Source organism: Vibrio atypicus (assembly GCF_009811315.1).
GTDB lineage: Bacteria > Pseudomonadota > Gammaproteobacteria > Enterobacterales > Vibrionaceae > Vibrio > Vibrio atypicus.
Window position 1 is genome coordinate 115,343 of sequence record NZ_BLID01000006.1, and the last position, 57,671, is coordinate 173,013.

At 44.7% G+C, this 57,671-nt stretch carries 53 protein-coding genes and 1 other RNA gene (2 of these 54 running past the window's edge); 44 read left to right on the top strand and 10 right to left on the bottom strand.

Annotation, left to right across the window (positions count from 1 at the left end; genetic code table 11):
- The 6 genes from nudF to parC form a co-directional block, all read left to right on the top strand.
- Positions 1–36, top strand: the 3' end of a protein-coding gene (nudF, locus tag GVO60_RS13860) for an ADP-ribose diphosphatase (protein WP_159655018.1). Its footprint begins 594 nt before the window's first position; the window shows 36 of its 630 coding nt (coding positions 595–630); its start codon lies beyond the left edge, outside the window; its stop codon occupies positions 34–36.
- Positions 24–464, top strand: a complete 441-nt coding sequence (locus GVO60_RS13865; RefSeq protein WP_159655020.1) for a DUF1249 family protein — start codon at positions 24–26, stop codon at positions 462–464. Before nudF ends, GVO60_RS13865 begins: the two co-directional genes overlap by 13 nt.
- 10 nt (positions 465–474) lie before the next feature.
- Positions 475–1,293, top strand: coding sequence for a 3',5'-cyclic-AMP phosphodiesterase (gene cpdA / locus GVO60_RS13870; RefSeq protein ID WP_159655022.1), 819 nt, complete (start codon positions 475–477; stop codon positions 1,291–1,293).
- An 8-nt stretch (positions 1,294–1,301) separates the two neighbouring features.
- Positions 1,302–1,883: an esterase YqiA gene (gene yqiA / locus GVO60_RS13875; protein WP_159655024.1), complete on the top strand. Its 582-nt coding sequence runs from the start codon at positions 1,302–1,304 to the stop codon at positions 1,881–1,883.
- Between the two features lie 223 nt (positions 1,884–2,106).
- Entirely contained in the window at positions 2,107–3,987 is a 1,881-nt protein-coding gene (gene parE, locus GVO60_RS13880; protein WP_159655026.1) for a DNA topoisomerase IV subunit B, read from the top strand.
- A gap of 3 nt (positions 3,988–3,990) precedes the next feature.
- Positions 3,991–6,273, top strand: a complete 2,283-nt coding sequence (parC, locus tag GVO60_RS13885; protein ID WP_159655028.1) for a DNA topoisomerase IV subunit A — start codon at positions 3,991–3,993, stop codon at positions 6,271–6,273.
- A 76-nt stretch (positions 6,274–6,349) separates the two neighbouring features.
- Here the strand turns inward: parC and degS are convergent, their stop codons facing one another.
- The 3 genes from degS to zapG form a co-directional block, all read right to left on the bottom strand.
- Complete coding sequence (degS, locus tag GVO60_RS13890) at positions 6,350–7,411, bottom strand: outer membrane-stress sensor serine endopeptidase DegS (RefSeq protein WP_159655030.1); 1,062 nt, start codon at positions 7,409–7,411, stop codon at positions 6,350–6,352.
- Between the two features lie 118 nt (positions 7,412–7,529).
- Positions 7,530–8,897, bottom strand: coding sequence for a DegQ family serine endoprotease (locus GVO60_RS13895; RefSeq protein ID WP_159655032.1), 1,368 nt, complete (start codon positions 8,895–8,897; stop codon positions 7,530–7,532).
- A gap of 122 nt (positions 8,898–9,019) precedes the next feature.
- A complete protein-coding gene (gene zapG / locus GVO60_RS13900; RefSeq protein ID WP_159655034.1) occupies positions 9,020–9,475 on the bottom strand; it encodes a Z-ring associated protein ZapG in 456 nt (151 codons plus the stop codon).
- Between the two features lie 152 nt (positions 9,476–9,627).
- Here zapG and zapE point away from each other — a divergent pair, with 152 nt between their 5' ends.
- From zapE to sspB, 8 genes are all read left to right on the top strand, one after another.
- Positions 9,628–10,731, top strand: coding sequence for a cell division protein ZapE (gene zapE / locus GVO60_RS13905; RefSeq protein ID WP_159655036.1), 1,104 nt, complete (start codon positions 9,628–9,630; stop codon positions 10,729–10,731).
- 244 nt (positions 10,732–10,975) lie between these two features.
- On the top strand, positions 10,976–11,404 hold the full coding sequence (gene rplM, locus GVO60_RS13910; protein WP_005372872.1) for a 50S ribosomal protein L13: 429 nt from the start codon (positions 10,976–10,978) through the stop codon (positions 11,402–11,404).
- A 15-nt stretch (positions 11,405–11,419) separates the two neighbouring features.
- Positions 11,420–11,812, top strand: coding sequence for a 30S ribosomal protein S9 (gene rpsI / locus GVO60_RS13915; protein WP_159655038.1), 393 nt, complete (start codon positions 11,420–11,422; stop codon positions 11,810–11,812).
- Positions 11,813–12,139: 327 nt separating this feature from the next.
- On the top strand, positions 12,140–12,733 hold the full coding sequence (petA, locus tag GVO60_RS13920; protein WP_159655040.1) for a ubiquinol-cytochrome c reductase iron-sulfur subunit: 594 nt from the start codon (positions 12,140–12,142) through the stop codon (positions 12,731–12,733).
- Entirely contained in the window at positions 12,733–13,998 is a 1,266-nt protein-coding gene (locus tag GVO60_RS13925) for a cytochrome b (RefSeq protein ID WP_159655042.1), read from the top strand. Before petA ends, GVO60_RS13925 begins: the two co-directional genes overlap by 1 nt.
- Positions 13,995–14,732, top strand: a complete 738-nt coding sequence (locus tag GVO60_RS13930) for a cytochrome c1 (RefSeq protein ID WP_159655044.1) — start codon at positions 13,995–13,997, stop codon at positions 14,730–14,732. The genes GVO60_RS13925 and GVO60_RS13930 overlap by 4 nt, the downstream gene beginning before the upstream one ends.
- A gap of 97 nt (positions 14,733–14,829) precedes the next feature.
- Positions 14,830–15,465, top strand: a complete 636-nt coding sequence (sspA, locus tag GVO60_RS13935; protein ID WP_159655046.1) for a stringent starvation protein SspA — start codon at positions 14,830–14,832, stop codon at positions 15,463–15,465.
- Positions 15,466–15,475: 10 nt separating this feature from the next.
- Positions 15,476–15,958: a ClpXP protease specificity-enhancing factor gene (sspB, locus tag GVO60_RS13940; protein ID WP_159655048.1), complete on the top strand. Its 483-nt coding sequence runs from the start codon at positions 15,476–15,478 to the stop codon at positions 15,956–15,958.
- 68 nt (positions 15,959–16,026) lie between these two features.
- Here the strand turns inward: sspB and GVO60_RS13945 are convergent, their stop codons facing one another.
- The 4 genes from GVO60_RS13945 to GVO60_RS13960 are packed head-to-tail and all read right to left on the bottom strand — an operon-like array spanning position 16,027 to position 19,360.
- Positions 16,027–16,596, bottom strand: coding sequence for a BON domain-containing protein (locus GVO60_RS13945; RefSeq protein WP_159655050.1), 570 nt, complete (start codon positions 16,594–16,596; stop codon positions 16,027–16,029).
- Positions 16,597–16,599: 3 nt separating this feature from the next.
- Positions 16,600–17,190, bottom strand: coding sequence for a phosphoheptose isomerase (locus GVO60_RS13950; RefSeq protein ID WP_159655052.1), 591 nt, complete (start codon positions 17,188–17,190; stop codon positions 16,600–16,602).
- A gap of 3 nt (positions 17,191–17,193) precedes the next feature.
- A complete protein-coding gene (locus GVO60_RS13955; protein ID WP_159655054.1) occupies positions 17,194–17,559 on the bottom strand; it encodes a YraN family protein in 366 nt (121 codons plus the stop codon).
- On the bottom strand, positions 17,546–19,360 hold the full coding sequence (locus tag GVO60_RS13960; RefSeq protein WP_159655056.1) for a penicillin-binding protein activator: 1,815 nt from the start codon (positions 19,358–19,360) through the stop codon (positions 17,546–17,548). Before GVO60_RS13960 ends, GVO60_RS13955 begins: the two co-directional genes overlap by 14 nt.
- A 63-nt stretch (positions 19,361–19,423) precedes the next feature.
- On the opposite strand from GVO60_RS13960, the gene rsmI reads away from it, so the two are divergent.
- From rsmI to GVO60_RS14070, 22 genes are all read left to right on the top strand, one after another.
- Positions 19,424–20,287 (top strand): 16S rRNA (cytidine(1402)-2'-O)-methyltransferase, encoded by an 864-nt coding sequence (gene rsmI / locus GVO60_RS13965; protein ID WP_159655058.1) that lies wholly within the window; start codon positions 19,424–19,426, stop codon positions 20,285–20,287.
- 251 nt (positions 20,288–20,538) lie between these two features.
- Positions 20,539–20,971, top strand: an RNA gene (gene rnpB / locus GVO60_RS13970) — RNase P RNA component class A.
- A gap of 186 nt (positions 20,972–21,157) precedes the next feature.
- Complete coding sequence (gene rsmH / locus GVO60_RS13975) at positions 21,158–22,108, top strand: 16S rRNA (cytosine(1402)-N(4))-methyltransferase RsmH (RefSeq protein WP_159655060.1); 951 nt, start codon at positions 21,158–21,160, stop codon at positions 22,106–22,108.
- A 5-nt stretch (positions 22,109–22,113) separates the two neighbouring features.
- The gene (ftsL, locus tag GVO60_RS13980; RefSeq protein ID WP_159655062.1) at positions 22,114–22,431 is read left to right on the top strand and encodes a cell division protein FtsL; all 318 of its coding nucleotides are present in this window, start codon (positions 22,114–22,116) and stop codon (positions 22,429–22,431) included.
- Positions 22,428–24,152, top strand: a complete 1,725-nt coding sequence (locus GVO60_RS13985) for a penicillin-binding transpeptidase domain-containing protein (protein ID WP_159655064.1) — start codon at positions 22,428–22,430, stop codon at positions 24,150–24,152. The genes ftsL and GVO60_RS13985 overlap by 4 nt, the downstream gene beginning before the upstream one ends.
- 12 nt (positions 24,153–24,164) lie before the next feature.
- Entirely contained in the window at positions 24,165–25,649 is a 1,485-nt protein-coding gene (gene murE, locus GVO60_RS13990) for a UDP-N-acetylmuramoyl-L-alanyl-D-glutamate--2,6-diaminopimelate ligase (protein ID WP_159655066.1), read from the top strand.
- Positions 25,646–27,004, top strand: a complete 1,359-nt coding sequence (locus GVO60_RS13995; protein ID WP_159655068.1) for a UDP-N-acetylmuramoyl-tripeptide--D-alanyl-D-alanine ligase — start codon at positions 25,646–25,648, stop codon at positions 27,002–27,004. The genes murE and GVO60_RS13995 overlap by 4 nt, the downstream gene beginning before the upstream one ends.
- The gene (gene mraY, locus GVO60_RS14000; protein ID WP_159655070.1) at positions 27,001–28,083 is read left to right on the top strand and encodes a phospho-N-acetylmuramoyl-pentapeptide-transferase; all 1,083 of its coding nucleotides are present in this window, start codon (positions 27,001–27,003) and stop codon (positions 28,081–28,083) included. The genes GVO60_RS13995 and mraY overlap by 4 nt, the downstream gene beginning before the upstream one ends.
- Positions 28,084–28,098: 15 nt before the next feature.
- On the top strand, positions 28,099–29,424 hold the full coding sequence (murD, locus tag GVO60_RS14005; RefSeq protein ID WP_159655072.1) for a UDP-N-acetylmuramoyl-L-alanine--D-glutamate ligase: 1,326 nt from the start codon (positions 28,099–28,101) through the stop codon (positions 29,422–29,424).
- Between the two features lie 43 nt (positions 29,425–29,467).
- A complete protein-coding gene (ftsW, locus tag GVO60_RS14010) occupies positions 29,468–30,667 on the top strand; it encodes a cell division protein FtsW (RefSeq protein WP_159655074.1) in 1,200 nt (399 codons plus the stop codon).
- On the top strand, positions 30,654–31,715 hold the full coding sequence (gene murG, locus GVO60_RS14015; RefSeq protein ID WP_159655076.1) for an undecaprenyldiphospho-muramoylpentapeptide beta-N-acetylglucosaminyltransferase: 1,062 nt from the start codon (positions 30,654–30,656) through the stop codon (positions 31,713–31,715). The genes ftsW and murG overlap by 14 nt, the downstream gene beginning before the upstream one ends.
- A gap of 11 nt (positions 31,716–31,726) precedes the next feature.
- Positions 31,727–33,187, top strand: a complete 1,461-nt coding sequence (gene murC, locus GVO60_RS14020) for a UDP-N-acetylmuramate--L-alanine ligase (protein WP_159655078.1) — start codon at positions 31,727–31,729, stop codon at positions 33,185–33,187.
- Positions 33,188–33,373: 186 nt separating this feature from the next.
- The gene (locus GVO60_RS14025) at positions 33,374–34,156 is read left to right on the top strand and encodes a cell division protein FtsQ/DivIB (RefSeq protein ID WP_159655080.1); all 783 of its coding nucleotides are present in this window, start codon (positions 33,374–33,376) and stop codon (positions 34,154–34,156) included.
- Positions 34,149–35,411 (top strand): cell division protein FtsA, encoded by a 1,263-nt coding sequence (ftsA, locus tag GVO60_RS14030; protein ID WP_159655082.1) that lies wholly within the window; start codon positions 34,149–34,151, stop codon positions 35,409–35,411. Before GVO60_RS14025 ends, ftsA begins: the two co-directional genes overlap by 8 nt.
- A gap of 30 nt (positions 35,412–35,441) precedes the next feature.
- Positions 35,442–36,674, top strand: coding sequence for a cell division protein FtsZ (ftsZ, locus tag GVO60_RS14035; RefSeq protein ID WP_159655084.1), 1,233 nt, complete (start codon positions 35,442–35,444; stop codon positions 36,672–36,674).
- Between the two features lie 101 nt (positions 36,675–36,775).
- Positions 36,776–37,693, top strand: a complete 918-nt coding sequence (lpxC, locus tag GVO60_RS14040) for a UDP-3-O-acyl-N-acetylglucosamine deacetylase (RefSeq protein ID WP_159655086.1) — start codon at positions 36,776–36,778, stop codon at positions 37,691–37,693.
- Positions 37,694–38,107: 414 nt separating this feature from the next.
- A complete protein-coding gene (gene secA / locus GVO60_RS14045; RefSeq protein WP_159655088.1) occupies positions 38,108–40,837 on the top strand; it encodes a preprotein translocase subunit SecA in 2,730 nt (909 codons plus the stop codon).
- Between the two features lie 192 nt (positions 40,838–41,029).
- Positions 41,030–41,428 carry an 8-oxo-dGTP diphosphatase MutT gene (gene mutT / locus GVO60_RS14050; RefSeq protein ID WP_159655090.1) on the top strand — a complete coding sequence of 133 codons (399 nt, stop codon included), beginning with the start codon at positions 41,030–41,032 and terminating at the stop codon, positions 41,426–41,428.
- A gap of 94 nt (positions 41,429–41,522) precedes the next feature.
- Positions 41,523–42,332: a 4-hydroxy-tetrahydrodipicolinate reductase gene (gene dapB, locus GVO60_RS14055; RefSeq protein ID WP_159655092.1), complete on the top strand. Its 810-nt coding sequence runs from the start codon at positions 41,523–41,525 to the stop codon at positions 42,330–42,332.
- Between the two features lie 482 nt (positions 42,333–42,814).
- Positions 42,815–43,954 (top strand): glutamine-hydrolyzing carbamoyl-phosphate synthase small subunit, encoded by a 1,140-nt coding sequence (gene carA, locus GVO60_RS14060; RefSeq protein WP_159655094.1) that lies wholly within the window; start codon positions 42,815–42,817, stop codon positions 43,952–43,954.
- 16 nt (positions 43,955–43,970) lie between these two features.
- Complete coding sequence (gene carB / locus GVO60_RS14065) at positions 43,971–47,201, top strand: carbamoyl-phosphate synthase large subunit (protein ID WP_159655096.1); 3,231 nt, start codon at positions 43,971–43,973, stop codon at positions 47,199–47,201.
- Positions 47,202–47,390: 189 nt separating this feature from the next.
- Complete coding sequence (locus tag GVO60_RS14070) at positions 47,391–48,170, top strand: TSUP family transporter (protein WP_159655098.1); 780 nt, start codon at positions 47,391–47,393, stop codon at positions 48,168–48,170.
- Here GVO60_RS14070 and GVO60_RS14075 read toward each other — a convergent pair.
- Together GVO60_RS14075 and grcA are read right to left on the bottom strand one after the other, a co-directional pair.
- A complete protein-coding gene (locus GVO60_RS14075; protein ID WP_159655385.1) occupies positions 48,100–48,966 on the bottom strand; it encodes a LysR family transcriptional regulator in 867 nt (288 codons plus the stop codon). The genes GVO60_RS14070 and GVO60_RS14075 overlap by 71 nt on opposite strands.
- A 134-nt stretch (positions 48,967–49,100) precedes the next feature.
- Complete coding sequence (gene grcA, locus GVO60_RS14080; RefSeq protein WP_159655100.1) at positions 49,101–49,478, bottom strand: autonomous glycyl radical cofactor GrcA; 378 nt, start codon at positions 49,476–49,478, stop codon at positions 49,101–49,103.
- 323 nt (positions 49,479–49,801) lie between these two features.
- On the opposite strand from grcA, the gene nfo reads away from it, so the two are divergent.
- The 3 genes from nfo to GVO60_RS14095 all read left to right on the top strand — a co-directional run bounded on the left by nfo (position 49,802) and on the right by GVO60_RS14095 (position 52,266).
- Complete coding sequence (nfo, locus tag GVO60_RS14085; RefSeq protein WP_159655102.1) at positions 49,802–50,695, top strand: deoxyribonuclease IV; 894 nt, start codon at positions 49,802–49,804, stop codon at positions 50,693–50,695.
- A gap of 239 nt (positions 50,696–50,934) precedes the next feature.
- Positions 50,935–51,621: a uracil-DNA glycosylase gene (gene ung / locus GVO60_RS14090; RefSeq protein ID WP_159655104.1), complete on the top strand. Its 687-nt coding sequence runs from the start codon at positions 50,935–50,937 to the stop codon at positions 51,619–51,621.
- A gap of 93 nt (positions 51,622–51,714) precedes the next feature.
- Positions 51,715–52,266 (top strand): hemerythrin domain-containing protein, encoded by a 552-nt coding sequence (locus tag GVO60_RS14095; protein WP_159655106.1) that lies wholly within the window; start codon positions 51,715–51,717, stop codon positions 52,264–52,266.
- Positions 52,267–52,340: 74 nt separating this feature from the next.
- Here GVO60_RS14095 and GVO60_RS14100 read toward each other — a convergent pair whose 3' ends face one another.
- On the bottom strand, positions 52,341–52,523 hold the full coding sequence (locus tag GVO60_RS14100) for a DUF3545 family protein (protein ID WP_159655108.1): 183 nt from the start codon (positions 52,521–52,523) through the stop codon (positions 52,341–52,343).
- Between the two features lie 705 nt (positions 52,524–53,228).
- Here GVO60_RS14100 and GVO60_RS14105 point away from each other — a divergent pair.
- From GVO60_RS14105 to GVO60_RS14125, 5 genes are all read left to right on the top strand, one after another.
- A complete protein-coding gene (locus GVO60_RS14105) occupies positions 53,229–54,659 on the top strand; it encodes an alanine/glycine:cation symporter family protein (RefSeq protein WP_159655110.1) in 1,431 nt (476 codons plus the stop codon).
- Positions 54,660–54,778: 119 nt separating this feature from the next.
- Positions 54,779–55,552, top strand: a complete 774-nt coding sequence (gene yaaA, locus GVO60_RS14110) for a peroxide stress protein YaaA (RefSeq protein ID WP_159655112.1) — start codon at positions 54,779–54,781, stop codon at positions 55,550–55,552.
- A 23-nt stretch (positions 55,553–55,575) separates the two neighbouring features.
- Positions 55,576–55,722, top strand: coding sequence for a DUF5363 family protein (locus GVO60_RS14115; RefSeq protein ID WP_159655114.1), 147 nt, complete (start codon positions 55,576–55,578; stop codon positions 55,720–55,722).
- Positions 55,722–56,495, top strand: a complete 774-nt coding sequence (locus GVO60_RS14120) for a TatD family hydrolase (protein ID WP_159655116.1) — start codon at positions 55,722–55,724, stop codon at positions 56,493–56,495. Before GVO60_RS14115 ends, GVO60_RS14120 begins: the two co-directional genes overlap by 1 nt.
- Positions 56,496–56,699: 204 nt before the next feature.
- A protein-coding gene (locus tag GVO60_RS14125) for a NupC/NupG family nucleoside CNT transporter (RefSeq protein ID WP_159655118.1) crosses the window boundary here: on the top strand, positions 56,700–57,671 show its 5' portion. The gene runs 291 nt beyond the window's last position; the window shows 972 of its 1,263 coding nt (coding positions 1–972); its start codon is at positions 56,700–56,702; its stop codon lies off the right edge, out of view.

The window sequence follows — 57,671 nt, forward strand, 5'->3', positions numbered from 1 at the left end:
AATTACCAACGTTTAAGAAGCGAATGGCACAAGTAGCAATGAAAAAGCCGTATCATGTTGATTTAGCTGAACTGATGCGCACATACGAAACAAATTATGCCAAGCTCAACGCTCTCATTCCTATCAATGCGAGTGTAGGAGAGGTTCGTTGCTATCAAGCTGCTAACATGACGTATCAAATTCAAGTGGGCGAAGTCACAAAGTACACAACTTTGGTCGATATTTGTCAAAGTGATGACGTTCCGGTATTTCCATTGCCAAAAATGTCTGTCAGGCTCTACCACGATGCTCGCGTAGCAGAAGTATCTCAATGTGAACATTTGAAACGCATAAATGCTCGCTATGACTACCCCAACGACAAAATGGTTCAACAGGATGAAAAAGCACAATTGAATCGTTTCTTGGGAGATTGGTTAACGTTTTGTCTACGGCATGGTATTAGCCGGACGCCGATCAATATTTAGGTTTGTAATTTTGAAAGTAACGTCAAGTTCATCAGATGGCAGCATAAGACTGCTCCAAATTACTGACACTCACCTGTTTGAAGCAACGGATGGTGGTTTGCTAAGTGTAAACACCGGAGAGAGTTTTAAAGCGGTTGTAGATGCAGTCATCGAGCAAGAGTGCGTTTATGATGCACTTTTAGCGACCGGTGATATCTCGCAAGATCATAGTGAAGCCTCTTACCAGCGTTTTGAGCAAGGCATTGCACCTTTGGAAAAGCCTTGTTACTGGTTACCTGGAAATCACGACTATAAACCCAATATGTCGACGGTCATTCCATCCGATCAAATTCAGCAAGTGGAACACGTTTTATTGGGTGAACATTGGCAAATGATCTTGCTTGATTCACAAGTCGTGAGTGTGCCTCATGGCCGTCTTAGTGATCAGCAGTTAGAGTTACTGGATGAGAAACTCGCGCAGCATTCAGATCGTCATACCCTTGTTTTACTTCATCATCACCCGATTTTAGTTGGTAGTGCTTGGCTTGATCAGCATACTTTGAAAGATGCACAAGATTTTTGGCAAGTGGTAGAAAAGCACAGTAATGTCAAAGCTGTGCTATGTGGGCATGTTCACCAAGATATGAATGTTCTGCACAAAGGCGTTCGCGTAATGGCAACACCTTCTACTTGTGTTCAGTTTAAGCCTAACTCCGATGATTTTGCTTTAGATACGCTTTCTCCTGGTTGGCGTGAGTTGACGCTTGAAGCCAGCGGAAACCTTGAGACGGTAGTTAAACGCCTTCCCATTGGCAGCTTCCAACCTGATTTTAACTCAGCAGGCTATTAAGGTCGGTTATGAAACCCTCACTACTTCTTTATATTCATGGCTTTAACAGCTCACCGCTTTCTCACAAGGCCAATGTCATGCGTGAGTATTGCGAGCAACACCGCTCGGATATCAAAGTTGTGGTACCGAAGTTGCCATGCTTTCCAGAGCAAGCGAGTGAGTTGTTGCTCGAGATTGTTGCTCAGTACCAATCTGATTATCGTATTGCCTTAGTCGGCAGCTCACTTGGCGGATATATGTCGATGTGGCTCAACCAGCAGTTTGGTTTTAGGGCTGTGGTGGTCAATCCGGCAATCAAACCATATGAATTGCTGGTGGATTACTTAGGTGAGCAAGTAAACCCGTATACCAATGAACGCTATATACTCGAAGATAAGCACATTGATGAATTAAAAGCACTCGATACGCCAACGATTCGTGAGCCAAGTGAATTTTGGTTATTGCAGCAAGAGGGCGACGAGGTGCTCGATTATCGTCAAGCGGTAAGTAAATTTAACGGCGCAAAACAGACGGTTGAGCCAGACGGCGATCATAGTTTTATCGACTTTGAGCGTTATCCTGAACAAATCATCAAATTTCTACAACTTTAACTTATGTGACCCTCATTGAGCGTAGAGTCATAAATTTACCTGTTACTTACTTATCTCGCTTGACATCATAACGTCTCTTCCAGACTATGTTTCTCCTGTGTTGAGCAGAATGCAAAGCGATTAGAGTTTGTTCGTTTTCGCGATTTTTTAATCGAATTATTAGAAAGCACATTCACCCGCCTGCTTAGCTACTCATTTATTCTTTATAAAGATATCCCGTATTATGACTGAACAATATAATGCGAAAGACCTCTCTGTCCTCGAAGGTCTTGACCCAGTACGACATCGCCCTGGTATGTATACCGAAACGGAGCGCCCGAACCACCTCGCCCAAGAGGTAATTGATAACTCGGTTGATGAAGCGCTCGCGGGCCATGCAAAGAAGATAAAAGTCATTCTCCATGCTGACCAATCACTTGAAGTGATCGATGATGGTCGAGGCATGCCGGTTGATATTCACCCTGAGAAAGGTATCTCGGGTGTTGAACTTATTATGACCAAGCTACACGCTGGTGGTAAGTTCTCTAACGACAACTACAAGTTTTCTGGTGGTTTACACGGTGTAGGTATTTCGGTTGTAAATGCCCTGTCCAAACGTGTTGAAGTTACGGTAAGACGTGGCGGCGAAATTCATGAAATTGCGTTTGAAAGCGGTAATGCTGTAACAGAATTGACGGTAACAGGCACATGTGGTCACCGTAATACAGGTACGTCAGTTCACTTCTGGCCAGATGCTAAATACTTCGATAGCTACAAATTCTCCGCATTGCGCTTGGTAAACAACTTACGTGCGAAAGCGGTACTTTGCCCAGGCTTAGAGATTACCTTTAGCGATAAGGTCAACAACGAAGAACACAAGTGGTTCTACGAAGACGGTCTTAAAGATTATCTGGCTGAAGGCGTTAAAGGCTATGAGGTCCTGCCGGAAGAACCTTATATCGGTGAATTCACCGCGGAAACAGAAATGGCGACTTGGGCTGTGATTTGGCAGCCAGAAGGCGGCGAGATGATCACCGAGAGCTACGTTAACTTGGTACCAACCAAACAAGGTGGTACACACGTTAATGGTCTGCGCCAAGGCCTATTGGATGCGATGCGTGAGTTCTGCGAATTCCGTAACTTGCTACCACGTGGTGTTAAGTTAACCGGTGACGATATCTTCGATCGCTGCTCTTACGTTTTGTCCGTTAAGATGCAAGACCCTCAGTTTGCAGGTCAAACTAAAGAGCGCCTATCTTCTCGTCAAACCGCAGCTTTTGTATCTGGCGTGGTAAAAGATGCCTTTAGTTTATGGCTGAACGAAAAACCTCAACTTGCTGAGCAGTTGGCAGAAGTCTGTATTGCTAACGCTCATCGTCGTATGCGCGCAAGTAAAAAAGTGGTGCGTAAGAAGGTTGCCTCAGGCCCTGCACTGCCAGGTAAACTAACCGACTGTTCTGTACAAGATCTTAATCGCACTGAAATCTTCTTTGTCGAGGGTGACTCGGCGGGCGGCTCTGCGAAACAAGCTCGTGATCGTGAATTCCAAGCGGTGATGCCACTGCGCGGTAAAATTCTTAATACGTGGGAAGTTTCGGCTGATCAGGTATTAGCGTCTCAAGAAGTACACGACATCTCGGTTGCGCTTGGTATTGATCCTGACAACGATGATCTCAATGGTCTACGCTACGGTAAAATCTGTATCCTTGCCGATGCGGACTCGGATGGTCTTCATATAGCAACGCTGCTGTGTGCTCTATTTACTCGCCATTTCCGAGCTCTTGTGGAAGCGGGTCATATCTATGTTGCAATGCCTCCTCTATATCGTATCGATTGTGGCAAAGAAGTTTTCTATGCCTTAGATGACGATGAGAAAGAGGGCATCTTAGAGCGCCTATCGAAGAAGAAAGCCAAAATCAACGTGCAGCGATTCAAAGGTCTGGGTGAGATGAACCCGCTACAGCTGCGTGAAACAACCATGGATCCAAATACTCGTCGTCTGGTTCAGTTAACCATTGATGACAATGAGCAGACCATGGAAATGATGGATATGTTGCTAGGCAAGAAGCGTGCGGATGACCGCCGAGCTTGGTTGCAATCTAACGGTGATATGGCAGAGGTTTAACGGATGTCTACAGAAATTACATACGATGGCGTAGAACAACTGCCAATGCGCAAGTTCACTGAAGACGCTTATCTGAACTATTCGATGTACGTAATTATGGACCGCGCATTGCCGTACATTGGTGATGGATTAAAACCGGTTCAGCGACGCATCATCTACGCAATGTCAGAGCTTGGTCTCTCGGCGGCGGCTAAATATAAAAAATCTGCACGTACGGTTGGTGACGTGTTAGGTAAATACCATCCACATGGCGACTCGGCGTGTTATGAAGCGATGGTATTGATGGCTCAGCCATTCTCTTACCGTTATCCACTGGTTGACGGTCAAGGTAACTGGGGGGCGCCAGACGATCCAAAATCGTTCGCGGCAATGCGTTATACCGAAGCGAAGCTGTCTAAGTTTGCTGAAGTGCTACTTGGGGAGCTAGGTCAAGGTACGGTTGAATGGCAACCAAACTTTGATGGCACCATGAAAGAGCCGCAGATGCTACCTGCGCGTCTGCCTCATATTCTTTTAAATGGTGTTACGGGTATTGCGGTTGGTATGGCAACGGATATCCCGCCACATAACGTGCGTGAAGTGGCCGATGCCGCTATCCACCTGATTGACCATCCGAAAGCAGAACTGTCGGATGTAATGAACTTTGTTCAAGGCCCAGATTACCCAACAGAAGCCGAAATTATCTCGCCTAAGGCAGATCTTGAGAAGATCTACCGTACTGGCCGTGGCAGCATTAAGATGCGCGCAGTTTGGCACAAAGAAGGCTCTGATATTGTTATCACTGCTTTGCCACACCAAGTGTCGGGCGCGAAGTTGCTTGAGCAGATTGCCAACCAGATGCGCGCGAAAAAGCTACCAATGGTGGACGATCTGCGTGACGAGTCGGATCACGAGAACCCAACACGTATTGTGGTGGTGCCTCGCTCAAACCGTATCGATTGCGATCAGTTAATGAATCATTTGTTTGCGTCAACGGATTTAGAAAAGAACTTCCGCGTAAACTTGAACATGATTGGCCTCGACAATCGCCCTCAAGTGAAAGGTTTGGTACAGATTCTTTCAGAGTGGATTGAGTTCCGTCGTACAACAGTTCGTCGTCGTCTTCAGTACCGTCTTGATAAAGTGATGGCGCGTTTGCACATCCTCGAAGGTTTGTTGATTGCGTATCTAAACCTAGATGAAGTGATCGAGATCATTCGTACCGAAGATGATCCTAAAGCTGTATTGATGGCTCGTTTTGGTATTACCGATATTCAAGCGGATGCGATTCTAGACACCAAACTTCGTCACCTAGCTAAGCTAGAAGAGATGAAAATCCGTGGCGAGCAAGATGAGCTTGAAAAAGAGCGTGAGAAGCTAGAGAAGCTACTAGGCTCTGAGCGCCGTATGAATACGCTGCTTAAGAAAGAGATCCAGGCGGACGCTGATAAGTATGGCGATGATCGCCGTTCTCCGCTAGTTGAACGTGCAGAAGCGAAGGCGCTAACTGAGCGTGACCTTGTTCCAAGTGAGCCAATAACAGTAGTTCTATCTGAAAAAGGTTGGATTCGTCATGCGAAAGGGCACGATGTTGATGCTGAAACCTTGAGCTATAAGTCAGGTGATAACTACTTGGCGCATGCTCGTGGTAAGAGTAATCAACAAGCCGTGTTCCTTGGTAGTGACGGTCGAAGCTATTCATTAGAATCGCACTCGTTACCTTCTGCACGTAGTCAAGGTGAACCGATTACAGGTCGCCTTAACATCACAGCAGGCAGTAATATTCGTCAAGTCATCATGGGTGAAGAAGAGCAACTATGGTTAGTTGGCTCTGATGCGGGTTATGGTTTTGTTTGTAAGGGCAGCGACCTGTTGTCTAAGAACCGCAGTGGTAAAGCGCTTGTCACTCTACCTGCGAATGCGGAAGTGATGACGCCGAAAGCGATATCAGATTTAGACTCAGATGAAATTGTCGTTATTACTAACCAAGGCCGTATGCTCTTGTTCCCAATAAAAGACTTGCCGCAATTGGCGAAGGGTAAAGGCAACAAGATCATTAATATTCCGGCAGCAAAAGCGAAGGATCGTGAAGAGATTCTTTCTCATCTTCTTGCTGTGCCAAAAGATGCAACCTTAACGCTTTATGCTGGCAAGCGTAAGCTAGGTTTGAAACCATCTGATTTGGAAAACTTCCGAGGTGAACGTGGCCGACGTGGTGGCTTGCTGCCAAGAGGCTTACAACGTGTGACTCGCATAGAGATTGAGTCAGCATCGGCAAGTTCAAGCGAAGAAAGCGAAGAGTCATAAATAAAAAATCCCATGCACTGCATGGGATTTTTTTGTTCTACTATTTGTCAGTGAGAAGCTAGGTATCGAGAACTAATTAACGGGTGTCTTCCGCTATGGTAACACTGAGCGTTTTCTCTTTACCTTTACGTAGTATCAACACATCCACCACTGTGCCTGGTCTTAACTCGGTAACAATATCTAGAACACTTTGGCGACCATTTATCTTTTGCCCATCAATTTTTAAGATGATGTCTTGTGCTTCAAAGCCTGCAGCTGCAGCTGGCCCATTAGGATCAACGCCCAATACGACAATACCACCCAGATGCTCATTGCCTAGTAGGCGAGAAGTTACTGAGTTGATGTCTTGCCCATCTACACCAATGTAGCCGCGTATAACTCGGCCATCAGCAATGATTTTCTGCATGATTTTATTGGCTAGTGAATATGGGATCGCAAAAGAAATACCGTAAGTTTCAAGCTCAGTGGCTTGTTGGAATGAAGCTGTGTTAATACCAACGAGTTCACCACGAGTATTGACCAATGCGCCTCCAGAGTTACCTTCATTGATTGCGGCATCAGTTTGAATAAAGGCTTGGCGGCCATCTGCGCTGATAGAAGAGCGACCCGTCGCTGAAATTATGCCGAAAGTCGTGGTTTGGCCTAAGTTGTATGGGTTACCAATGGCGAGGACGATATCACCAACCTTAGGCGAGTACTCTGGGTTTAAAGGAATGACAGGCAAGTTAGAGCCTTCAACGCGTAAAATGGCAATGTCAGTACGACGATCTTTACCTACGAGTTGAGCTGCAGCAACTCGGCCATCTTGCAGCGCGACAATGATTTGATCGGCTTGAGCAACAACATGGTAGTTAGTAATAATGTAGCCTTTTTCACTGACGATAACACCCGAGCCTAAGCCTTGAGTTAATAGTTTAGAGCGGTCCGCCTCAGTGTATTTGCGACTGTAGATATTAACCACGGCTGGAGCAGCACTTCTTACGGCATGATTGAAAGAGACTTGTTGCTGAGCGTCATCTTTAGAGGGTTCTAATGACACTTGGGGAAGAATATTGCTTCTAAGTGAAGGTAATGCGAGCAGCAAAAGAGCAGCGGTTGCTAACCCTAAACCTACCGAACGCACTATGAATTGCAGCATACTATTCTCTTCTCATGTCAATCAGTTATAAGTTGCGAAAGAATAGCACTAGATGGGGGATTAATAAAAGGACAGCTGAAGCTACAACTGTCCTTTCAGGGAGAGGTCGCGTTTTGACTTATCGAATCACAAGATAAATGGTTCGATCGCCTCGTTGAACATTAAGGGCTAATACCCCCGGGTGTTTTTCAACGACTTTGCGGAACTCAGCCAGATTCTTCACTCGCTGACGGTTAACGCCAATGATGATATCACCTTGTTCAAGTTGGTAGTTGTCTGCATTCGACCCTTGCTCAACAGAGGTCACTTTAATCCCTTGAATCGAATCACTTGAGTTGGTATTCGATAGTTCTGCGCCCGTTAAACCTTCATGAAGTTTATCAGCAGAGGCTTTGGCATTTTGCATTTCACCTAAGGTCACATCGAAGTCTTTAGCCTTTCCATCTCGAATGATGCCTAAAGTAATAGTTTTGCCTGCGCCTAGTGTCGCGACTTTCGCACGCAACTCACTGAAGGAGTTGATTGATTTACCATTGACTGAAACAATCACGTCGCCTGCTTCAAGACCACCTTTATCGGCTGCGCTATCTGGAACAACTTGGCTCACAAACGCGCCTTTACTTGACTCATAGCCGAGAGCTTCTGCCAGCTCAGAGGTGATCTCTCCACCTTGAACACCTAACATACCGCGTTTCACTTCACCAAACTCTAAGATTTGATTAGTTAGGTTGGTCATCATGTTGGACGGTATAGCAAAACCAATTCCGACATTGCCGCCATTTGGCCCTAAGATGGCTGTATTAATACCAATCAATTCACCATTGAGGTTCACCAGAGCGCCGCCCGAGTTACCACTATTAATTGCAGCATCGGTTTGAATGAAGTTCTCGAAGTTCTCCAAATTTAAGCCGCTTCGCCCCAAGGCTGAAACAATCCCTGATGTGACTGTTTGACCTAAGCCAAATGGGTTACCAATGGCTACCGTAAAGTCACCGACTCGTAGCGCATCTGAATCCGCCATCTTGATTTGCGTGAGGTTCTTGGCTTTCTCTAATTTGAGTAGGGCGACATCTGACATTTGATCACCACCTACTAATTCAGCGTTGTATTCACGACCATCATGTAATTTGACGCGGATTTTCTCTGCGCCATTGATGACGTGATAGTTGGTAACGATATAGCCTTTCTTAGCGTTGATGATAACGCCTGAGCCTAATCCCCTAAAAGGACGCTCTTGTAACTGCTCTGCTGGAAAGTCTGGTCCGAAGAAAAATCGGAACTGCTCTGGGATCTGTTGTTTAGATACTTGAGTTCCTTCAACGGAAATACTGACGACCGCAGGGGTGACTTTTTTTAGCATGGGAGCAAGACTAGGAAGCTGCTCACCATTAACGGAAAGTGGCAATGCTGCAGTGGCAGGCATTGGCGCGATGATTGAACTTAAGCTTAGTGATAGGACGGTTAAAGCAAGCAAAGGTTTTTTCATCTGATAACTCCTATGTGATTAGTCCCTTAGATTTAATATTTTGCTTGGAAACAAAAAATCAATGGGAACATATGAGAGTTATGACTCAAAAACCTTTGCAAAGTTCACCAATTAAATTGGTGTTATGACGCTTTTGCTGTGACGACTTGTTCTGAATCGAGAATTTCTTTTCTCTCTTCTTTTAGTAGGCCCGTTGCACCTGAGGCATAATCTTTTGGTGCCTCATCTGATGAAGGTGAAACTTCCTCAGTCACTGTTTCATCAGGTTGGCTTTGCGCTGCCACTTTCTTATTGAACGGGTTATCTTGCACTGGAATATTTGGCAGTAGCTCAGAAGAGGTTTTAGCCATATGTTGGTACAGTTTTGTGTACTCTTTACCCAGTGAGTCGAGCATTTCTGCTGTTTGAGCAAAGTGGTCAGCAAGGTCTTGCTTCTGCTGCTCTAATTCAAACTTTGCTGTTTCTAATTCTTTCTGCGTGCTTTTCTGCTTTTTGTATCCAGGAGTCGTTAGACGAGAAATGATGACACCTAACAAAATCCCAACAAGCAAACCAACTAGGGCGTAAATCCAAGGCATATTAGCTCCTTATTGTTGTTATTTAACATGTTTATTACTACTTAGTTACACATGTTCAGATGACATGGTACTATGAGAGACTCAACCAATAAAGAAAAATGCATGTGCTCTACATAGCAGTTTCAACTCTTCTTCTGTAGGTCAATGAAGACATGACGCCCTTAGATAACTATCAAAAAGACATTAAAGATCATGGTTTTCAGCAAGATGCAGCCCAGCTTAAAGCGGTGACTGCGTTAGATACGCTTTACCATGAATTTATCCAATATGTGAATATGCCCGTTGAAAAAATGACGGGATGGAAAAGCTGGTTTGGTAAAAAGCCAGAGCAACCTATCGCGCCCAAAGGTCTCTATTTTTGGGGTGGTGTAGGGCGGGGTAAAACCTACTTAATGGATACCTTCTTTGATGCACTTCCGACAGAGAAAAAGATGCGAGTGCATTTTCACCGCTTTATGTATCGGGTCCATGATGAGTTAAATGCACTGGGGGATGTGAATGATCCATTGGAGCTGGTGGCGGATACCTTTAAAGCGGAAGCAGAAATTATCTGTTTCGATGAATTCTTCGTTTCAGATATAACCGATGCCATGATCCTCGGCACTTTGTTTCAAGCGCTGTTTAAAAGAGGGGTGGTTTTGGTGGCAACATCAAATATCCCGCCAGAAGATCTGTACCGAAATGGTTTGCAACGTGCTCGCTTCTTACCTGCGATTAAACTGATTCAAGAAAATTGCATAGTGCTTAATGTCGATAGTGGTATTGATTATCGCCTACGAACCTTGGAACAGGCTGAGATTTACCATCATCCACTCGATGAACAAGCAAACAAGAATCTACATCGTTATTTTGAGCAACTTGTTGGTGAAGAGCGACATGGTGAGCAAAGTATTGATATAAACCATCGTCAGATTGAAGTGGTTGAAACATCGGAAGGGGTGTTACACGCAACATTCGCTCAGTTATGCCAAACGGCACGAAGCCAAAATGACTATATTGAACTCTCGCGTATTTATCATACCGTCTTGCTTGCAGATGTCGTCAAAATGGACCGCGCAATTGATGATGCGGCGCGCCGTTTTATTGCGTTAGTGGATGAATTTTACGAGCGAAATGTGAAATTAATCATCTCAGCAGAAGTGGCTTTAGAAGAGTTGTACAGTGATGGCTTGCTCGAATTTGAGTTCAAACGTTGCCAATCTCGATTGATTGAAATGCAAAGCCATGACTATCTAGCAAAAGAGCATTTAGCTTAAAAAATTGCTAATCAGCAATAGAATGAAAAAAAATACATTTTTTGCTGAAAAAGAGGTGATTTTTTCAACTGACTTCTCTATAATCCTGCGACCCACCGTTACTGCAGACCTTGATTATCGAAGGTATTTCGACATAACGGGTCGAGAGAACCAACCACTCGAAGGGGTGTTGACTGGACTCTTAGTCAGTGGGAGCATATTGCTCCTTAAGTGTAAATTTAAATATAAACGGGTTATTATTAGCATGAAAACTTTCGTTGCTAAACCAGAAACTGTAAAACGCGACTGGTACGTTGTAGACGCTGAAGGTAAAACTCTTGGTCGTCTAGCAAGTGAAATTGCATCTCGCCTACGTGGCAAACACAAAGCTGAATACACTCCTCACGTTGACACTGGTGATTACATCATCGTTATCAATGCTGAGAAAGTTGCTGTAACAGGTAACAAAGCTAAGAACAAAGTATACTACCGTCACTCTGAGTTCCCAGGCGGCCTAAAATCAATCACTTTTGAAAAGCTGATCGATCGTAAGCCTGAAATGGCTCTTGAGCTAGCAGTTAAAGGTATGCTACCACGTGGTCCTCTAGGCCGTGCTATGTACCGTAAGCTGAAAGTTTACGCTGGCGCTGAGCACAACCATGTTGCTCAACAACCTCAAGTACTAGACATCTAATCGGGGATTTCGAAAATGGCAGAGAATCAATACTACGGCACTGGCCGTCGCAAAAGCTCAGCTGCGCGTGTTTTCATTAAACCAGGCAGCGGCAACATCGTAATCAACAAGCGTAGCCTTGATGAGTACTTCGGTCGTCCAACTTCTCGCATGGTTGTTAAACAGCCTCTAGAGCTAGTTGAACTAACTGAGAAACTAGACCTATACATCACTGTTTCTGGTGGTGGTATTTCTGGTCAAGCTGGTGCTATCCGTCACGGTATCACTCGCGCTCTAATGGAATACGATGAGTCTTTCCGTCCTGCTCTACGTGCAGCTGGTTACGTTACTCGTGACGCTCGTTGCGTTGAACGTAAGAAAGTTGGTCTACGTAAAGCACGTCGTCGTCCACAGTTCTCTAAGCGTTAATTTCCTTTTCGGAAATTATACCGCTCCAGTTTTACTGGGATTGTGGTTCAAAGCTCGGCTATATGCCGAGCTTTTTGTTTTTCTATTCAAAAAAAATCCCTTCTAATCTCTCGTTTTTCCTAAGTTTTGTCTGACTTATGCCCCTTTTGTGACCTCACTGGCGATTCGCCTCACAAATGTTACAAAAAGGTAGCTTTATCTTGTCAAAAAGTAGGGTTTTATTTATCATTTGCCATCAAATAAATACAACTAAATTCGTATTTTGTTAGCCATGCTCTTTAAGCGGAATATCAATAGTCCACAGGGAGCAAATGGGAGAATGTTTGGATGAGCAATGCGCCTTTAAATAACGGTCGCAGACGTTTCCTAACTGCTACAACAGCTGTTGTTGGTGGTCTTGGAGCAGCTGCTGTCGCCGTTCCTTTTATTAAATCTTGGAACCCAAGTGAAAAAGCCAAAGCTGCGGGTGCCCCTGTCGAAGTCGACATTGGCAAACTCGAAGAAGGTCAGATGGTTCGTGTTGAATGGCGTGGTAAACCTGTATGGGTTGTCCGTCGTGCACAATCAGTGGTCGAGACCCTTAAAGGTCTTGATGGCCAGCTACGTGACCCAGCTTCAGGCGAAGAACAACAACCAACTTATGCTCAAAACGCTTACCGCTCAATTAAGCCAGAGTATTTCGTTGCTGTTGGTATCTGTACACACCTTGGTTGTTCACCGACTTATTTACCTGACAGTTTTAGCGAACAAGTTCAGGGTGTGAAATCTGGTTTCTTCTGTCCATGTCATGGTTCGAAGTTTGACATGGCAGGCCGTGTATTCCAGGGCGTTCCTGCGCCACTTAACCTAGTCGTACCTAAACACATGTACCTGAGTGATACTAAGATCATTATCGGTATCGATGAAGGAGGGGAGGCATAATGCAAGCTCTACTTGATTGGGTCGAAAAACGCATACCCGCAATGAATGCGTATAAAAAGCACCTTTCTGAGTACCCGATGCCAAAGAACTTTAACTTTTGGTATTTGTTCGGTTCACTCGCAATGCTTGTTTTGGTTAACCAGATCCTGACAGGTATCTGGCTAACAATGAACTACGTTCCATCTGGTGATGGTGCATTCGCGTCAATCGAATACATCATGCGTGATGTAGAGTACGGTTGGTTATTGCGTTACATGCACTCAACAGGCGCTTCTGCGTTCTTCGTTGTTGTTTATCTGCACATGTTCCGTGGTCTTATCTACGGTTCATACCAGAAACCTCGTGAACTGCTGTGGATCTTCGGTATGTTGATCTTCTTGGTATTGATGGCTGAAGCATTCATGGGTTACCTACTACCATGGGGTCAGATGTCTTACTGGGGTGCTCAGGTTATCATTTCTCTGTTTGGTGCTATTCCTGTTATTGGTGATGACCTAACATTGTGGATTCGTGGTGACTACGTAATTTCTGGTGCGACACTGAACCGTTTCTTCGCACTCCACGTTATTGCTCTACCAATTGTACTTCTGTTGCTTATCGTGCTTCACGTACTAGCATTACACGAAGTTGGTTCGAATAACCCAGACGGTATCGAAACTAAGCTTCCTAAAGGCTCAATGGGCGATGACTACAAAACTCAGTTCCCATTCCATAAGGATTACACCAAGAAATACGATATCATCGATTCTATTCCTTTCCACCCGTACGGGACTGTGAAAGATATGGTAGGTGTTGCTGGTTTCCTATTCTTGTTCTGTTACGTGCTGTTCTTTAACCCAGAAATGGGTGGATACTTCCTTGAGCCGCCTAACTTTGAAGCTGCAAACCCGCTGAAAACGCCAGAGCACATCGCTCCTGTATGGTACTTCACTCCGTTCTACGCGATCCTTCGTGCGGTTCCGGATAAGCTATTAGGCGTAGTAGCAATGGGCGCGTCTATTGTGGTTCTATTTGTTCTACCATGGTTGGATCGCTGTAAGGTTCGTTCTTACCGCTACCGTAGCAAATTCCATTTATTCAATATCATCCAGTTCACTATTAGCTTTATCGCGCTAGGTATTTTGGGTGCGCTTCCAGCGACACCAACCTACACGCTACTAGCTCAGATCTTTAGCTTAGCTTACTTCATGTTCTTTGTACTGCTGTACTTCTACAGTAAGAATGAAGCGACGAAGCCACTACCAGAAAGGGTGACATTCAAATGAAAAAATGGATTTTAGTTTTCTTTGCTATGCTGCCTTCTCTGGCGATGGCAGCGGGCGCAAATGTACCGCTAGACAAAGCGAACAATGACCTATCAGACCAAGCTTCGTTACAGAACGGTGCGAAGCTGTTCATGAACTACTGTTTTGCTTGTCACTCAACTCAATACCAGCGTTACGAGCGTGTTGCACGTGATATCGGTATCCCAGTTGAACTACTGAAAGATAACCTGATTTTTGATCCTGAAGCGAAAGTTGGTGATCTGATGGTTAACGCAATACCACAAGAATCAGCAGCGAAATGGTTTGGTGCTCCACCACCAGATCTAACACTGGTTGCTCGCGTTCGTGGTACAGATTGGCTCTACACTTACTTGCGTTCTTTCTATGAAGACCCAAGCCGCCCATTTGGTGTAAACAATATTGTTTTCCCAAGTGTTGGTATGCCACACGTGCTAGAAGAGCTTCAAGGTATTCCTACGCCTGTATACGAAACACATGTTGTTGATGGCGAAGAAGTTACTAAAGTGGTTGGCGTTGAGTCTGATGGTTCAGGTGAAATGAACACTGAAGAGTATGACAACGCGGTTCGCGACCTCGTTAATTTCTTAGAGTATTCAGGCGACCCAGTGAAGCTTGAACGTCATGCTCTTGGTTGGTGGGTAATGGCTTTCCTTGTTATCTTCGCAATCGTTGTAGTACTACTTAAGAAAGAGTATTGGCGTGATGTGCACTAATTGTGCTACGATACCGTGCTAATTCCCAATTTTTAATCTTAACAATGGAGGCATAGCCTCCATTGTTTTTATCGTTGTAAGTGTGCTGGAGGGCTCCATGGCTGTAGCTGCCAATAAACGTTCTGTGATGACTCTGTTTTCAAGTGCATCTGATATGTATAGCCATCAGGTACGTATTGTCCTGGCGGAAAAAGGCGTAAGTGTAGAAGTAGAACTTGTAGATGAAATGAATCTACCTGCTGAGCTTATTGAACTTAACCCGTACAAAACGGTACCGACTCTAGTTGATCGTGAGCTAGCGCTTTACGACTCTAAAATCATCATGGAATACTTGGACGAGCGTTTTCCTCATCCACCATTGATGCCTGTATACCCAGTAGCTCGTGGTAACAGTCGTCTGATGATTTACCGTATTGAGAGAAACTGGTACACACTAGCTGAGAAAGTAGTAAAAGGTTCAGCGGAAGAGTCTGAATCTGCACGTAATAAACTACGTAACGATCTACTGACTCTAGCGCCAGTGTTTGCAGAATACGAATACTTTATGAGCGAAGAGTTCAGCCTAATCGACTGCTACTTAGCACCGTTATTATGGCGTCTTCCTCAGCTTGGTATTGAGCTTGTAGGCCCAGGTTCGAAAGAACTTAAAGTGTACATGAACCGAGTATTCGAACGTGATTCATTCCTAGCTTCTCTTACTGAAGCTGAGCGTGAAATGCGCCTAACTCGCTAATTCGTCACTGATGGATATTGCGAATATGACACCACGCCGCCCGTATATGCTGCGCGCATTTTACGAGTGGTTGGTGGACAATGAACTAACGCCACACCTTGTTGTTGCGGCGACGTTACCTGGTGTACGTGTTCCTGACGAGTTTGTTCAAGATGGTCAAATCATTTTGAATATCGCGCCTAGAGCCGTAGGTAATCTTGAGCTTGGCAACGAAGCGATTACGTTTAATGCGCGTTTTAGTGGCCGTCCTCACTCGGTGAACGTTCCTCTATATGCGGTTCAAGCTATCTATGCTCGTGAAAACGGTGCAGGTACAATGTTCGAGCCAGAAGATGCATATATGGATGAGTTTGAAGAAGAAGAGTTGATTGTTGAAGAAGAGTTAAGCCCTCTTTCTGTCGCTTCTGAACAAACAGTCGAAAGCACTGAATCTGAGTCTGATGATGAGCCGCCAAGACCGAAAGGTCGTCCGAGCTTACGTGTTGTGAAATAAACACCAGTTAGTAAATAAAAAAGCAGCGATGATTCGCTGCTTTTTTGTATCTGCAAGATGGTAAACGGTTAGTCACCGAACTGAAAAGCTCGAATCACTTGCTTCACATCTGACACATTACGAGCAATATCCGTTGCTATATCTGCATGCTCATGGGAAACATAACCGAGTAGATAGACTTCTTTATCTTCAGTAATCACTTTGATTTTGACGCCATTTAGCTCTGAATTAGCCAGTAATGCAGATTTCACTTTTGTGGTGATCCAGCTATCGTGGCTGATTTGCCCAACAGATAATGGCTGTTTTATCTTCAGTTGGTTGTGAATGGTGTCTACACCTTTGACTTTACGAGCTTGCCCTTCGAACTGTTCACTAAGCTCCGCTGTGTTAGCTTGCCCTAGCAGGATAACCGTTCCATTGTAAGAGCTGGCTGTCACACGGGCGTTACCTCGGAAGGGGGCTTTGTTACCAAGACCTGTGATTTCAAACTCGATATTATTGTCACTCCAAATCTCTTGGGTTGAACGAGGATCAATCACTAGGCTTGCCGTTGTTGCTGCACCAGCGACAAACAAGCCAGCACAGCCAGTCATACTTAGCGCAGCAACGGTCAGAACAAGGGCTCGAAATAGCTTCATAAATTACTCTTCGTGAGCTGGGAACAATACTTGGTCGATAAGATCGCATAAGCAGTGCAGAGTCACCATATGAACTTCGTGAATTCTTGCTGTTCTGTGAGATGGAATACGAATCTCAACGTCATGTTCACCAAGCAATCCAGCCATTTCACCGCCGTCTTTGCCAGTCAGTGCAATGATGGTCATATCGCGCGTTACTGCCGCTTCCATCGCTTTGATGATGTTCTTGCTGTTACCACTGGTAGAAATGGCCAATAAAATATCACCGGTTTGACCGAATGCTCGTACCTGTTTAGAAAAAATCTCTTCATAGTGGTAGTCATTTGCAACGGCGGTGAGCGTGGTGTTGTCGGCTGTCAGTGCCATCGCGGGTAGGCTTGGGCGCTCAGTTTCAAAGCGGTTTAAAAGGCAAGAGACAAACTGTTGCGCATTTGAAGAGGAGCCACCATTACCACAGCAAAGAATTTTGTTGCCGTTTAATAGGCTAGTTACCATAGCTTGTGCTGCGTGGGTAATAGCATCTGGCAGAGCTTCTGCTGCTGCGATTTGAATTTGAATACTTTCTGTAAAGCTGTCTTTAATGCTGTCTAGCATTGTTTATCCTTGAGTTATTGCGTTTTTGATCCACTCGATTTGTTCACCATTTTGATGGATGGCGATTAAGTCAAAGCGAAAATCAGTTGAATAGACGGACAAGCCATTTTTCATCAGCCACACATTGGCTGTTCTAATTAGCTTTTGTATTTTTGAGCGAGTGACAGTCTCTGCAGCATGACCAAAAGCTTGACTCTTTCGGTAGCGCACTTCAACGAAAACAATGCTGTCTTTATCGCGCATGATGAGGTCGAGCTCACCACCTTTAGCAAGGAAGTTTCGCTCAATTAGTGTTAAGCCGCAACTGATAAGATACTTTTCAGCTGCGGCTTCGTATTGTTGACCGGTGGCGCGTTTAGTGCGCAGCACCGTGCTCTGCCCAACTGATTTCACGCTGCACAACGCAGTTCTCATCAATAGTGAGTTGCCCGGTATTACCATTAATCGCGTAACCTGGTACGACTTTCATCTGTGGCAATTGTTCCATTAGGCGGTAAGCATCCATACCTAGTGCTTGAAGGCGTTTCTCTGCGTTGGAGTCTTTCGGCCACAATTGCTCCATTTGATCCTTCAATTTGGCATCAGGTTGAATCAAAAGTGGGATGTCACTGTACATGACTCCTGTGAGATCTTCATATTGGTGGCGGCCACTGTTGCTTCGAGAGTTTGAAAACAGCTTCGGTGGCGTGGTGTCTGGGTTAATTGCAACTTCAATAAATGGCTTGATTAACGTCAGCTCAGCACTGCTTGCGACGATATAAACTGCGTCAACATCACGACGACTGCGTGGTTGGCTCTCTAGTGGGATGCGTAGTAGCGATTCCATTTGCGCAATGTGCTGTTGGCTATCTTGCAGGCCAAAAACTTTGTTGATGTTGCGCTGAAGCTGGCGTTTATCACCAAACAGGTTCACCGCAACTTTATTGCTACTGTGTTTATTCCACTCTTCTTGGAATGCTTCAATCACTCGATTACCAAGACGACCTTGTGGCGCTAAAACTAGTGGGAATTGATAACCTTGCTCGGCAAGGTGTTTAGCTGCCTGAGCGACTTCTTGCTCTGGTGAAAGCGCCAAATAACAGGTACTGGTGCTCGCTTCAATTTCCTCAGGGATGTTCAGCGCAAGCATTGGCATTGGCTTAGCAAAATTCTCTTCGGCACGTTGAAGCTTCTCAATATTGTCTTTGATGAGGGGGCCAACAACGAAGTCTATATTCTTTTCTACCAGCGTTGCTTCTAACTCTTCGATACTGGTTACGTTTGTGTCCACAACAGTAAGAGTTGCATTTTCATCTCGCTCTTTGTCATTCATCATTTCTAGAATGAAACCATCACGAATAAGCTGAGACTGCTTAGCAAATTTACCTGTTAAGGGTAGCAATAGTGCGGTATTGACTGGTTTCGTAATTTCAAGTGCAAGAATATCTCGGATTGCTTGCGGTGTGTATGCCGCCGCTGGGTGATTTGGATTCGCGGCTAACCATTGCTCGATAGATGTTTGAAGTTGTGCTAGTGAGCCCGCTAGGGTTTGGCTATAGGTAGCCAATTGCAACCAACCAGCGAAGGTCGCTTCATCCGGCTGCGCAGTATAGGCGGTTAACTCACCACCAGTATAGCGAGTTAGGTTGTTCCAAACACTATCAGCGATGAACTGCTGATCTTCGACTGGTGCATAAGTGGCTTCTTGGCTTAGTTCACGTGCAGCGGCAAAGTAGTCACCTTGTTTTACCAGCAAAGACGCTCGTAGCTGATGGTATTCTTGCCATTGAGGATCTGAAAGTTGCCATTCAGGGTGGAAGTTTAATAGTGACAGTGCTTCTTCATGCTGATTTTGTTTAATCAGGAGTTCTGCTCGAGCGAGTTGCCATTCGGCTTGTTGCATTTCTGTCATCTGTTGACGAGCAAGGCGCTTAATCAGTAATTCTGATTGAGTCACATCATTAGCCTCAACCGAAGCTTTTAGTGCCATGATCAGCCAATCATTCTGTTTGCTGCCAGAGGTGCTATCTGCACGCATCAGGTAAGTTTGCACAGTCTGATTTGGATCGAGCGTAATATCAACATACTGAGGTGTTGATGGCGTTGAGCTACAAGCTGTTAATATCACAGCAAGGGCTACAGGAGAGAGTAAGCGTGTTACACTGCGTCGCTTATGGTTTTTCATGGCCATGAGTTCTTAATTAATTCCGTATAAAATTGTGTCTATATTAATCGTTGAAGTGATGGTAAACAAATGACAGATAACAAAACCTTACCAACAGAGGTCCCAACTCTCTACATTGTGCCGACTCCCATTGGCAATTTAGGCGATATCACTCAACGTGCGATAGACGTTTTATCTAGTGTTGACCTGATTGCAGCAGAAGATACACGCCATACTGGTAAATTGTTGTCTCACTTTAGTATTCAGACAAAAACTTTTGCCTTGCATGATCATAATGAACAGCAAAAAGCGCAAGTCTTGGTTGAGAAACTTATGGCCGGACACTCAATTGCGTTAGTTTCTGATGCAGGTACACCGTTAATTAGTGATCCAGGATACCATCTGGTCACCAAATGTCGTCAGGCGGGCGTTAAAGTTGTGCCATTGCCGGGGGCATGTGCGGTGATTACAGCTTTGAGTGCGTCCGGTTTGCCTTCTGATCGATTCAGCTTCGAAGGCTTCTTGCCGGCAAAAAGCAAAGGTCGTAAAGACAAGTTCTTAGAGATTGCTAAAGTTGAGCGCACTTGTATCTTTTATGAATCGCCGCACCGCATCGTTGATTCGTTAGAAGATATGCTAGAGATCCTCGGCCCTGACCGTGAGGTTGTGTTAGCTCGTGAGCTCACTAAAACTTTTGAAACGATTCAAGGTATGCCTCTGGGTGAATTAGTTGAATGGGTGAAGTCCGATTCAAACCAACAGCGTGGTGAAATGGCGTTGCTTATCCATGGCGATCGCACGAGTAGTGATGATTCAATCCCAGATGAAGCCACTCGAACGCTAACTATTTTGACCAAAGAGCTACCTTTGAAGAAAGCGGCAGCAATGGCGGCAGAGATCTACAATCTTAAGAAAAATGCGCTCTATAAGTGGGGCTTGGAGAATTTAGATTAATCTGCTCGAGGAAATGACAATCGAGTTTGTTAACTATTTGTCACTTCACATCGTTACCCTCAAGAGTGAGATATGAACGAGTTGGGGATCTCTATTTTGGTGAGAGATTCCCTACTTACTCTTTCGTCGTTCTATGGAATGACCAATCATTGATAACTAACTGCACGCTTTTTGCCCACTTAACACCCTCATTTCATCATATTTGTGATCTTGCTAGACAGCCTGCTTCGAACTCTATACAATCCGCCCTCGGAGTTGACTGGGTAATCGCTGCTCTGTTGATGTCCTTCGGGAGACTGACGTTGAGGTCCTTTTTTGGATACTGACGTTGACGTCCTTCGGGAGACTGACAGAGGGGAGGAACGTCCGGGCTCCATAGAGCAGGGTGCCAGGTAACGCCTGGGGGGCGCGAGCCCACGACAAGTGCAGCAGAGAGAAAACCGCCGATGGCCCGAAAGGGATCAGGTAAGGGTGAAAGGGTGCGGTAAGAGCGCACCGTGCGTCTGGTAACAGTGCGTAGCAAGGTAAACTCCACCCGGAGCAAGACCAAATAGGCTTCCACATTGCGTTGCTCGCGTAAGGAAGCGGGTAGGTTGCTCGAGCCTGTGAGTGATTGCAGGCCTAGACGAATGGTTACCGCCGCGAAAGCGGAGACAGAACCCGGCGTATGTGTCAACTCCACCTATTCGAGACCCATCGTAACTTAATTGTTATGATGGGTTTTTTGCTTTTAATTGACCTAATTTATTTTCTAACTATTAAACTTAGCGCAAAATCACGTGTTCTCACTCGCTAGTGGTGGCGATAAGCCACTAAATCAGTACACTGGAGAATCTGAATTCGTCAATGCGACAGCCACATGAGATAACTATGACCGAAGCATTTAAACACATATCCGTACTTCTTAATGAATCAATTGATGGCTTAGCAATTAAGCCTGATGGTATCTACATTGACGGTACATTCGGTCGCGGTGGTCATAGCCGTACAATCCTATCAAAACTGGGCGAAAATGGTCGCCTCTACAGTATAGACCGCGATCCTCAAGCGATTGCTGAAGCAGGTAAAATCGATGATCCTCGCTTTACGATTATTCACGGTCCATTTTCTGGGATGGCGAATTACGCTGCTGAGTATGGGTTAGTTGGAAAGGTTGACGGCGTACTACTGGATCTTGGTGTCTCTTCTCCGCAACTTGATGATGCTGAGCGTGGCTTTAGCTTCATGAAAGATGGCCCGTTAGATATGCGTATGGATCCAACATCAGGTATTCCAGTATCACAATGGCTGATGGAAGCGGATCTTGACGATATCACTTGGGTGATTCGTGAGTTTGGGGAAGATAAACACGCTCGCCGTATTGCGAAAGCGATTGTGGCTTACCGTGAAAATGAAGAGAACGAACCGATGACTCGTACTGGTCAATTGGCGAAGTTGATTTCAGATGCTGCACCTAAGAGCTTTAAAGAGAAAAAACACCCAGCCACGCGTTCATTCCAAGCGTTTCGCATTTACATCAATAGTGAATTAGAAGAGATAGATACTGCATTGAAAGGTGCAGCAAGTATCTTGGCTCCTGAAGGCCGTCTTTCAGTGATCAGCTTCCACTCTCTTGAAGACCGTATGGTGAAGCGTTTTATCCGTAAAGAGAGCAAAGGCCCTGAAGTTCCACATGGTATTCCAATGACGGAAGATCAAATCAAAGCATTGGGCAGTGCGAACATGAAGCCTGTAGGCAAAGCTATTAAGCCTTCAAAGCAAGAAGTTGAAGTTAATGCTCGTTCTCGCAGTTCAGTATTACGTATTGCTGAAAAACTGTAGTTGCCATGAGTAAGCCAGCGCCTAATCTCGCTAAAATTATCGGACTCGATCTGCTTACGGTAGGTCGAGTACCGCTCGTGATACTACTGCTGATTTTCGCTAGTGCGATGGGCGTGGTATTTACGACTCACCATACCCGCCAAGCGATTACTGAAAAAGATCAGGCTTTGATGGAGCGGGAAAGATTAGATAACGAGTGGCGTAACTTGCTGCTCGAAGAGACAGCCTTGGCAGAGCATAGTCGCGTTCAATCTGTCGCAAAGCAAGATCTCGAAATGACCCGCCCTGATTCCGACAAAGAAGTCATTATTCAACTCCCATGAGCAAGAAAAAAGTTACGCCTGTAAAGACGCAGCCAGAAGAACCCCAAACGCTAATCCCATGGCGCTTTTACTTAGTGCTGTTTTTTGTTTTCTGTGCTTTTGCCGCACTGATCGCCCGTATTGCATATATTCAAATCATCGAACCAGATAATTTGATTAAACAAGGTGATATGCGTTCAATTCGCGCCAAAACCTTACATTCAGCGCGCGGTATTATTTCTGATCGCAATGGCGAACCTCTTGCGGTTAGTGTACCTGTGGAAGCTGTGTGGGCTGATCCAGTGACCATCTTTAAAGAAGGCGGACTCACTGATATTGACCGCTGGCATGCGCTCGCTGATGTTTTAGGGCTTAAGCGTGATGGCTTGATCAATAAAATTAATCAGAATAAGTCTCGCCGTTTCATTTACTTGCAGCGCCAAGTGAGTCCGGCGATGGCGCACTATATTCGCGAGCTTAAGTTGGCAGGAGTCGGGTTAAAAGCGGAATCTCGTCGTTATTACCCTGCAGGTGAGGTTAGTGCTCACTTAGTCGGAGTAACAGGGATTGATGGTCATGGTCTAGAAGGTGTCGAGCGAAGCTACGATAAGTGGTTAACAGGTGAAGCTGGTAAACGTATTATTCGTAAAGACCGTTATGGGCGAGTGGTCGAAAATATTTCTCTGGAAGAGCGAGAAGAAGGTAAACCGCTTGAGTTGACCATTGATCAACGTATTCAAGCTATCGCGTACCGAGCGATCAAACAGGCAGTTGCTGATTATCGAGCCACATCGGGTTCAGCTGTCATTTTGGATGTGAAGACGGGGGCCGTACTCGCGATGGTTAATGCGCCGTCATATAACCCAAATAATCGTTCTGATCTTCAATCGGCAAAAATGCGTAACCGAGTGATTACCGACGCATTTGAACCCGGTTCGACCGTCAAACCTTTCGTTGTTTTAGCTGCGTTGGAAAACGGCGCCGCAGATGATGACACCGTTATCGATACGGGTAACGGCATTATGCAGATTGGCGGTAGTCGCGTTCGTGATACTTCTAAAGTAGGCAAGGCTGATCTAACTACAATTCTAAAAAAATCGAGTAACATCGGCGTGGCCAAACTGGCACTCAGTATGCCACTTGAAGCTTTGCTTGGTATGTACAGCTCAGTTGGGTTTGGTGAAGTTTCAGGACTCAACCTTGTGGGTGAAACTCAGGGCATCTTCCCTAACCGTCGCCGTTGGTCAAAGTTTGAGATTGCCACACTATCGTTCGGCTATGGTTTAACCATAACGCCTCTTCAGCTTGCTCACGCGTACGCGACCTTAGGCAACTTTGGTAAATATCAGCCGATTCATATTATCGAGAACAATGAACAGGACTTCTCGAGACAAGTTATTGATAGCGATAATGCACATAAAGTGCTCGCTATGCTGGAAACAGTGACCCAACCTGGGGGGACCGCAACGAAAGCGGCCGTACCGGGATATCGGGTTGCTGCGAAAACTGGTACTTCACGTAAAGCGATTGCTGGTGGTTATGGTGATGAGTACTTTGCCTATACTGCAGGGGTTGCACCTGCAAGTGATCCAAGAGTGGCACTTGTGGTGGTAGTTAATGAACCTCAGGGTGACAACTATTACGGTGGTTCTGTAGCAGGCCCAGTGTTCGCCGAGATTTTAAAAGGCACGTTACAGATATTAAATGTCGCGCCGGACGAGAACAGATTTAAAGATAAATAATAGAGACACTCTATGTCTAAACAACTCACATTATCGACATTACTAACGCCTTGGGGCGAATTTTCTTCGCCTGAGCTGAGTGATGTGATTATTTCACATTTGGAACTGGATAGCCGAAAAGTGGTGGGTGGCACGACTTTTGTGGCCATTAAAGGGCACGCTGTTGATGGTCGTCGTTTTATTGAGTCAGCAGTTACAAGCGGAGCCAATGCTGTGATTGCACAAGCGTGTGAAGAGCATGCTCATGGTTCAATACAGTGGTTGAACACAGTACCAGTTGTCTATATTGAATCGTTGGATCAGCAGCTATCTGCACTTGCGGCGAGGCTATACCCGCTAGAAGATATGCAACTGATTGGCGTGACTGGGACTAATGGCAAAACAACCATTACTCAGATTATTGCTCAATGGTTAGATCTTGTTGGTCAAAGGGCTGCTGTGCTTGGAACGGCAGGCAATGGCTTTCTTGCAAACCTCAAACCTGCTGTCAACACAACGGGCAGTGCAATCGAAATTCAACATACCTTATCCTCTCTTGAAAAACAGGGTGCGAGCCACACGGCAATGGAAATTTCTTCACATGGACTTGTTCAAGGTCGAGTGAAGACATTGTCTTTTGCCGCTTCTGTTTTTACCAACTTAAGCCGAGACCACCTCGATTATCACGGTACGATGGAAGAGTATGAGCAGGCTAAATTATCACTTTTCACAAAGCATCAATCAGGCAAGGCGATCATCAATGTGGATGACAGTGTGGGTGCTCGTTGGGCAAATGAGCTTAAAGATGCTATTCAAGTCTCATTAGTACCGCTTGAAGTGGACAATGCTGTTTTTGCGTCTCATGTTGATTATTCGGAAGCTGGGATTGCCTTAACGTTTTCTGGCTGTTTTGGCGACGGGAAGTTTACAGTTCCGCTGATTGGTGAGTTTAACGCGAATAATGTATTAGTTGCTTTAGCTACTTTGCTTGCGCTAGGTGTTGAAAAGCGGCTCTTGCTTGATACTGCGGCTCAGCTTTCACCAGTGATAGGTCGAATGGAGCTATTCAAAGCGCCAGAGAAAGCCAAAGTGGTCGTAGACTACGCGCATACGCCGGATGCATTAGAAAAAGCACTGTTAGCATTACGCGTGCATTGTACAGGAAAGCTTTGGGCAATCTTCGGTTGTGGTGGCGATCGCGATACTGGTAAGCGCCCTATGATGGCGGAGATCGGCGAGCGACTGGCTGATCAGGTTATATTAACTGATGACAATCCGCGTAGTGAGTCACCTCGGGCTATCGTTGAAGATATGTTAGCGGGAATGCAGACTCCTTCTTTAGCGGTGGTAGAGCATGAACGTTTTAAGGCTTTGCAATATGCGTTAGCCAATAGCGAACCCCATGACATCATTTTGCTTGCGGGCAAAGGGCACGAAGATTATCAAGTGCTGGCGAATGAGACGGTTCACTATTCTGACCGCGAGTCGGCGCAGCAGTTACTGGAGATAGTTGAATGATTTCTTTGATGTTGTCTCAACTTGCGGATGTGCTTGACGCGCAAGTGATTGGTAATGATGTCGCGATCTGTCAGGTTTCAACGGATACGCGAACGATAGAGTCAGGTTCTCTGTTTGTTGCTCTAGTGGGTGAGCGCTTTGATGCCCATGACTTTATCGGAAATGCTGTTGAAGCGGGAGCAAGTGCGCTGTTGGTGAGCAAGGCTGTTGATAGCAATACTCCTCAGCTGTTGGTGAAAGATACTAAAGTTGCACTAGGGCAACTTGGGCAATTTGTTCATCAAGTTTGCCAAACACCTACAGTTGCCATTACGGGAAGCTGCGGTAAAACCACGGTGAAAGAGATGGTTGCAAGCATCATGCTTCACCAAGGACAAGTCTTGTTTACTGCGGGCAACTTTAATAATGATATTGGTGTACCACTCACCTTACTGCGCTCAACGCCTGAAGACGATTATGCAGTCATTGAGTTAGGAGCGAATCATATTGGCGAGATTGCTTACACGACTCAATTAGTGCAACCGGACGTCGCTTTGGTGAATAATGTTGCCGCTGCACACCTTGAGGGCTTTGGCTCTATCGATGGTGTTAAGCAAGCCAAAGGTGAAATTTATCAAGGCTTAAAAACAGGCTCTGTTGCAATTGTGAACTTAGAAAGTCACGGCGGAGAATACTGGCGTGATGTTCTCGCTGATAAACAAGTTAAAACTTTCTCTTTGCAAGACTCGAGTGCGGATTACTTTGCCGATATGATTTCGGTAAATGAACAAGGTGAGGCTTCTTTCAATATGCATTCTCCAGTTGGAACGGTGGATATTGAGCTAGGTATAATTGGCCAACACAACGTAGCCAATGTACTGGCGGCAAGTGCATTAGCGCTAGAACTGGGTGCATCATTAGAAATGATCAAACTTGGCCTAAAAAACCTAGCTAAGGTAAAAGGTCGAGTCGAAGCGATTGCACTGACAGACAAAATTAAACTGATTGACGACAGTTACAATGCGAGTGTACCTGCAATGAAAGCAGCTGCAGACCTGCTAAGTGGTTTTAAAGGTGTTCGTTGGTTAATTTTAGGTAATATGGCCGAGTTAGGCGACGAAAGTCTTGCACTTCACCGCCAAGTCGGGGAACATGCTGCCCCATTCAATTTTGAACACGTGCTGACTTATGGCGCTGATGCAAAAGTCATCAGTGAACAATGCCAAGGGACGCATTTTGATACTCATGAAAGTATGATTGAGTTTATCGAGCAGCAGCTCATCCAGCATGATGAACCTCAAACCTTATTGGTGAAAGGGGCGAATAGTGCGGGAATGAGCAAGATCGCGGCTGCTTTAAAGGAGATGTATTCATGATCATTTGGCTTGCAGAGCTTCTACAGCCATACTTTTCATTCTTCCGTTTATTCGAATACCTATCATTTCGTGCCATTGTCAGCGTACTGACTGCACTAGGTATGTCGCTATGGATGGGACCGATAATGATCCGTCGTTTGCAGATGCTGCAAATCGGTCAGGTTGTTCGTAACGAAGGTCCTGAATCGCACTTTAGTAAGCGTGGTACTCCAACGATGGGCGGTATTATGATCCTTACGGCGATTGTAACCACAGTTTTACTTTGGTCAGATCTTTCAAACCCTTATGTATGGGCAGTGTTAGCGGTTCTACTGGGTTATGGTGCTGTTGGCTTTGTCGATGACTATCGTAAAGTTGTGCGCAAGAATACCGATGGCCTTATTGCTCGTTGGAAATATTTCTGGCAGTCCGCCATTGCCCTTGTTGTGGCTTTTGCTCTATACGTACACGGTCAAGAGACGGCGGCAACTCAGTTAGTTGTACCATTCTTTAAAGACGTTATGCCACAATTGGGTTTAATGTATATCGTGCTAACTTATTTTGTGATTGTTGGAACTAGTAACGCAGTTAACTTAACCGATGGTCTCGATGGATTGGCAATTATGCCGACGGTTTTAGTTTCGGCTGGTTTTGCTGCGATTGCATGGGCAACGGGTAATGTTAACTTCGCTAACTACTTGCATATCCCTTATATCCCACAAGCGTCTGAACTTGTTGTTGTGTGTACAGCTATTGTTGGTGCCGGCTTGGGTTTTTTATGGTTCAACACTTATCCAGCGCAAGTTTTCATGGGCGATGTTGGCTCATTAGCTTTGGGTGGTGCGCTAGGTACGATTGCTGTTTTAGTTCGTCAGGAATTTGTGTTGGTGATCATGGGTGGTGTCTTTGTTATGGAGACATTGTCGGTTATTCTCCAGGTGGGTTCATACAAATTGCGTGGACAGCGTATCTTCCGCATGGCACCAATTCATCACCATTATGAGCTTAAAGGTTGGCCAGAGCCGCGTGTTATCGTTCGTTTTTGGATCATCTCAATTGTTCTAGTTCTTGTTGGTTTAGCGACGCTAAAAGTACGTTAAGGATAAATTCTCTTTATGACCATGGATCGTTGGCAAAATATTCATAGTGTCGTCGTAGTAGGGCTCGGTATTACCGGGCTCTCTGTCGTTAAATACCTAGCGAATTTACCGCAAGCATTAACGATTAAAGTGATTGATACTCGTGAAAACCCTCCAGGAAAAGATGAGCTTCCTGTCGATGTTCAATTGCACTCAGGTAGTTGGAACCAAGCTTGGTTATTAGAAGCTGACTTAGTGGTTGCGAACCCTGGGATTGCATTAACGACACCCGAAATTCAGCGTACTTTGGACGCAGGGGTTAAGGTTGTCGGTGATATTGAACTTTTTGCGTGGCATGTAGATAAGCCTGTTATTGCCATTACTGGTTCGAATGGCAAAAGCACTGTGACTGATCTGACAGGCGTGGTGGCTCAAGCTTCAGGTCTTACCGTTGGGGTTGGCGGTAATATTGGTGTGCCGGCTTTAGATTTATTGGCACAAGATGCCGATCTCTATGTTTTAGAGCTATCTAGCTTCCAGCTTGAAACCACGTCATCCCTTCAATTATCTGCAGCGGCGTTTCTCAATTTATCTGAAGATCACATGGACCGTTATGACGGCATGGATGATTATCGCGATGCCAAGCTACGCATTTTCGATCATGCGGAAGCATGTATTGTTAATGCCGACGATAAACCGACATACCCTGAGCAGTACAGTGGTAAGCTGGTGGAGTTTAGTTTAGGCCAAGAAACCGCATTTACAGTCCAAGTTTTGGATGGTCGTGAATTTCTTTGTGCTTATGGTGAGCCTATCGTTGCAAGTGATGAGCTAACTTTAGTTGGACGACACAATGTGGCGAATGCTCTTGTAGTTCTTGCGTTACTTCACGAAGCGGGGATTGATGTTGCACAAGGGGTTGATGCTCTTAAATCTTACAACGGCCTGACACATCGATGCCAAGTTGTTGCTGATAATCATGACGTTAAGTGGGTTAACGACTCTAAAGCAACCAACGTGGCGAGTACGCTTGCTGCATTATCAGGCTTGTCGCTACAAGGAAGACTCTATCTTCTTGTAGGCGGAGTTGGTAAAGGTGCTGACTTTTCCGAGCTCGCGCCTGTTCTCGCAGATCTCAATGTTCAGCTTTGTTGTTTTGGTGAAGATGGCAGTGAGTTTATGCCATTACATACCAGCGCTAAACTTTTTGACACCATGGAAGAGATTATTTTGTGGGTGAAACCGCAGCTTAACCCAGGTGATATGGTGCTGCTGTCTCCTGCTTGTGCTAGTTTCGATCAGTTTAATAATTTCATGGCTCGTGGTGATGTTTTTACTGAGTTAGCCAAATACTACGCTTAGCTTGAACGCATCATTCGTTCGAATTGCAAATAATGTTATTGATATGCAGATAAAAAATCTCTTCTCCAGTGTTAAGCGCTGGGTGACTACCGCGTCACCAGAAGCACTCTATGATAGGCAGTTAGTTTGGATCTCTTTAGGTCTAATGCTGACAGGACTTGTTATGGTGACATCTGCATCGTTTCCAATCAGCTCTCGCTTAACCGATCAGCCGTTTCACTTCATGTTTCGTCATGCCATTTTTCTCTTTTTAGCAATATGTGTGGCAACCGTGGTGATTCAAATACCGCTGAAACGTTGGCTCCAATACAGTATGCCAATATTGTTGGTTGCTATTGGCCTGTTATTTGTTGTGTTGGTGGCGGGGAAATCTGTAAACGGGGCATCCCGCTGGATTCCTCTTGGTTTATTTAACTTACAGCCAGCCGAAGTAGCGAAGCTCTCATTGTTTATTTTCATGTCAGGGTATCTGGTACGGAAAAGCGAAGAGGTTCGTTCAAGCTTTTTTGGTGGCTTTATTAAACCGATTTTGGTGTTTGCGACACTTGCCGTGCTTCTGCTTTTACAGCCTGACTTAGGGACGGTTGTGGTAATGCTGGTCACGCTATTTGGCATGCTTTTTATTGCTGGTGCCAAAATGACGCAATTCTTAGCGTTAATGGTAGTCGGTTTAGCAGCCGTGGCCGCATTGATTTATTTCGAGCCTTACCGATGGCGACGTGTTACCTCCTTCGTCGATCCTTGGGAAGACCCGTTTGGGAGTGGTTATCAGCTAACTCAATCATTAATGGCATTTGGTCGTGGTGAATGGTTTGGTCAAGGGTTAGGTAACTCAATTCAAAAACTTGAATATCTACCCGAAGCGCATACCGACTTTGTATTTGCCGTATTGGCAGAAGAACTTGGTTTTGTCGGTGTCGTGTTGGCGCTTGTATTGATTTTTAGCTTGGTTATTAAAGCGATTATGATTGGCCGAAAAGCATTCGAAAATAACCAGCTATTTGGTGGATATTTGGCATTCGGTATTGGTATTTGGTTTGCATTTCAGACATTAGTCAACGTAGGTGCTGCTGCAGGTATGGTTCCCACTAAAGGATTAACTTTGCCTCTTATCAGTTATGGCGGTTCCAGTTTGATTGTTATGTCTGTGGCCGTTTCTATATTGCTCCGGATTGATCATGAATGCCGACTCGTCGACAGTAACGAAACAGAACAACAGTTAGATAACGATGAAAAAGAATAAACGTTTAATGGTGATGGCTGGTGGTACTGGTGGTCACGTATTCCCTGGTCTGGCTGTTGCTAAGCAGCTTCAATCTGAAGGATGGGAGATCCGCTGGTTAGGCACCGCTGACCGAATGGAAGCTGATCTAGTACCCAAACATGGTATTGAGATCGATTTTATCAAGGTAAAAGGTCTACGAGGTCAAGGTATTGGTCGCTTGATTAAAGCACCATTTCAAATCATAAACGCGATTATGCAAGCGAAAGCGCATATGAAACGCTGGCAGCCAGATGCTGTACTAGGTATGGGCGGCTATGTAAGCGGGCCTGGTGGTATTGCCGCTTGGTTGCTGGGTATCCCCGTTGTTCTGCATGAGCAAAATGCTGTCGCAGGACTGACGAACCAATGGCTGTCTAAGATTGCGAAAAAGGTATTCCAGGCGTTTCCAGGTGCCTTCCCGAACGCACCTGTCGTTGGTAACCCTGTACGTGAAGATGTGGTTGCGATTGAACCTCCCACAAAACGTATGGCTGAACGAAATGGCGACGTCCGCATCTTAGTTATGGGGGGGAGTCAAGGTGCTCAGATTTTAAATCGCACCTTACCAGAGACCATGGCTAAGCTAGGGACTGGATACCAAATTCGTCACCAAGCAGGCAAAAACAATCAGCAGGAAGTCGCATCAGCTTATCTTGAGCAGAAGGTGGCAAACGCTGAGGTTGTCGAGTTTATTGATGATGTCGCAGCGGCTTACGATTGGGCGGACGTTTTAGTTTGTCGCTCTGGAGCTCTGACAGTCTCGGAAGTCTCAGCGGCAGGTGTCGGCGCAATATTTATCCCGTTTATGCATAAAGATAGACAACAAGCACTTAATGCTGACCACCTTGTTGAGTGTGGTGCAGCGAAAATGATAGAGCAGCCAGAGCTGACTGTTGATAAGCTAGTCGCAGAGATTCAAAAGCTGGATCGAGACGCGCTAGTTACAATGGCGACGAAAGCTCGTGAGGCAGCTAAGTTAGATGCTGATAAAGTGGTGGCGGATGCCATTATCGCACTGACGAAATAACGGAAAGATTCATGACAGTTCAACATACTCAAGATTTAGCTCAGATCCGAGCAATGGTGCCAGAAATGCGCCGCGTAAAATGTATCCACTTTATTGGCATTGGTGGTGCAGGTATGAGTGGTATTGCCGAAGTATTGCTTAACGAAGGTTACCAAATCTCAGGCTCCGATATTGCAGAAAACCCAGTGACAGAGCGCTTGACTCAAAAAGGTGCCACTGTTTACATCGGTCACGCAGAAGAAAACGTTGCCCAAGCCAGTGTTGTCGTTGTCTCGACTGCAATCAATGAAGAAAACCCAGAGATTGTTGCGGCAAGAGCGGCACGTATCCCGGTTGTACGCCGTGCAGAAATGCTCGCTGAGTTGATGCGTTTTCGTCATGGTATTGCTGTTGCGGGAACGCATGGTAAAACCACCACGACAGCGCTAGTTACGCAAATCTATTCAGAAGCGGGTCTTGATCCAACCTTTGTTAATGGTGGTTTAGTTAAGAGTGCCGGAACAAATGCTCGTCTTGGTTCAAGCAGAATCTTGATTGCTGAAGCCGATGAAAGCGATGCTTCGTTCTTACACTTACAGCCTATGGTAAGTATTGTTACCAATATCGAAGCTGACCATATGGATACCTATGGTGGTGATTTTGAGACGTTAAAACAGACTTTCATCGATTTCTTACATAATTTGCCATTTTATGGTCAAGCGATCGTTTGTATTGACGATCCAGTTGTCCGAGAATTACTGCCAAAGATTAGTCGTCAGGTGATTACCTACGGTTTCTCGGAAGACGCGGATGTTCGTATCGATAATTATCGCCAAGAGGGGCAGCAAGGTAAATTTACCGTGATTCGTCAAGGCAAAGCGGATCTTGAGATCACCTTGAACATTCCTGGACGTCACAATGCACTGAATGCATCCGCGGCAATTGCGGTTGCGACTGAGGATGATATAGCTGATGAAGCGATCCTAAGTGCAATGGCAGGAACTCAAGGAACAGGCCGTCGATTTGACCACTTAGGTGAATTTGAAACGGGTAATGGTCAGGCGATGTTAGTCGATGATTATGGTCACCATCCAACTGAAGTGGATGTAACGATTCAAGCAGCGCGCAACGGTTGGGAAGAAAAGCGACTAGTTATGATTTTCCAGCCGCATCGTTATAGCAGAACTCGTGATCTTTATGATGACTTTGCGAATGTACTCGAGCAGGTCGATGTTTTGATCATGCTAGATGTTTACTCCGCGGGTGAAAAACCAATCGCGGGTGCAGATGGCCGAGCACTATGCCGAACTATCCGTAGTCGTGGCAAATTGGATCCAATTTTTGTCCCGGAAAGCAGTGCCTTACCTTCGGTTCTTGCTAACGTCTTACAAGATGGTGATCTTGTTCTTACACAGGGTGCTGGAGACGTTGGTAAAGTGGCGAAACAACTGGCTGCTTTTGAGTTAAATATCGATAAGATGCAGAATGCATAACAAAGAACACTGAATTTTGAGGATTTGACGCACTTATTGCATATTAAGTGCCGATTTCTCACTTTCAGTGTTTGATACTTTCGATCTCACCAGTATAATCCGAAGGTTAAAGTAAGTGCTTTTGCCTCTATTATACGAAATGGGATAGGGAATAGAACAGCGAGCTAATGGCAAGGACAATGGACTTTGATTAAAAGTGCTTTTAATGAAGGCCCTCGTTTGACTTCGAGTCCACTACTACGAGAGCATGCCCTAGGGGCGAGCTTTTTGTTGGTGGTATTACTGTTAATAGGCTCTCTCCTCTACTCAACCATCTCGTGGATGTGGGATGATCAACGTCTTCCACTATCCAAAATCGTACTTCAGGGTGAATTACGTTACGTATCTGCCAACGACGTTCAGGCAGCGTTTGCACAACTTGACCATGTCGGCACGTTTATGTCACAAGACGTCGATGTGCTTCAAGGTGTCGCAGAGTCGATTCCTTGGGTTTCGCACGCTTCAATAAGAAAGCAGTGGCCAGACGTCGTCAAAGTGTTCTTAACGGAGCATCAGGCTGAAGCGATATGGAATGGGAACACTTTGCTTAATAGCTCGGGAGAGCTATTTAATGGTGACTTAGGTCAACTTGAAGAAGGGCGAGTCAAACTGTATGGCCCCGAGGGTAGTAATCTCGAGGTATTGTCAGTTTGGCGAGATCTAGAACCCAAGTTTAAAGCGTTACATTTATCTATTACCTCTTTGGTGTTGAATGATAGACGAGCTTGGCAAGTTATTTTGGATAACGGAATACGCTTAGAGCTTGGTAAAGAATCACTTGAAGAGCGAATAGCGCGCTTTTTTGCTTTATATAAGAATTTAGGTAGCGCAACCGAAAGGGTGAGTTACATAGACCTCAGGTATGATACGGGAGCCTCTGTTGGATGGTTCCCTGAACAAGAGTTAGAACAAGAGAATACAGATGACTAAGACCGCTGATGACAACATTATTGTTGGTCTTGATATAGGCACTGCAACCGTATCGGCTCTGGTAGGCGAAGTATTGCCTGATGGTCAAATCAATATTATTGGTGCCGGTAGTAGTCCGTCCCGAGGGATGGATAAAGGTGGAGTAAACGATCTTGAGTCGGTGGTGAAATCGGTTCAACGAGCGGTGGATCAAGCGGAATTGATGGCAGAGTGCCAAATCAGTAACGTCTATATCTCCATTTCAGGTCGTCATATTGCGAGCCGTATAGAAAAAGGCATGGGAACTATCTCTGATGAAGAGGTCTCTCAAGAAGATATGGATCGCGCTATCCATACCGCAAAGTCGATCAAAATTGGTGACGAACAGCGCATTTTGCATGTTATTCCACAGGAATTTACCATTGATTACCAAGAGGGAATCAAAAATCCACTAGGTTTATCAGGTGTGCGCATGGAAGTGAGTGTGCACCTAATCTCTTGTCATAACGACATGGCGAGAAACATTATTAAAGCGGTTGAGCGTTGTGGTTTGAAGGTAGAACACCTTGTTTACTCTGGCTTAGCCTCAAGTAATGCAGTTATCACTGAAGACGAACGTGAACTGGGCGTATGTGTTGTTGATATTGGTGCTGGTACGATGGATGTTTCTATTTGGACCGGTGGAGCACTTCGACATACTGAAGTTTTCTCTTATGCAGGCAATGCAGTAACAAGCGATATTGCTTTTGCGTTTGGTACACCAGTAAGTGATGCTGAAGAAATAAAAGTAAAATATGGCTGTGCTCTTAGCGAGCTGGTTAGCAAGGACGATACGGTTAACGTTCCAAGTGTTGGTGGACGACCTTCAAGAAGCTTACAACGACAGACACTGTCGGAAGTGATTGAGCCTCGTTATACTGAACTTATGGGGTTGGTTAACCAAACTATCGATACGGTTCAAGAGAAGCTACGTGATGACGGTATTAAGCATCATTTAGCAGCTGGTGTTGTGCTTACTGGTGGCGCAGCACAGATTGAAGGATTGGTAGAGTGTGCGGAACGTGTTTTCCGCAACCAAGTTAGAGTTGGCAAGCCATTAGAGGTGAGTGGCCTAACTGATTACGTTAAAGAGCCGTATCATTCTACGGCGGTTGGTTTACTTCATTACGCACGTGATAGCCAAATTAATGAAGAGACTGAATACAACGAGCCTGCTCGTACTTCAGTCACTGGGTTGATTGGTCGCTTGCGTAATTGGATACAGAAAGAGTTTTAACCTGAGCAGCAGGAAAAACGGAGATAACACATGTTTGAACCGATGATGGAAATGTCTGACGACGCGGTAATCAAAGTCGTTGGGGTTGGTGGCGGTGGCGGTAATGCCGTTGAACACATGGTACGTGAGTCCATCGAAGGTGTTGAGTTCATTAGTATTAATACTGATGCTCAGGCGCTTCGTAAAACCAGTGTGAATAGCGTTATTCAGATTGGTGGCGATATGACCAAAGGACTTGGTGCAGGTGCAAACCCACAAGTTGGCCGTGACGCAGCTCTCGAAGATCGCGATAGAATTAAAGATGAGCTCGATGGTGCCGATATGGTATTTATCGCAGCTGGTATGGGTGGCGGTACCGGTACAGGTGCAGCTCCTGTGATTGCTGAAGTCGCAAAAGAGCTAGGTATTCTTACTGTAGCCGTTGTTACTAAGCCATTCAGCTTCGAAGGTAAGAAACGTCTTGCTTTCGCAGAGCAAGGTATTGAAGAGCTATCTAAGCATGTGGATTCGTTGATTACGATTCCAAATGAGAAGCTACTGAAAGTACTGGGTCGTGGTATTACTCTTCTTGAAGCTTTTGCTAGCGCGAACGATGTACTTAAGAACGCAGTTCAAGGTATTGCCGAGCTAATCACTCGCCCAGGTATGATCAACGTCGACTTTGCTGACGTGCGTACAGTGATGTCAGAAATGGGTCACGCGATGATGGGTAGTGGTGTTGCTAAAGGCGAAGATCGTGCAGAAGAAGCGGCAGAGATGGCAATTTCTAGCCCACTTCTAGAAGACATCGACCTTGCCGGCGCTCGTGGTGTACTTGTTAACATCACTGCTGGTTTAGATATGCGTCTAGATGAATTTGAAACGGTAGGTAATACTGTTAAAGCATTCGCATCTGACAATGCAACTGTTGTAATCGGTACATCACTAGACCCTGATATGGCGGATGAAATCCGTGTAACAGTGGTAGCGACAGGTATTGGTAACGAGAAGAAGCCAGATATCACGCTAGTTGCTGGCGGTAAGGCGAAAGTAGCTCCTGTAGCTCAGCCTCAAGTTCAACCACAAGCGGCACCTGCTCCTCAAGCAAGTGTCAATAAAGTGGAAGAAAAACCGGCACCAACTTTGCAAGAGAAACCACAGACGGCAGCACAGTCAACGACAACACCGACTAGTTCTGGTGCAGGTCAAAGCGCAGTGCCGAAGGCTGACAAAGAAAGTGGTTACTTGGATATTCCAGCATTCTTACGTCGCCAAGCTGATTAAGCAATCACTCTACAATTTGACAGTGTTCAAAATTGTGGTAGCATACGCGGTCAATATCACCTATTGACCGTGATTTGTAGCATTTTACTGAGGCAAAGTGGATGATCAGACAACGTACTCTGAAAGAAATAGTGAAAACAACTGGTGTGGGTCTCCATTCTGGTCGTAAAGTCACGCTTACTCTTCGCCCAGCAGCTGCAAATACAGGTGTTATCTATCGTCGTACTGATGTTAATCCACCAGTAGATTTTCCGGCTGATGCGATGTCTGTTCGTGACACTATGTTGTGTACAGCATTAGTCAATGACGAAGGTATCCGTATTTCAACAGTGGAACACCTTAACGCCGCTTTAGCTGGTATGGGTATTGATAACATTGTTGTCGAAGTTGATGCTCCTGAAATTCCAATTATGGATGGCAGCGCAAGTCCATTTGTATTTTTGCTTCAACAAGCTGGAATTGAAGAGCAAAACGCATTAAAACGATTCATTCGTATTAAGAAACCAGTTCGTTTTGAAGATGGCGATAAGTGGGCAGAATTTCTACCATTTAACGGTTTCCGTATGGATTTTGAGATCGAATTTAGCCACCCAGCAATTGATGCAGACGAACAGCGTTTAATGTTTGATTTCTCATCGCAAGGCTTTATCAAAGAGATCTCTCGTGCTCGTACTTTTGGTTTTATGCGTGATATTGAATATCTACAATCGCAGAACTTGGTACTTGGCGGTAGTTTTGATAACGCCATCGTTCTTGATGAGTACCGTATCCTTAACGAAGAAGGTCTACGTTTCGAGAATGAGTTTGTTACACACAAAGTATTGGATGCAATTGGCGATCTATACATGTGTGGTCACCCAATTATTGGTGAATTCCGTGCATTCAAATCAGGTCACGGTTTAAACAACCAATTGCTTCGTTCTGTTCTTGCTGATCAAGAAGCGTGGGAATGGGTAACATTCGAAGAAGATGCAACCTCACCAGTCGCATTTGCTGAGCCAAACATGGTTATTGCTTAAATAGAATTTTAAAAAGCCAGACGATAGTCTGGCTTTTTTATGTCTGCTCTTCCGCCTCATTTCATGATGGCATGAAACCGGCGAATAACGGGATTCTATTGGCGATGGCACCAAGGTTGTGACGTGATTCTGACGGGAGATAACTCTCTTTCACCTGGTGAGGCGGGCAAACTTCCATCATATAACGCAAAAAAATAAAGAGTGCTTCAAACAAATTACCTTGTTATTGGTTGTTCACCTCAAAATTTCATAAACTAACCGCCACTTATAGACACACAAGCCTTGAAATCTATAGTTCTCATCACAATATCTGAGTTAAGTGATTTATCTCAGTATTCTTAGTTCAAAACTGTTAGAGACTGAAGGCATTAAAGTAGATCGGGCCCGATCTGAATAAAGAGAGATTCATAGCAAATGATAACTAAGCTACTGACAAAGGTAATTGGCAGTCGCAATGACCGAACACTGCGACGCCTGAGAAAAATTGTAAAAGAGATTAATAACTACGAGCCGACGTTTGAAGCGTTATCTGATGAAGAACTAAAAGCAAAAACTGTAGAGTTCCGTCAGCGCCTAGAACAAGGTGAGACACTAGATAAACTATTGCCAGAAGCTTTTGCCACTGTACGTGAAGCATCAAAACGTGTTTACGGTATGCGCCATTTCGACGTGCAGCTTATCGGTGGTATGGTACTAAACGCTGGTCAAATCGCAGAAATGCGTACTGGTGAAGGTAAAACCTTAACAGCGACTCTTCCTGCTTATTTAAACGCACTACCAGGTAAAGGTGTTCACGTAGTAACAGTGAACGACTACCTAGCAAAGCGTGATGCAGAAACAAACCGCCCTCTATTTGAATTCTTGGGCATGACTGTTGGCGTAAACGTGCCAAACATGCCTCCTCAAGAAAAGAAACAAGCTTACCTAGCAGATATTCTTTACGGCACAAACAACGAATTTGGTTTTGATTACCTACGTGACAACATGGCTTTCCGTGCGGAAGACCGTGTACAAAGAGCTCGTTTCTTCGCTGTTGTCGATGAAGTGGACTCGATCTTAATCGATGAAGCGCGTACACCGCTTATTATTTCTGGTCCTGCAGAAGATAGCTCTGAGCTTTACACTCGCATCAACTTGCTGATCCCTAATCTACAAAGACAAGATCAGGAAGATTCAGAAGAGTACCGTGGTGATGGGCACTACACCGTTGATGAAAAGTCTAAGCAAGTTCACTTAACTGAAACGGGTCAAGAGTTCGTTGAAGAGTTAATGGTGAAGAACGGTTTGATGGAAGAGGGCGATACGCTTTACTCTCCAACTAACATTAGCTTACTACACCACGTTAACGCGGCGCTTCGTGCACACGTTCTATTTGAAAAAAACGTTGACTACATCGTGAACGAAGATGGCGAAGTTGTGATCGTAGATGAGCACACTGGTCGTACTATGCCGGGTCGTCGTTGGTCTGAAGGTCTACACCAAGCGGTTGAAGCAAAAGAAGGCGTTAAGATTCAGAACGAGAACCAGACTCTGGCTTCTATTACGTTCCAGAACTTCTTCCGTCTCTATGAAAAACTGTCTGGTATGACAGGTACTGCAGATACAGAAGCATTTGAATTCCAATCGATCTATGGTCTTGAAACTGTGGTTATTCCAACCAACAAGCCAATGATTCGTGATGATATGCCAGATGTTGTCTACCGTACTGAAACCGACAAATTCAACGCAATTATCGAAGACATCAAAGAGCGTGTAGCGAAAGGTCAGCCTAGCTTAGTTGGTACAGTTTCTATCGAGAAATCTGAATTGCTATCTAATGCGCTAAAACAGGCTAAGATCAAGCACAATGTACTTAACGCTAAGTTCCACGAACGTGAAGCTGAAATCGTTGCTGAAGCGGGCACGCCGGGTGCGGTGACTATCGCAACGAACATGGCAGGTCGTGGTACCGATATCGTGTTAGGTGGTAGCTGGCAAGCAAAGGTAGAGGCTCTTACAGATCCGACTCCTGAGCAAATTGCAGAAATTAAAGCTGAGTGGAAGAAAGTTCACGATGCTGTTCTTGATGCTGGTGGTCTACATATCATTGGTACAGAGCGTCACGAATCTCGTCGTATCGATAACCAGCTTCGCGGCCGTTCGGGTCGTCAAGGTGATGCGGGTTCTTCACGCTTCTACCTATCGATGGAAGACTCATTACTTCGAATCTTTACATCTGATCGAATGGCGAGCCTTATCCAAAGTGGTATGGAAGAGGGTGAAGCGATCGAGTCTAAGATGCTTTCGCGCTCAATCGAAAAAGCACAGCGTAAAGTGGAAGGTCGAAACTTCGATATCCGTAAACAGCTTCTAGAGTACGATGACGTAGCCAATGACCAACGTAAAGTGGTTTACGAACTACGTGACGAACTTATGGGTGCAGAAGACATCAGTGAGATGATCGAGCATAACCGTGAAGATGTTCTTACTTCTGTTGTTGATGAATATATCCCACCTCAATCTCTTGAAGATATGTGGGATGTTGAAGGTCTTCAGGAACGCTTGAAGAATGACTTTGATATCGATGCGCCAGTGAAACAGTGGCTAGAAGAAGACGATAAGCTTTACGAAGAAGCACTTCGTGAAAAGATCCTTGAGACTTCAATCGCTGTTTACAAACAGAAAGAAGAAGTTGTGGGTGAGCAGGTTTTACGTAACTTCGAAAAATCTGTCATGCTACAAACGCTCGACACGTTGTGGAAAGAACATTTGGCAGCAATGGATCACCTGCGTCAAGGTATTCACCTACGTGGCTACGCACAGAAGAACCCGAAACAAGAGTACAAGCGTGAATCGTTTGAACTGTTCGAAGGTCTTCTTGATGCACTTAAAACAGACGTTATTACCATTCTTTCGAAAGTTCGAGTTCAACAGCAAGAAGAAGTTGAGCGCATGGAAGAGCAGCGTCGTGCACAAGCGGAAGAAGCGCAGCGTCGTGCTCAGGCTCAACATGCAGCAGCAGAGAATCAGCTATCTGACGGTGATGACTCTTCTGAAGGCGCACATCAACCGGTTGTACGTGATGAGCGTAAAGTTGGTCGTAATGAACCATGTCCATGTGGCAGCGGTAAGAAATATAAACAATGCCACGGTCAAATTAACTAATTAGACTGTTATCATTGAACCATTAAGAGTCGCTTAGGCGGCTCTTTTTGTATGTATATTTAATGAGTTATCTCGTTGCGAAAGAACAGTCACATAGCTTAGAGCTGGCTATGTTGCATCAGACCCCAACTCAATGAAGGTGACGTATTAAGCGCTAGGTAAGCTAAGCGTTTTATTAAGGAACACTATGATATGAAAAGAACTCACATTGTTGCAGCAATCATTTTTAACCAAGATAAATCAAAAGTATTTATTACCAAGCGTCCTGATGACAAACATAAAGGCGGTTTTTGGGAGTTTCCTGGTGGTAAGGTAGAAGCAGAAGAAACGACTGAACAAGCGATGGTTCGTGAACTTGAAGAAGAAATCGGTATTATTACAACTGAGCAGCAACCTTTTGAGCACTTAGAGTTCGATTATCCAGACAAATCACTTAAGTTTGATTTTATTGCTGTGACTCAGTTTGAAGGTGAACCTTATGGTAAAGAAGGTCAGCAAGGTGAGTGGGTTACAATCGCAGATCTTACCCGCTATGCATTTCCTGAAGCGAATGTGCCGATTCTGGAGCGAGTGGTCAAAGAGTTTACTTAAGCATACGCAACCACTGCTAGCCACAGCCGTTTATTACTGTTAGTTTTATTGGATTGGCTACAAGAACGAAAATTCGAATAATGGAGAAAGTGCAATGGTACGAATTGCAATTGCAGGAGCAGCGGGTCGAATGGGCCGCAACTTAGTAAAAGCGACTTATCTAAATCAGCAAGCTGAAGTGGGAGCAGGTTCAGAGCGTCCAGAATCATCGTTGGTCGGTGTTGATATCGGTGAGCTATGCGGCGAAGGAAAGTTTGATGTTGTACTGACCGACGACCTTGCAAAAGATATTGAGAAGTTCGATGTCATTATTGACTTCACTGCCCCTGTGAGCACTCTTGCCAACCTAGAACTGTGTAAACAACACGGAAAAAGTATTGTGATTGGCACAACAGGCTTTACAGATGAAGAGCGTGAGCTTATTGACCAAGTCGCGAAAGATGTACCGGTTGTCATGGCTCCAAATTACTCAGTAGGCGTGAACCTTGTGTTTAAGCTACTAGAAAAAGCCGCGAAAGTGATGGGTGACTATTGTGATGTTGAGATTGTAGAAGCTCACCACCGTCATAAAGTTGATGCGCCATCGGGTACCGCAATTGGTATGGGAGAGGCGATCGCTGGTGCGATGGGTAATAAGCTTAGTGATGTTGCTGTCTATGCCCGAGAAGGGATTACTGGCGAGCGCACGAAAGATGAGATCGGCTTTGCCACCATTCGTGCTGGCGATATTATTGGAGAGCATACAGCAATGTTCGCAGACATTGGTGAACGTGTGGAAATTACCCATAAGGCCACAGATCGTATGACCTTTGCCAACGGTGCTGTGAAAGCGGCGGTATGGCTGAAAGAGAGACCCGCAGGCTTTTATACCATGACGGATGTACTTGGACTCAATAGTCTTTAAAATAAATAATTATGCGCTGGGCTTGCCCGGCGCTTTTTGTATCTGAATAGTATGGTGTCTATTTAAACCGATGGCTATCGCTTAAAAACTCTTGAGTTTTGTTGTTTTTATATTGGTTTAGGGTTGTTTTTTGCTTTAGTTGCTCAAAAGTTTGAGTTGTTTTTGGTGGGGCAACGTTTGCGTGATTTTTACGTTCAAAAGTGTGATCGCAACTTTCCCTCTTTTTAGGTATTTCATAAAATCCTCTCCCTTCTTGCTGTTATTAGGTAGTAAACTTTGTTTTTTGACCCCTTTTAATCGATTTTTGTATTAAGGGCTTTAAATGATAGATTTATTTACACCCTTCTGTTGACACGTATCACAACTCTCATTAGAATACCGCCAATTTGTCTAAAATGCCTAAAACCACAGTTAAGTGGTGATATGGAAGGCAGATTTGCAGTTAAATTTATTATTTTTGCATTTTTATTCTGGAGGTTGTCTTGAGCAAGTCAGCATTGCTAGTCCTAGAAGATGGGACAGTATTCCACGGTGAATCCATTGGCGCAGATGGTTCTGCGGTTGGTGAAGTCGTTTTTAACACCTCGATGACGGGGTACCAAGAAATCCTCACTGATCCTTCCTATTCTCAGCAAATCGTTACTCTTACTTACCCTCACATTGGCAATACCGGAACCAATTCCGAAGATGAAGAATCCTCTTCAATCCACGCTCAAGGCCTTGTGATTCGCGATCTCCCTCTTATCGCTTCTAACTTCCGTAATGAACAATCCCTTTCTGATTACCTAAAGTCGCAAAATGTTGTTGGTATCGCTGATATCGATACGCGCAAGTTGACGCGTATTCTTCGTGAAAAAGGTGCTCAGAACGGTTGTATCGTTGCGGGTAACAATATCGACGAGGCTCTAGCACTTGCTAAAGCGAAAGAATTTCCTGGCCTAAAAGGTATGGACCTTGCGAAAGAAGTTACAACAAAAGAAGCGTATCAATGGAAACAAGGTTCGTGGACGCTCGAGGGTGGTCTTCCAGAAGCAAAAGATGACAGCGAACTGCCATATCACGTTGTTGCCTATGACTTCGGTGCAAAACGAAACATCCTGCGCATGCTTGTTGACCGAGGCTGCCGCTTAACGGTTGTTCCTGCTGAAACATCAGCAGAAGAAGTACTGGCTTTAAATCCTGATGGCGTTTTCCTTTCAAATGGCCCGGGTGACCCAGAACCATGTACTTACGCTATTGAAGCGACCAAAGTGTTCCTTGAAAAAGGCCTACCAATCTTTGGTATCTGTCTAGGTCACCAAATCCTAGCACTTGCGTCTGGTGCGCAAACCGTGAAGATGAAGTTTGGTCATCACGGTGCAAACCACCCAGTAAAAGATTTAGAGCGTAATGTTGTTATGATCACGTCTCAAAACCACGGTTTTGCAGCAGATGAAGCAACGCTACCAGAAAATCTACGTGCTACTCACGTATCGCTATTTGATGGCTCTCTTCAAGGTATTCACCGCACAGATAAGCCAGCATTCAGCTTCCAAGGTCACCCAGAAGCAAGCCCAGGTCCAGAAGACGCGGCGCCGCTATTTGACCACTTTATCGAACTAATTAAACAACACAGCGCTTAATTCGGAGTAGTAGATAATGCCAAAACGTACTGACATTCAAAGTATTCTAATTCTTGGTGCTGGTCCGATTGTTATCGGTCAGGCATGTGAGTTTGACTACTCTGGCGCACAAGCATGTAAAGCACTGCGTGAAGAGGGTTACCGAGTTATTCTGGTGAACTCAAACCCTGCAACTATCATGACTGACCCAGAGATGGCGGATGCAACTTACATCGAGCCAATTCAATGGGAAGTCGTTCGTAAGATCATTGAGAAAGAACGTCCAGATGCTGTTCTACCAACTATGGGTGGCCAAACAGCGCTTAACTGTGCTCTAGATCTTGAAAAACACGGCGTTCTTGAAGAGTTCGGCGTAGAAATGATTGGTGCAACAGCAGACGCTATCGACAAAGCAGAAGACCGTTCTCGCTTTGATAAAGCGATGAAATCTATCGGCCTTGAGTGTCCGCGTGCTGATACTGCGAAAACAATGGAAGAAGCATACGGCGTACTTGATATGGTCGGCTTCCCTTGTATCATTCGTCCATCATTCACTATGGGTGGTACTGGCGGTGGTATCGCATATAACAAAGAAGAATTTGAAGAAATCTGTCGTCGCGGCCTAGACCTTTCTCCGACAAACGAGCTTCTTATCGATGAATCTCTGATCGGTTGGAAAGAGTACGAAATGGAAGTGGTTCGTGACAAAGCGGACAACTGTATCATCGTATGTGCGATTGAAAACTTCGACCCAATGGGTATCCACACGGGGGACTCAATCACAGTAGCACCAGCTCAAACGCTAACTGACAAAGAATACCAACTCATGCGTAACGCATCTCTAGCAGTACTGCGTGAGATCGGCGTTGAAACAGGTGGTTCTAACGTACAGTTTGGTATCAACCCGAAAGATGGCCGTATGGTTATCATCGAGATGAACCCACGTGTCTCTCGCTCTTCTGCTCTTGCATCGAAAGCAACAGGTTTCCCAATCGCTAAAATTGCAGCGAAACTGGCTGTTGGCTTCACGCTTGATGAGTTAATGAATGACATCACAGGCGGCGCAACCCCAGCATCGTTTGAACCAACTATCGACTACGTTGTGACTAAGATTCCTCGTTTCAACTTCGAGAAGTTTGCAGGTGCTAACGACCGTCTAACAACGCAGATGAAGTCAGTTGGTGAGGTTATGGCTATCGGTCGTAACCAGCAAGAATCGCTACAAAAAGCACTTCGCGGCCTAGAAGTCGGCGCGACTGGTTTTGACGAAATGGTTGACCTAGATGCGCCAGACGCACTAACAACAATCCGTCACGAATTGAAAGAAGCTGGCGCAGAGCGTATCTGGTACATCGCGGATGCATTCCGTGCAGGCATGTCGGTTGATGGTGTTTTCAACCTAACGAATATTGATCGTTGGTTCTTAGTTCAAATCGAAGACCTAGTTAAGCTAGAGAACGAAGTTAAAGCGAACGGTTTTGCTGGTCTAAACCAAGACGTACTTAAAAAGCTAAAGCGCAAAGGTTTCTCTGATGCCCGCCTATCTAAAATCTTAGGTGTTGCAGAAAGTGAAATCCGTCGTCTACGTGACCAATACGATATTCACCCGGTATACAAGCGTGTAGATACTTGTGCGGCTGAGTTCTCTTCAGACACAGCTTACATGTACTCATCTTACGATGAAGAGTGTGAAGCGAACCCAACAGAGAAAGAAAAAATCATGATTCTTGGTGGCGGTCCAAACCGTATTGGCCAAGGTATTGAATTTGACTACTGTTGTGTACACGCATCACTAGCACTTCGTGAAGATGGTTATGAGACAATCATGGTTAACTGTAACCCTGAGACAGTTTCAACAGACTACGATACATCTGACCGTCTTTACTTCGAACCTGTAACATTGGAAGACGTACTTGCTATTGCTCGTGTTGAGAAGCCGAAAGGCGTTATCGTTCAGTACGGTGGTCAAACGCCACTTAAACTGGCTCGTGCACTTGAAGCTGCTGGTGTTCCAATCATCGGTACTAGCCCAGATGCAATCGACCGTGCAGAAGACCGTGAGCGCTTCCAAGTTGCTGTTGACCGCCTAGGTCTACTTCAGCCAGAGAACGCGACGGTAACAACTATGGAGCAAGCGGTAGATAAATCGCGTGAAATCGGCTTCCCATTAGTTGTTCGCCCTTCTTACGTTCTTGGCGGCCGAGCGATGGAAATTGTATACGACGAGCAAGACTTACGTCGCTACTTCAATGAAGCAGTGAGCGTATCCAACGAATCGCCAGTACTGCTTGATAGCTTCCTAGATGATGCGGTTGAAGTAGACGTTGATGCGATTTGTGACGGTGAGCGCGTGGTTATCGGCGGTATCATGGAACACATTGAGCAAGCGGGTGTTCACTCTGGTGACTCAGCATGTTCGCTTCCTGCATACACGCTAAGCCAAGAAATCCAAGACGTAATGCGTGAGCAAGTTGAAAAGCTGGCATTTGAGCTAGGTGTTCGTGGTCTGATGAATACGCAGTTTGCGGTTAAGAACAACCAAGTATACCTAATCGAGGTTAACCCTCGTGCAGCGCGTACGGTACCGTTCGTATCGAAAGCAACAGGTGCACCAATCGCTAAGATTGCTGCTCGTGTAATGGCGGGTCAATCTCTTGAAGCTCAAGGCTTTACGAAAGAAATTATCCCACCTTACTACTCAGTGAAAGAAGTGGTACTTCCATTCAACAAGTTCCCTGGTGTTGACCCACTATTAGGCCCAGAAATGCGCTCAACAGGTGAGGTTATGGGTGTTGGCGCAACGTTCGCAGAAGCTTACGCAAAAGCAGAACTTGGTTGTGGCAAGGTTTATCCAGAAGGTGGTCGTGCGCTACTGTCTGTACGTGAAGGTGATAAAGAGCGTGTTGTAGACTTAGCGTCTAAGCTTTCTAAGCTTGGTTACCAACTAGATGCAACGCACGGTACTGCGGTTATTCTTGGCGAAGCGGGTATTAACCCACGCCTAGTAAACAAGGTACATGAAGGTCGCCCTCACATTCTTGACCGTATCAAGAACAACGAATACACCTACATCGTTAACACCGCTGCAGGTCGTCAAGCGATTGAAGACTCAAAAGTCCTTCGTCGTGGTGCACTTGCTGAGAAAGTAAACTACACAACAACGCTAAATGCAGCGTTTGCCGCGTCTATGGCTCACACCGCTGACGCATGTGCATCGGTTACTTCTGTTCAAGAGCTGCATGCAAAAGTTGCTGAGAACAAAGCGTAATAAATAAAAATCAGTAAGCTCCAATCGAGAGCTTATATGACAACCTCATTGCCCGCTCGTTTGAGCGGGCTTTTTTTCGTTTTAATAAACTAATGAAATTATGGAATAGGTCTGAATCGAATCTTTCGTTAACCGAATTGAACAATGGATGATAATTTATCGGTTAGGAACCTTATTAGTTGATATCTCATGGAAATCTCATTCGAAATTCTCACTATTCTGTTTTTTGTCGCTACGGCTGCAGGCTTTATTGATGCGATGGCGGGGGGAGGCGGACTACTGACCCTGCCGGCGCTTCTTGCGGCTGGTGTTCCACCGACTCAGGCATTAGCAACCAATAAACTGCAGAGCTCATTTGGTAGCTTTTCAGCCAGTTGGTACTTTGTCCGAAATGGAATCGTTAGCTTAAAAGAGATGCGCCTTGCTATCGCCTGCACTTTTGTCGGCTCAGCAATTGGTGCCGAAGCCGTGCAGTATATAGATGCAGGCGTATTAACCAGTTTGATTCCGCTGCTGCTGGTTGGAATCTCTCTCTATTTTCTTTTTATGCCTAAAACTAAAGAGCATGCAGGCAAAGCAAAGATCTCTGAAGCAATGTTTGCTTTTAGCGTCGGTGGTGGTGTGGGCTTTTATGATGGATTTTTTGGCCCTGGAACAGGCTCCATCTTTACAGTCTGCTTTGTGGCGTTAGGGCATTTCTCACTCGTCGATGCGACGGCACGCACTAAAGTCCTCAATTTTACTTCCAACATTGCAGCTCTGATTTTCTTTATTATCGCGGGCTTACCGATCTGGGAACTAGGATTGGTTATGGCTGTCGGCGGTTTTATGGGTGCACAACTAGGCGCCAAAGTGGTGGTTAGCAAAGGCCAGAAATGGATTCGTCCACTGGTGATCATTATGTCGATGTTAATGGCGACAAAACTACTTTGGCAGCAGCATCAACAATGGTTTCTATCACTGCTTTGATTCGTGTATTACGGTAAGAAGACGGTCGCAGACAGATGTGTACTGGCCGATGTAGAGGTTCAATCTCGTTAAAATGGTGACAATACTCAGGGCCGATCTTCAAGGTTTTTACTACGGATAAAGGAACGAGAGCTGGGGCAACACCAGCTAGCGCTAATTGAGCCGCTGCGGCATAAGAGTCCATCTCCATAATAGGTTTCATATCAAGCTGATTTAAAATGGCCAGCTGATAGGTATTAGCTGGATTTTTAAGATCGTTAGTGATGATAGTCGCTGGCAGCTGAGTCAAGGTGTCAGCGTAGACAATATAAAAGGGTTCGTCGAATAGGTGAAAGGTGGTCAGAGAATGGTGTGTAGGCAGGTAACCAGCACAGACACCGATCTGAGCAATACCAGACTGTACATGTTCTATGATTCTCGGTGTATGGTTGGTGGTAAGGGTGATGTAGTTATCACGCTGAACACACTCGCCAAGTGCTGTTGAAAGGTACCCAGCGATTAATGTTTCTGAACAATCTAAACGGATAATGCTGTGCTCGATGATCGACTGCTGCTCGTAGATTAAGCCTCTTAACTCATTGAATGTTGGACCAATACTCTCAATTAAGTTAATGCCATCTTGTGTGAGCTTTACGTGCCGGCCTTCTGGCTCAATGAGTTTCTTACTCAGTTTTTTTTCTAGATTGGCAATACGCTTACTTACCGCAGACTGGCTAATATAAAGCAGGCTGCCTGTCCGGCTCATTGTTTTTGCTTTGCTCAATACCAATAAGGTTTCAATGCCTTCGAGTAACATGGTCATTGGTGAAAGTAAGGAATAGGTAGCCCTAATGTAGCGGAAAGTTACGAAGGCTGCATTAAGTCATGGCTAAGAAACAAAAAACGGCGCTCACAATGAGCGCCGTTTACTAACTGGGTGACTGAGTTAAATTATAGAGACTCAGTGAAAGTACGTGCGATTACGTCACGTTGCTGTTCAGTTGTTAGAGAGTTGAAACGTACAGCGTAACCCGATACACGGATTGTTAGCTGTGGGTAGTTCTCTGGGTGAGCAACTGCGTCTTCTAGCGTTTCGCGCTTAAGAACGTTTACGTTTAGGTGTTGACCACCTTCAATGCGTGGTGCAGTTTCGATAGCAACTTCACGGCTCTCGTACTCACCTAGATCGTTAATAGCGATAACTTGATCAGCTTCGAAGCCAGAGTTTGCTGCAACACAACGTGCTTCGTTCTTTTCGCTATCTAGTAGCCAGATTGAGTTCAGTAGATCGTCGTTAGCTGCTTTAGTGATTTGAATACCTTGGATCATTACTATCTCCTAGTCCACTTCAGTGGTTTATTGGTGTTAACTTTCGAATTTTATTGAGCTACGTATTATATAGCGAATATCCCTTATGATAATATTGATTTAAGTCAAAAAACAACCAAAAACACCATTTCCCTAAAGGTTATTTTCTTGTTCTAAATCAATAAAACCTTTGAAAACAAGGTGGTTACAATTTATTTTAATATATAAAAAATATTTAACAGGTGTTTTTGTTGTAAGTTTACTACAAAATGAGTTTAAAACTTGACCTGAGTCTTATAAGTAACTGTAAATAGATACGCATTCTGAAAGTGCAAAGTGATTAAATGACAATGCTAAAAAAACAACTTGGAAATAAATTTATTGGTGCACATGTATCAGCTGCTGGCGGCGTTGATCAAGCGCCTTTGAGGGCTCGTGAAATTGGTGCGAATGCTTTTGCGCTGTTTACTAAAAACCAGCGCCAATGGGTTGCTAAGCCATTAGAGCCAAAGACGATCAGCGCGTTTAAGGCAAATTGTCAGATGCTCGGTTTTAGTAATGAGCAGATTTTGCCGCATGACTCCTACTTAATTAACCTAGGCGCCCCTGAAGAAGAGAAGTTAGAGAAATCTCGTGCAGCCTTCATAGATGAGATGGAACGATGTGCACAATTAGGGTTAACGTTACTCAATTTTCATCCTGGGAGTCATTTAAAGAAAATCTCGGAACAGGAATGCCTGACAAAGATTGCCGAGTCGATTAACTTAGCTCATCAAGCTGTACCTGACGTGGTTGCGGTAATTGAAAATACTGCAGGACAGGGGACTAACCTTGGTTGGAAGTTTGAACATCTCGCGCAAATCATTGAGCAGGTTGAAGATAAAACGCGAGTGGGTATTTGTATTGATACTTGCCATACATTTGCTGCAGGGTATGACCTAAGTAGTTTTGAAGCATGTGAAGCGACGTTTGCCGAGTTTGATCGCATTGTCGGTATGCAATATTTAAGAGCAATGCACATTAATGATTCAAAGATCCCATTAGGCGGCAAAGTGGATAGACACCATGCCTTGGGGAAAGGTGAGATTGGTTGGGACTGTTTTGAGTATATCGCCAAAGATACAAGGTTTGATGGTATTCCTCTGATTTTAGAGACAATAGAGCCAGATTTATGGCCTGAAGAGATCAATCAGTTACGTACATTTCATGCCGCATCATTGAACGAAAGTAAGCATTAGACAAAAAGTGGCATCAATTTTTCATACTACTAAGTGTGTTTAATTTTATGAGGATGCCACTATGCCATTTTCATCCGTTACTACGACTTATCGACCAGTTCGTTTACCAATGCCTAATCGACACATCACAGGCCAAGGTCATTATCGTACACCTCAGAAACAGTAACCACTTAAACTGAGCTTTGTTCCTTCTACTATTTTTGCGACAATCTTGTCGATAGTAATAGAAGGAACAGAGCATGACCTCATCACTCACTTGGCAAGATTATATCCAGGCAGAAAAACAGCAACCTTATTTCCAAGCGATATTGGATTATGTGTCGGCAGAACGTGCTGCAGGTAAAGGTGTGTTTCCAGCAGATGATGATGTATTTAATGCCTTTTCTGCAACGGCATTTGATGATGTAAAAGTGGTGATCTTGGGTCAAGACCCATATCACGGCCCTAATCAAGCGCATGGTCTTTGCTTTTCAGTCCTGCCTGGAGTGAAAACGCCCCCTTCACTGGTTAATATCTATAAAGAGCTGGCTCAAGATATCAATGGATTTCAAATTCCGATGCACGGCTATCTGCAGTCTTGGGCTGAGCAAGGGGTACTGTTATTGAATACGGTTTTGACGGTAGAGCAAGGGAAGGCTCACTCTCATTCGAAAATAGGGTGGGAAACGTTTACCAGCAATGTCATTGATACACTTAATCAGAAACGCAATGGGGTAGTGTTTTTATTGTGGGGGGCGCATGCTCAGAAGAAGGGGCAGTTTATTGATCGTGAAAAACATCATGTTCTAGAAGCGCCTCACCCTTCACCTCTGTCTGCTCGTCGTGGTTTCTTTGGTTGTGGTCATTTTTCGAAAACGAATCAGCTATTGCTACAGCAGGGAGATAAAAGCATTGATTGGAATTTGCCACTTGATGTTGCTCTTTAATAAGAGAGTAATTGAGTAAAATTCGAGCAGAATCAAAGCGTCATTTTGAGAACTCCTATACACTTATCAAAAGTAGGTGTTAGGGAGAATGCTATGATGATTGAAAGGATCAGAAGAGAACACGGCTATATGGTTCGCTTATTGGCGGTTTTAAAGCAAAAGATTGCCATGTTAGAGAGTGAACAAGCGATAAATTATTCGTTGCTGCATGAGATTGTTGCTTATCTTTCCGATCATTCGGAGCGAGTTCATCATCCCAAAGAAGATATCATCTATCAGTACTACTTAGATAAATTTGGTCATCTAGAAGCGATTGAAGATTTAGAGTCTGAACATAAACTCTTGTCAAAAAAAACGCATGAGTTCTTAGAAACGGTTGAAATGATTTTGCAAGATGCAGTTGTTCCTCAAGATATTTTTGTTGGTCAATTGAAAGAATTTGTCCAGTCTCAGCGCCAACATTTAGAGATGGAAGAGCACTCCGTCTTGCCGATGATCATACGCAATTTTACTGTGCAAGATTGGCAAGCTGTTGAGTTGCTGTGGAGTATTAATGAGGATGATCCGGTATTCGGTGACACGATAGCAGAACAGTATCAGCAACTTGCTGCAAGAGTCAGACAAAATGAGCAAGAGGCACTGTAAGCTCCTGCTCAATTTATTAAGGTCTGTTGTTTCTAAAGAACAGATAGCAAAAAAGAGGCATTTAGCCTCTTTTTTTAGAACTCGAGATCAGCAAGATCTTCAAACCCAATATCCATTTCTTTTAATTCACGCTTAAGTCGCTGTCTATCCTTAATCGCTTCTATTTCGCGCCATTTACGCTTTACCGGTTTAGAGCGAGCCGCTCTTGATCTCGGCATATTCATTTCCATGATTTCTTCAAAGTTTAAGCCTTCCATAAGCTACCTCTATTTAATTATTACTCTTTGAAGGGGCATTTATTAAATACCATTCTGACTGCAGCGTATCTTTGATTCGTTTCTCATTTGTTACGATTCGATGAACTTTTTCTGGAAATTTCTACAGCGCTTCACAGATTTTTAAGTCAAACTTGATGCTTTTTTGCGCAAACAATTTCACGAAAACGATTAAATTCTCAATATATGATTGTTAACCGAGTGTGTCGAGTGGGGGCAAAAAGGCGTGTTATGCAATCACGCCTTCATAGGGAATAAAACAGGCTTTCGAAAACACATTTGCCTGGAACTCAATCTCGGTTTCAGACCTTATTGAGTAAGGCGTGTCATATATTTATTGGTATGCTGTTTTTTATCTAGACTTATCTTTGTCAATGTTGTTAATAATTAATGTTAATGTACTGGTTTTGTGGTTTGTTTGTTCTTGTTTGTGTTAATCGACGGTGATTTTATAGTGAAAAATAACATTGTAGTGTGTTTTGATGCATATTGATTTTTGCCATACTTAGCTGCATTATCCGCCCGTCAAAAAATACGCTGATACGTAAAATGGAAGCATGATGCGAGTTTTACAGATCTAAACTGCATAAAAATAATATTAAACACTAAGCAATCTTGACACTTAGTTGAGCAGTTAGATGGATGGCTTGGAAGCAGAGGTCAGCGAAATCTCAATATGAGGATCTTATGACAGACTTAATTAATTTGATGAATGACCTGCTTTGGGGGTCTATTCTGGTTTATCTACTGGTCGGTGTAGGGATTTACTTTACAGTCCGTTTGGGCTTTATCCAATTCCGTCATTTTGGCCATATGTTCTCTGTATTGAAGAACAGCCGCAAAGCTGACACTGCTGGTATCTCATCTTTTCAAGCTCTTTGTACCAGTCTTGCTGCTCGTGTAGGTACAGGTAACATGGCCGGTGTGGCTGTTGCACTGACTGCTGGTGGTCCTGGCGCTATCTTCTGGATGTGGCTAATCGCAATGCTTGGTATGGCGACATCATTCGCGGAAAGCACACTGGCGCAGCTATACAAAACGAAAGATGATGACGGAAACTACCGTGGTGGTCCCGCGTACTACATGGAGAAAGGTCTCGGTATGCGCTGGATGGGTGTACTGTTCTCAATCTTCCTGATCATCGCCTTTGGTTTAGTTTTTAATGCAGTACAAGCAAACTCAATTGCTAACGCGATGCACAATGCATTCGGTTGGGAAGACACCTACGTTGGCGTGTTTGTTGTATTACTTTCTTCTGTGGTTATCTTCGGTGGTATCAAGCGTATCGCTCGCGTTGCTGAATTGGTTGTTCCAGTTATGGCATTGGCGTACTTACTACTGGCAATGTCTGTGATGATCATGAACATTGAAAAACTGCCAGCAGTACTTGAGCTTATCTTCAAGAGCGCATTTGGTTTGCAAGAAGCAGCGGCAGGTGGCCTTGGTTATGCAATCGCACAAGCGATGATCAACGGTATTAAGCGTGGTCTGTTCTCGAACGAAGCAGGTATGGGTTCTGCGCCAAACGCGGCAGCATCAGCAACGCCGTATCCACCACACCCAGCGTCACAAGGTTACGTGCAGATGTTAGGTGTATTTATGGATACTATCGTTATCTGTTCAGCGACAGTGGCTATCATCTTGATGTCTGGTGAATACGTTCCACATGGTGAAGTAACAGGTATTGAGTTGACACAAAGTGCACTAAGCTCGCAAGTGGGTGAGTGGGGCGGTATCTTTGTCGCGATCGCTATCTTCTTCTTTGCATTTACGTCAATCATTGCAAACTACTCTTACGCTGAGACGAACTTAATCTTCCTAGAGCACAACCACAAAGCGGGTCTAGGCTTATTCCGTATCATCGTTTTAGGTATGGTAATGTTTGGTGCAGTGGCTTCTCTACCTGTGGTATGGGCACTCGCTGACGTTTCTATGGGCTTAATGGCGATTGTTAACTTGGTGGCGATTATTCTGCTTTCAGGTATCGTTATTAAGTTAGCTAAGGACTACAACCGCCAATTAAGCGAAGGTAAAGTTCCGACCTTTGATTCAAATGATTTCCCTGAGCTTAAATCTCAGCTAGAGGATGGAATCTGGGATCAGAGCAAAAAAGACTAATAGTGAGCTCATCTATATAGATGAAGCCTATTAAAACGATTCAAAAAGCCATGCAGACAACGCATGGCTTTTTTTGTACCCTAAGTTTAATAAAACAGATAAATGGATAGAGTTAAGTCATGCTTATTGTCGTTTCCCCTGCGAAAACACTAGATTATGAATCACCGTTAGCCACCACCAAGTTTACTCAACCTGAGTTAGTGGAATATTCAAAACAGCTGATTGAGGTATGTCGTAAATTGACTCCTGCCGATGTTGCCAGCTTGATGAAGGTGAGTGATAAGATTGCTGATTTGAATGTGGGGCGTTTTCAAGAGTGGAGCGAAGAGTTCACAATGGACAATGCTCGCCAAGCTATCCTTGCGTTTAAAGGGGATGTTTACACTGGGCTAGATGCAGAATCCTTAACGGATGCAGATTTCGACTATGCTCAAAACCATTTACGTATGCTTTCTGGCCTGTACGGTTTACTAAAACCTCTTGATTTGATGCAACCATATCGTCTTGAGATGGGGACTAAGCTTGCAAACGATAAAGGAACTAATCTGTACCAGTTTTGGGGTAATGTCATTACAGAGAAGCTTAATGAAGCCATTGCTGATCAAGGTGATAACGTTTTGGTTAACTTGGCCTCGAATGAATACTTCAAAGCCGTTAAACCTAAAGCACTTGATGCGCAGATTATTACACCGGTATTTAAAGATTGTAAGAATGGCCAATTTAAAGTCATTAGTTTCTACGCTAAGAAAGCTCGTGGCATGATGGCGCGCTATATTATAGAAAACAAAATCACGAGTGTGGCTGAACTGACTAAGTTTGATACGGCAGGCTATTACTTTGTTGAAGCAGAGTCGACACCAACAGAGCTGGTCTTTAAACGTGAAGAGCAGTAATTAAGTAAGAAAGGGGAGTGAGGATGCTCAATTGGTTTAAAAAAGCACTATCGAAATATGATGCTTGGTGTAAGTCGATGGGGCTTACCCCTGAAAATAAACGCAGCTGCGTCCCCTACCGAAGTGATTCGCCCCATTCTTCCAAAGATAATAAAAAGGCGCAGCGTTAATGCGCCATTTTGATACCCACTGTCATTTCGATTTTGAGCCGTTTCGAACTGATTTCTCCACTCATTTATCTCTAGCGCGTCAAGCCGGTGTAGAGCGTCTAATCATTCCGACTATCAGTTCAGAAAACTGGCAAGTGGTATCCGACTTATCTCAGCAGTATGAAAATATCTTTTACGCGCTTGGAATGCACCCTTACTTTTTATCTGAGCAGAGTGAGCGAGAGTTAGATGATCTCAATACTCTTCTTAGTCAGCGTTCTGATAAATGTGTTGCGGTCGGAGAGTGTGGTCTTGATGCTATGGTTAAAGTTGATATGGCTCTTCAAGAGCGTATTTTCATCCACCAAATAAAGATGGCAGATCAACATCAGTTACCAATAATTTTGCATAGCCGTAAAACCGACAATCGCCTCCTTCAATTATTGAAACAAAATAGGTTTCAATATGGAGGTGTATTGCATGGCTTTTCGGGGAGCTACCAACAAGCTATGCAGTTTATTGAGTGCGGTTTTTATATCGGAGTTGGTGGCGTAATTACCTATCCAAGAGCGAAGAAAACTCGCCAAGCAGTCGCTCAGTTACCGCTCGAAAAATTAGTTTTAGAGACCGATTCTCCCGACATGCCATTGAACGGCCATCAAGGCAAGGCCAATCATCCGAAGATGATAGGTGAAATAGTGTCCTGTCTCGCAAGCTTAAAAGGAATGTCAAGGCAAACGATTGCTGAAAACGTTTGGAAAAATGGCAATTTGGCGTTCGGTATTTGTGAATAAAATCCAAAGAAATTGTTCTTTTAATGATTACCATACGACTGAATGGTGATCTTCTTCACGTAAATGAGTGAACGGATGATGAATCTTATTAGAAACTGTGAGGATGGCATTACTTTATCAATGGACGGATGAGTATAATCACCCCCGCTTTTGAGCTCCATTTTGTTACACGCCAATAAATAACATATAAGGAAGTCATAAACTATGAGCCTGTTTATGAGCCTAGTCGGTATGGCAGTATTGCTAGGAATTGCATTACTACTGTCTGATAACCGCAAAGCTATCAATCTAAGAACTGTGGGTGGCGCATTTGCTATCCAATTCATCATCGGTGGTTTCGTTTTATACGTACCATGGGGTCGTGACCTTCTAGCTGGTTTCTCAGCTGGTGTACAAAACGTTATCGACTACGGTAAAGACGGTACTGGTTTCCTATTCGGAAGCTTAGTTAACTTCTCAGTTGACGGTATCGGTTTCATCTTTGCTTTCCAAGTACTACCAACGCTAATCTTCTTCTCTGCGCTGATCTCTGTACTTTACTACATTGGTGCTATGCAATGGGTTATCAAGATTCTTGGTGGTGGCCTACAAAAAGCACTAGGTACTTCACGTGCCGAGTCTATGTCTGCAGCAGCTAACATCTTCGTTGGTCAAACTGAAGCACCACTAGTGGTTCGTCCGTTTGTTCCTAAAATGACTCAGTCTGAGCTGTTTGCGGTAATGTGTGGTGGTCTAGCGTCGGTTGCTGGTGGTGTACTAGCAGGTTACGCATCTATGGGTGTACCTCTAGAGTATCTTGTAGCAGCATCATTCATGGCAGCACCAGGTGGTCTACTATTCGCTAAAATCATCAAACCTGAAACTGACACGCCAGATGAGAATCTAGGTAGTGACATTGATGGCGGTGATGATAAACCTGCTAACGTTATCGACGCAGCAGCAGGCGGCGCATCAGTTGGTCTACAACTAGCTCTAAACGTTGGTGCTATGCTACTAGCATTCATCGGTCTAATCGCTCTTATCAACGGTATCCTAGGTGGCGTTGGCGGTTGGTTCGGTATGGAAAACCTAACACTAGAACTTCTTCTAGGTTGGTTGTTCGCTCCTCTAGCATTCCTTATCGGTGTTCCTTGGGCTGAAGCAACAGTTGCTGGTTCATTCATCGGTCAGAAACTG

Excerpts from the sequence above, each read along its gene's own strand:
- petA (WP_159655040.1), top strand. The coding sequence starts at position 12,140 with ATGAGCAATGCGCCTTTAAATAACGGTCGCAGACGTTTCCTAACTGCT.
- zapE (WP_159655036.1), top strand. The coding sequence starts at position 9,628 with ATGACGCCCTTAGATAACTATCAAAAAGACATTAAAGATCATGGTTTT.
- GVO60_RS14100 (WP_159655108.1), bottom strand. The coding sequence starts at position 52,523 with ATGGAAGGCTTAAACTTTGAAGAAATCATGGAAATGAATATGCCGAGA.
- GVO60_RS13865 (WP_159655020.1), top strand. The coding sequence starts at position 24 with ATGGCACAAGTAGCAATGAAAAAGCCGTATCATGTTGATTTAGCTGAA.
- GVO60_RS13985 (WP_159655064.1), top strand. The coding sequence starts at position 22,428 with ATGAGCAAGAAAAAAGTTACGCCTGTAAAGACGCAGCCAGAAGAACCC.
- GVO60_RS13925 (WP_159655042.1), top strand. The coding sequence starts at position 12,733 with ATGCAAGCTCTACTTGATTGGGTCGAAAAACGCATACCCGCAATGAAT.
- parE (WP_159655026.1), top strand. The coding sequence starts at position 2,107 with ATGACTGAACAATATAATGCGAAAGACCTCTCTGTCCTCGAAGGTCTT.
- carB (WP_159655096.1), top strand. The coding sequence starts at position 43,971 with ATGCCAAAACGTACTGACATTCAAAGTATTCTAATTCTTGGTGCTGGT.
- GVO60_RS13960 (WP_159655056.1), bottom strand. The coding sequence starts at position 19,360 with ATGGCCATGAAAAACCATAAGCGACGCAGTGTAACACGCTTACTCTCT.
- GVO60_RS14120 (WP_159655116.1), top strand. The coding sequence starts at position 55,722 with ATGCGCCATTTTGATACCCACTGTCATTTCGATTTTGAGCCGTTTCGA.
- rplM (WP_005372872.1), top strand. The coding sequence starts at position 10,976 with ATGAAAACTTTCGTTGCTAAACCAGAAACTGTAAAACGCGACTGGTAC.
- GVO60_RS14075 (WP_159655385.1), bottom strand. The coding sequence starts at position 48,966 with ATGTTACTCGAAGGCATTGAAACCTTATTGGTATTGAGCAAAGCAAAA.
- GVO60_RS13895 (WP_159655032.1), bottom strand. The coding sequence starts at position 8,897 with ATGAAAAAACCTTTGCTTGCTTTAACCGTCCTATCACTAAGCTTAAGT.
- yqiA (WP_159655024.1), top strand. The coding sequence starts at position 1,302 with ATGAAACCCTCACTACTTCTTTATATTCATGGCTTTAACAGCTCACCG.
- murG (WP_159655076.1), top strand. The coding sequence starts at position 30,654 with ATGAAAAAGAATAAACGTTTAATGGTGATGGCTGGTGGTACTGGTGGT.
- sspB (WP_159655048.1), top strand. The coding sequence starts at position 15,476 with ATGGATATTGCGAATATGACACCACGCCGCCCGTATATGCTGCGCGCA.
- ftsZ (WP_159655084.1), top strand. The coding sequence starts at position 35,442 with ATGTTTGAACCGATGATGGAAATGTCTGACGACGCGGTAATCAAAGTC.
- murE (WP_159655066.1), top strand. The coding sequence starts at position 24,165 with ATGTCTAAACAACTCACATTATCGACATTACTAACGCCTTGGGGCGAA.
- dapB (WP_159655092.1), top strand. The coding sequence starts at position 41,523 with ATGGTACGAATTGCAATTGCAGGAGCAGCGGGTCGAATGGGCCGCAAC.
- GVO60_RS13995 (WP_159655068.1), top strand. The coding sequence starts at position 25,646 with ATGATTTCTTTGATGTTGTCTCAACTTGCGGATGTGCTTGACGCGCAA.
- ftsL (WP_159655062.1), top strand. The coding sequence starts at position 22,114 with ATGAGTAAGCCAGCGCCTAATCTCGCTAAAATTATCGGACTCGATCTG.
- rsmH (WP_159655060.1), top strand. The coding sequence starts at position 21,158 with ATGACCGAAGCATTTAAACACATATCCGTACTTCTTAATGAATCAATT.
- mutT (WP_159655090.1), top strand. The coding sequence starts at position 41,030 with ATGAAAAGAACTCACATTGTTGCAGCAATCATTTTTAACCAAGATAAA.
- degS (WP_159655030.1), bottom strand. The coding sequence starts at position 7,411 with ATGCTGCAATTCATAGTGCGTTCGGTAGGTTTAGGGTTAGCAACCGCT.
- sspA (WP_159655046.1), top strand. The coding sequence starts at position 14,830 with ATGGCTGTAGCTGCCAATAAACGTTCTGTGATGACTCTGTTTTCAAGT.
- zapG (WP_159655034.1), bottom strand. The coding sequence starts at position 9,475 with ATGCCTTGGATTTACGCCCTAGTTGGTTTGCTTGTTGGGATTTTGTTA.
- GVO60_RS14095 (WP_159655106.1), top strand. The coding sequence starts at position 51,715 with ATGATGATTGAAAGGATCAGAAGAGAACACGGCTATATGGTTCGCTTA.
- GVO60_RS13950 (WP_159655052.1), bottom strand. The coding sequence starts at position 17,190 with ATGCTAGACAGCATTAAAGACAGCTTTACAGAAAGTATTCAAATTCAA.
- grcA (WP_159655100.1), bottom strand. The coding sequence starts at position 49,478 with ATGATCCAAGGTATTCAAATCACTAAAGCAGCTAACGACGATCTACTG.
- ung (WP_159655104.1), top strand. The coding sequence starts at position 50,935 with ATGACCTCATCACTCACTTGGCAAGATTATATCCAGGCAGAAAAACAG.
- mraY (WP_159655070.1), top strand. The coding sequence starts at position 27,001 with ATGATCATTTGGCTTGCAGAGCTTCTACAGCCATACTTTTCATTCTTC.
- parC (WP_159655028.1), top strand. The coding sequence starts at position 3,991 with ATGTCTACAGAAATTACATACGATGGCGTAGAACAACTGCCAATGCGC.
- GVO60_RS14115 (WP_159655114.1), top strand. The coding sequence starts at position 55,576 with ATGCTCAATTGGTTTAAAAAAGCACTATCGAAATATGATGCTTGGTGT.
- GVO60_RS14070 (WP_159655098.1), top strand. The coding sequence starts at position 47,391 with ATGGAAATCTCATTCGAAATTCTCACTATTCTGTTTTTTGTCGCTACG.
- murC (WP_159655078.1), top strand. The coding sequence starts at position 31,727 with ATGACAGTTCAACATACTCAAGATTTAGCTCAGATCCGAGCAATGGTG.
- rpsI (WP_159655038.1), top strand. The coding sequence starts at position 11,420 with ATGGCAGAGAATCAATACTACGGCACTGGCCGTCGCAAAAGCTCAGCT.
- murD (WP_159655072.1), top strand. The coding sequence starts at position 28,099 with ATGACCATGGATCGTTGGCAAAATATTCATAGTGTCGTCGTAGTAGGG.
- ftsW (WP_159655074.1), top strand. The coding sequence starts at position 29,468 with ATGCAGATAAAAAATCTCTTCTCCAGTGTTAAGCGCTGGGTGACTACC.
- yaaA (WP_159655112.1), top strand. The coding sequence starts at position 54,779 with ATGCTTATTGTCGTTTCCCCTGCGAAAACACTAGATTATGAATCACCG.
- nfo (WP_159655102.1), top strand. The coding sequence starts at position 49,802 with ATGACAATGCTAAAAAAACAACTTGGAAATAAATTTATTGGTGCACAT.
- rsmI (WP_159655058.1), top strand. The coding sequence starts at position 19,424 with ATGACAGATAACAAAACCTTACCAACAGAGGTCCCAACTCTCTACATT.
- GVO60_RS13930 (WP_159655044.1), top strand. The coding sequence starts at position 13,995 with ATGAAAAAATGGATTTTAGTTTTCTTTGCTATGCTGCCTTCTCTGGCG.
- GVO60_RS13945 (WP_159655050.1), bottom strand. The coding sequence starts at position 16,596 with ATGAAGCTATTTCGAGCCCTTGTTCTGACCGTTGCTGCGCTAAGTATG.
- GVO60_RS14105 (WP_159655110.1), top strand. The coding sequence starts at position 53,229 with ATGACAGACTTAATTAATTTGATGAATGACCTGCTTTGGGGGTCTATT.
- lpxC (WP_159655086.1), top strand. The coding sequence starts at position 36,776 with ATGATCAGACAACGTACTCTGAAAGAAATAGTGAAAACAACTGGTGTG.
- ftsA (WP_159655082.1), top strand. The coding sequence starts at position 34,149 with ATGACTAAGACCGCTGATGACAACATTATTGTTGGTCTTGATATAGGC.
- secA (WP_159655088.1), top strand. The coding sequence starts at position 38,108 with ATGATAACTAAGCTACTGACAAAGGTAATTGGCAGTCGCAATGACCGA.